At 62.7% G+C, this 57091-nt stretch carries 51 protein-coding genes (1 of these 51 cut by a window edge); 35 read left to right on the top strand and 16 right to left on the bottom strand.

Annotated features, from left to right (window positions below; genetic code table 11):
• From NKJ81_RS21855 to NKJ81_RS21845, 3 genes are all read left to right on the top strand, one after another.
• A protein-coding gene (locus NKJ81_RS21855; protein WP_352541692.1) for a heparinase II/III family protein crosses the window boundary here: on the top strand, nt 1-1279 show its 3' portion. Its footprint begins 650 nt before the window's first position; the window shows 1279 of its 1929 coding nt (coding positions 651-1929); its start codon lies beyond the left edge, outside the window; it ends in the stop codon at nt 1277-1279.
• Nucleotides 1280-1518: 239 nt separating this feature from the next.
• Nucleotides 1519-2514, top strand: coding sequence for a sterol desaturase family protein (locus tag NKJ81_RS21850; protein WP_352541691.1), 996 nt, complete (start codon nt 1519-1521; stop codon nt 2512-2514).
• The gene (locus tag NKJ81_RS21845) at nt 2511-3680 is read left to right on the top strand and encodes a GNAT family N-acetyltransferase (protein WP_352541690.1); all 1170 of its coding nucleotides are present in this window, start codon (nt 2511-2513) and stop codon (nt 3678-3680) included. The genes NKJ81_RS21850 and NKJ81_RS21845 overlap by 4 nt, the downstream gene beginning before the upstream one ends.
• A gap of 145 nt (nt 3681-3825) precedes the next feature.
• Here NKJ81_RS21845 and NKJ81_RS21840 read toward each other — a convergent pair whose 3' ends face one another.
• The 5 genes from NKJ81_RS21840 to NKJ81_RS21820 form a co-directional block, all read right to left on the bottom strand.
• Nucleotides 3826-4137: a UBP-type zinc finger domain-containing protein gene (locus NKJ81_RS21840; protein WP_352501352.1), complete on the bottom strand. Its 312-nt coding sequence runs from the start codon at nt 4135-4137 to the stop codon at nt 3826-3828.
• 429 nt (nt 4138-4566) lie between these two features.
• Entirely contained in the window at nt 4567-5493 is a 927-nt protein-coding gene (locus NKJ81_RS21835; RefSeq protein ID WP_352449638.1) for an NADP-dependent oxidoreductase, read from the bottom strand.
• A gap of 113 nt (nt 5494-5606) precedes the next feature.
• A complete protein-coding gene (locus tag NKJ81_RS21830; RefSeq protein ID WP_352472517.1) occupies nt 5607-6044 on the bottom strand; it encodes a CBS domain-containing protein in 438 nt (145 codons plus the stop codon).
• Nucleotides 6041-6175, bottom strand: a complete 135-nt coding sequence (locus NKJ81_RS21825; RefSeq protein WP_352501351.1) for a hypothetical protein — start codon at nt 6173-6175, stop codon at nt 6041-6043. The genes NKJ81_RS21830 and NKJ81_RS21825 overlap by 4 nt, the downstream gene beginning before the upstream one ends.
• Before the next feature lie 375 nt (nt 6176-6550).
• Nucleotides 6551-7426, bottom strand: coding sequence for an AraC family ligand binding domain-containing protein (locus NKJ81_RS21820; protein WP_502895678.1), 876 nt, complete (start codon nt 7424-7426; stop codon nt 6551-6553).
• A 198-nt stretch (nt 7427-7624) separates the two neighbouring features.
• On the opposite strand from NKJ81_RS21820, the gene NKJ81_RS21815 reads away from it, so the two are divergent.
• The 6 genes from NKJ81_RS21815 (at nt 7625) to NKJ81_RS21790 (ending at nt 16620) form a co-directional block, all read left to right on the top strand.
• Complete coding sequence (locus NKJ81_RS21815; RefSeq protein WP_352541689.1) at nt 7625-9091, top strand: alpha-glucosidase/alpha-galactosidase; 1467 nt, start codon at nt 7625-7627, stop codon at nt 9089-9091.
• 119 nt (nt 9092-9210) lie between these two features.
• Nucleotides 9211-11295, top strand: coding sequence for an ABC transporter substrate-binding protein (locus NKJ81_RS21810; RefSeq protein ID WP_352541688.1), 2085 nt, complete (start codon nt 9211-9213; stop codon nt 11293-11295).
• Between the two features lie 112 nt (nt 11296-11407).
• Nucleotides 11408-12415, top strand: coding sequence for an ABC transporter permease (locus tag NKJ81_RS21805; protein ID WP_352452370.1), 1008 nt, complete (start codon nt 11408-11410; stop codon nt 12413-12415).
• Between the two features lies 1 nt (nt 12416).
• On the top strand, nt 12417-13550 hold the full coding sequence (locus tag NKJ81_RS21800) for an ABC transporter permease (protein ID WP_352541687.1): 1134 nt from the start codon (nt 12417-12419) through the stop codon (nt 13548-13550).
• A 10-nt stretch (nt 13551-13560) separates the two neighbouring features.
• The gene (locus NKJ81_RS21795) at nt 13561-15228 is read left to right on the top strand and encodes an ABC transporter ATP-binding protein (RefSeq protein ID WP_352541732.1); all 1668 of its coding nucleotides are present in this window, start codon (nt 13561-13563) and stop codon (nt 15226-15228) included.
• Between the two features lie 21 nt (nt 15229-15249).
• Nucleotides 15250-16620, top strand: a complete 1371-nt coding sequence (locus NKJ81_RS21790) for an alpha-glucosidase/alpha-galactosidase (RefSeq protein WP_031211901.1) — start codon at nt 15250-15252, stop codon at nt 16618-16620.
• 26 nt (nt 16621-16646) lie between these two features.
• On the opposite strand, the gene NKJ81_RS21785 is transcribed toward NKJ81_RS21790, so the two are convergent.
• Nucleotides 16647-17849 carry an ROK family transcriptional regulator gene (locus NKJ81_RS21785; protein ID WP_352541686.1) on the bottom strand — a complete coding sequence of 401 codons (1203 nt, stop codon included), beginning with the start codon at nt 17847-17849 and terminating at the stop codon, nt 16647-16649.
• 243 nt (nt 17850-18092) lie between these two features.
• Between NKJ81_RS21785 and NKJ81_RS21780 the strand changes: the two genes are divergently transcribed.
• The 7 genes from NKJ81_RS21780 to NKJ81_RS21750 all read left to right on the top strand — a co-directional run bounded on the left by NKJ81_RS21780 (nt 18093) and on the right by NKJ81_RS21750 (nt 27015).
• Nucleotides 18093-19364, top strand: coding sequence for an ABC transporter substrate-binding protein (locus tag NKJ81_RS21780; RefSeq protein WP_352473206.1), 1272 nt, complete (start codon nt 18093-18095; stop codon nt 19362-19364).
• A gap of 71 nt (nt 19365-19435) precedes the next feature.
• A complete protein-coding gene (locus NKJ81_RS21775) occupies nt 19436-20320 on the top strand; it encodes a carbohydrate ABC transporter permease (protein WP_352541685.1) in 885 nt (294 codons plus the stop codon).
• The gene (locus NKJ81_RS21770) at nt 20320-21171 is read left to right on the top strand and encodes a carbohydrate ABC transporter permease (RefSeq protein WP_352541684.1); all 852 of its coding nucleotides are present in this window, start codon (nt 20320-20322) and stop codon (nt 21169-21171) included. Before NKJ81_RS21775 ends, NKJ81_RS21770 begins: the two co-directional genes overlap by 1 nt.
• Nucleotides 21172-21232: 61 nt before the next feature.
• On the top strand, nt 21233-22372 hold the full coding sequence (locus NKJ81_RS21765; protein ID WP_352541683.1) for an ABC transporter ATP-binding protein: 1140 nt from the start codon (nt 21233-21235) through the stop codon (nt 22370-22372).
• Nucleotides 22373-22390: 18 nt separating this feature from the next.
• Complete coding sequence (locus NKJ81_RS21760; protein WP_352541682.1) at nt 22391-24532, top strand: beta-galactosidase; 2142 nt, start codon at nt 22391-22393, stop codon at nt 24530-24532.
• A 217-nt stretch (nt 24533-24749) separates the two neighbouring features.
• Entirely contained in the window at nt 24750-25991 is a 1242-nt protein-coding gene (locus NKJ81_RS21755) for an acyl-CoA dehydrogenase family protein (protein ID WP_352541731.1), read from the top strand.
• 7 nt (nt 25992-25998) lie between these two features.
• Nucleotides 25999-27015 carry a phosphotransferase family protein gene (locus tag NKJ81_RS21750; RefSeq protein ID WP_352501437.1) on the top strand — a complete coding sequence of 339 codons (1017 nt, stop codon included), beginning with the start codon at nt 25999-26001 and terminating at the stop codon, nt 27013-27015.
• A 46-nt stretch (nt 27016-27061) separates the two neighbouring features.
• Here NKJ81_RS21750 and ftsZ read toward each other — a convergent pair whose 3' ends face one another.
• Both ftsZ and NKJ81_RS21740 read right to left on the bottom strand, forming a co-directional pair.
• A complete protein-coding gene (ftsZ, locus tag NKJ81_RS21745) occupies nt 27062-28069 on the bottom strand; it encodes a cell division protein FtsZ (protein ID WP_292653809.1) in 1008 nt (335 codons plus the stop codon).
• A 222-nt stretch (nt 28070-28291) separates the two neighbouring features.
• Nucleotides 28292-29410 (bottom strand): NAD(P)/FAD-dependent oxidoreductase, encoded by a 1119-nt coding sequence (locus NKJ81_RS21740; RefSeq protein ID WP_352541681.1) that lies wholly within the window; start codon nt 29408-29410, stop codon nt 28292-28294.
• Nucleotides 29411-29576: 166 nt separating this feature from the next.
• Between NKJ81_RS21740 and NKJ81_RS21735 the strand changes: the two genes are divergently transcribed.
• Nucleotides 29577-30953, top strand: a complete 1377-nt coding sequence (locus NKJ81_RS21735; RefSeq protein WP_352541680.1) for an aspartate aminotransferase family protein — start codon at nt 29577-29579, stop codon at nt 30951-30953.
• An 87-nt stretch (nt 30954-31040) separates the two neighbouring features.
• On the opposite strand, the gene NKJ81_RS21730 is transcribed toward NKJ81_RS21735, so the two are convergent.
• From NKJ81_RS21730 to NKJ81_RS21710, 5 genes are all read right to left on the bottom strand, one after another.
• Complete coding sequence (locus NKJ81_RS21730; RefSeq protein WP_352541679.1) at nt 31041-32153, bottom strand: nucleotidyltransferase family protein; 1113 nt, start codon at nt 32151-32153, stop codon at nt 31041-31043.
• Between the two features lie 271 nt (nt 32154-32424).
• Complete coding sequence (locus NKJ81_RS21725; protein ID WP_352541678.1) at nt 32425-33519, bottom strand: alcohol dehydrogenase family protein; 1095 nt, start codon at nt 33517-33519, stop codon at nt 32425-32427.
• A 9-nt stretch (nt 33520-33528) separates the two neighbouring features.
• Nucleotides 33529-34908, bottom strand: coding sequence for an aspartate aminotransferase family protein (locus NKJ81_RS21720; RefSeq protein WP_352473222.1), 1380 nt, complete (start codon nt 34906-34908; stop codon nt 33529-33531).
• Nucleotides 34909-34944: 36 nt separating this feature from the next.
• Nucleotides 34945-36438, bottom strand: a complete 1494-nt coding sequence (locus NKJ81_RS21715) for an NAD-dependent succinate-semialdehyde dehydrogenase (RefSeq protein WP_352541677.1) — start codon at nt 36436-36438, stop codon at nt 34945-34947.
• A 127-nt stretch (nt 36439-36565) separates the two neighbouring features.
• Nucleotides 36566-37057 carry an Lrp/AsnC family transcriptional regulator gene (locus tag NKJ81_RS21710; RefSeq protein WP_352484028.1) on the bottom strand — a complete coding sequence of 164 codons (492 nt, stop codon included), beginning with the start codon at nt 37055-37057 and terminating at the stop codon, nt 36566-36568.
• Nucleotides 37058-37139: 82 nt separating this feature from the next.
• Here NKJ81_RS21710 and ehuR point away from each other — a divergent pair, with 82 nt between their 5' ends.
• The 10 genes from ehuR to doeB all read left to right on the top strand — a co-directional run bounded on the left by ehuR (nt 37140) and on the right by doeB (nt 46859).
• Nucleotides 37140-38525 (top strand): MocR-like ectoine utilization transcription factor EhuR, encoded by a 1386-nt coding sequence (gene ehuR / locus NKJ81_RS21705; RefSeq protein ID WP_352541676.1) that lies wholly within the window; start codon nt 37140-37142, stop codon nt 38523-38525.
• Nucleotides 38526-38647: 122 nt separating this feature from the next.
• Nucleotides 38648-39433 (top strand): ectoine/hydroxyectoine ABC transporter ATP-binding protein EhuA, encoded by a 786-nt coding sequence (gene ehuA / locus NKJ81_RS21700; RefSeq protein WP_352501337.1) that lies wholly within the window; start codon nt 38648-38650, stop codon nt 39431-39433.
• 65 nt (nt 39434-39498) lie between these two features.
• Nucleotides 39499-40350 (top strand): ectoine/hydroxyectoine ABC transporter substrate-binding protein EhuB, encoded by an 852-nt coding sequence (ehuB, locus tag NKJ81_RS21695; RefSeq protein WP_023677200.1) that lies wholly within the window; start codon nt 39499-39501, stop codon nt 40348-40350.
• Between the two features lie 187 nt (nt 40351-40537).
• The gene (gene ehuC, locus NKJ81_RS21690) at nt 40538-41197 is read left to right on the top strand and encodes an ectoine/hydroxyectoine ABC transporter permease subunit EhuC (RefSeq protein WP_352541675.1); all 660 of its coding nucleotides are present in this window, start codon (nt 40538-40540) and stop codon (nt 41195-41197) included.
• A 16-nt stretch (nt 41198-41213) separates the two neighbouring features.
• Complete coding sequence (gene ehuD / locus NKJ81_RS21685; protein WP_352467665.1) at nt 41214-41873, top strand: ectoine/hydroxyectoine ABC transporter permease subunit EhuD; 660 nt, start codon at nt 41214-41216, stop codon at nt 41871-41873.
• Complete coding sequence (eutA, locus tag NKJ81_RS21680; RefSeq protein WP_352541674.1) at nt 41870-42643, top strand: ectoine utilization protein EutA; 774 nt, start codon at nt 41870-41872, stop codon at nt 42641-42643. The genes ehuD and eutA overlap by 4 nt, the downstream gene beginning before the upstream one ends.
• A 10-nt stretch (nt 42644-42653) precedes the next feature.
• Nucleotides 42654-43646, top strand: coding sequence for a hydroxyectoine utilization dehydratase EutB (eutB, locus tag NKJ81_RS21675; RefSeq protein WP_352541673.1), 993 nt, complete (start codon nt 42654-42656; stop codon nt 43644-43646).
• Entirely contained in the window at nt 43643-44635 is a 993-nt protein-coding gene (locus NKJ81_RS21670; protein ID WP_352541672.1) for a cyclodeaminase, read from the top strand. The genes eutB and NKJ81_RS21670 overlap by 4 nt, the downstream gene beginning before the upstream one ends.
• Before the next feature lie 38 nt (nt 44636-44673).
• A complete protein-coding gene (doeA, locus tag NKJ81_RS21665) occupies nt 44674-45852 on the top strand; it encodes an ectoine hydrolase DoeA (protein ID WP_352541671.1) in 1179 nt (392 codons plus the stop codon).
• A 5-nt stretch (nt 45853-45857) separates the two neighbouring features.
• Nucleotides 45858-46859 (top strand): N(2)-acetyl-L-2,4-diaminobutanoate deacetylase DoeB, encoded by a 1002-nt coding sequence (gene doeB / locus NKJ81_RS21660; RefSeq protein ID WP_352501331.1) that lies wholly within the window; start codon nt 45858-45860, stop codon nt 46857-46859.
• A 3-nt stretch (nt 46860-46862) separates the two neighbouring features.
• Here the strand turns inward: doeB and NKJ81_RS21655 are convergent, their stop codons facing one another.
• On the bottom strand, nt 46863-47522 hold the full coding sequence (locus NKJ81_RS21655; protein ID WP_352541730.1) for a GntR family transcriptional regulator: 660 nt from the start codon (nt 47520-47522) through the stop codon (nt 46863-46865).
• A gap of 322 nt (nt 47523-47844) precedes the next feature.
• On the opposite strand from NKJ81_RS21655, the gene NKJ81_RS21650 reads away from it, so the two are divergent.
• Genes NKJ81_RS21650 through atzF form a run of 8 tightly spaced genes read left to right on the top strand, consistent with a single transcriptional unit; the run spans nt 47845 to nt 56119 of the window.
• Complete coding sequence (locus NKJ81_RS21650; RefSeq protein ID WP_352467659.1) at nt 47845-48972, top strand: BMP family ABC transporter substrate-binding protein; 1128 nt, start codon at nt 47845-47847, stop codon at nt 48970-48972.
• Nucleotides 48973-48992: 20 nt separating this feature from the next.
• Nucleotides 48993-50117, top strand: a complete 1125-nt coding sequence (locus tag NKJ81_RS21645; RefSeq protein ID WP_352541670.1) for an ABC transporter permease — start codon at nt 48993-48995, stop codon at nt 50115-50117.
• Nucleotides 50117-51043 (top strand): ABC transporter permease, encoded by a 927-nt coding sequence (locus NKJ81_RS21640; RefSeq protein ID WP_352541669.1) that lies wholly within the window; start codon nt 50117-50119, stop codon nt 51041-51043. Before NKJ81_RS21645 ends, NKJ81_RS21640 begins: the two co-directional genes overlap by 1 nt.
• Nucleotides 51044-51058: 15 nt before the next feature.
• The gene (gene biuH / locus NKJ81_RS21635) at nt 51059-51760 is read left to right on the top strand and encodes a biuret amidohydrolase (RefSeq protein WP_352452343.1); all 702 of its coding nucleotides are present in this window, start codon (nt 51059-51061) and stop codon (nt 51758-51760) included.
• A 10-nt stretch (nt 51761-51770) separates the two neighbouring features.
• The gene (locus tag NKJ81_RS21630; protein ID WP_352541668.1) at nt 51771-53303 is read left to right on the top strand and encodes an ABC transporter ATP-binding protein; all 1533 of its coding nucleotides are present in this window, start codon (nt 51771-51773) and stop codon (nt 53301-53303) included.
• Nucleotides 53303-53971 carry a cysteine hydrolase family protein gene (locus NKJ81_RS21625; RefSeq protein WP_352541667.1) on the top strand — a complete coding sequence of 223 codons (669 nt, stop codon included), beginning with the start codon at nt 53303-53305 and terminating at the stop codon, nt 53969-53971. Before NKJ81_RS21630 ends, NKJ81_RS21625 begins: the two co-directional genes overlap by 1 nt.
• Nucleotides 53964-54314, top strand: a complete 351-nt coding sequence (locus NKJ81_RS21620; protein WP_352501326.1) for a cupin domain-containing protein — start codon at nt 53964-53966, stop codon at nt 54312-54314. Before NKJ81_RS21625 ends, NKJ81_RS21620 begins: the two co-directional genes overlap by 8 nt.
• The gene (gene atzF, locus NKJ81_RS21615; RefSeq protein WP_352541666.1) at nt 54311-56119 is read left to right on the top strand and encodes an allophanate hydrolase; all 1809 of its coding nucleotides are present in this window, start codon (nt 54311-54313) and stop codon (nt 56117-56119) included. Before NKJ81_RS21620 ends, atzF begins: the two co-directional genes overlap by 4 nt.
• A gap of 5 nt (nt 56120-56124) precedes the next feature.
• Here atzF and NKJ81_RS21610 read toward each other — a convergent pair whose 3' ends face one another.
• Together NKJ81_RS21610 and NKJ81_RS21605 are read right to left on the bottom strand one after the other, a co-directional pair.
• Nucleotides 56125-56682, bottom strand: coding sequence for a cytochrome c (locus NKJ81_RS21610; RefSeq protein ID WP_352473247.1), 558 nt, complete (start codon nt 56680-56682; stop codon nt 56125-56127).
• Nucleotides 56683-56699: 17 nt separating this feature from the next.
• A partial coding sequence (locus NKJ81_RS21605; RefSeq protein ID WP_352541665.1) for a phosphatase PAP2 family protein occupies nt 56700-57091 on the bottom strand: 392 nt, incomplete at its 5' end.

The raw sequence follows: 57091 nt of genomic DNA, 5'->3' as shown, positions 1-57091 counted from the left end.
ACTCGCGGCAAGCGCCTATTGGCTGCCGCGGTTTCCGTCGCGATATTCCTCCGCCAACAACCATCTCGTCGCAGAGTTGGCTGGCGAATATCTGGTTGGCCTGGCGCTCGGGGCCGAATCCGAAATTGCCCGCAGCGCCCTCTTAAGTGAGACGCACAAGCAGATTCTTGCCGACGGCGCCGGTGCCGAGCAAACGCCGACCTATGCAGCCTTCAGCGCCGAACTCATCTTGCTGTGCGCCGCCGCGGCGCGCCAGGCGGGAACGCCGTTTCCCTCGGCCGTCGAAGCGCGTCTGGGCGCCTTCGCCAATTTCGTCGGCTGGCTGCCACAGAAAGCCGCCCGCTTCGGCGACGACGATGAGGGCCATGTGCTGAAGCTGGGCGACGAGCCGAACTATATCCGATCCGTCGCGGCCGCCATCCACGGCTTACTGGGGACGCCGGGCAACGCGCCGGAGCCTGACGATTTTCGTTCGCTTTTCTTTGGTGCGCCGTCAGGCCCGGCGCCCGCGGTGCATGGCTTGCAGACATTCACGCAAGGCGGGCTCTCCGTCTGGCGCGGAGCAATGAATGGCCGCAATGTCGAACTAACGTTCGACCATGGACCGCTCGGCTATCTCTCGATAGCGGCGCACGGCCATGCCGACGCGCTGTCGCTCACCCTGTGCATCGACGATGAGCCGGTGCTGGTCGATCCCGGCACCTGGCTCTACGGTTCGGGAGGCGCATGGCGCGACTGGTTCCGCTCCACACCGGCGCACAACACGCTGAACATCGAGGGCAAGAGCCAAAGCACCATCGCTGGAAATTTCAACTGGTCGCACAAGGCAGTCGCAGCGCTGGTGGAGAGCGAGCCGGGGACGCACTGGAGGCTGAGCGCCCGGCATGACGGCTATAGAAGCCGCTTCGGCGTCGTGCATCAGCGCACTTTGGCGCGCCAGGCCGATGGCATCCTCATCACCGACCAACTGCTCGGCGGCAGGCGCCAGTCCGAGATCGTCTTCCAACTGGCCCCCGGCCTCCATGCCGACCGGCACGAAGATACGGTCGCAGTATTGCGCGGCGACGAGGTACTGTTGGCCATCCGCTTTCCTGATGCTGTGCTCGATATCGGCGCCGGCGGTGACATGCCGGGCCAAGGCGGTTGGGTTTCACTGCGTTTTGGCACCAGGCAGCAAGCCGAACGCATCGCCTGGCACGGTGAAGTGGGCGAAGCCGGGATCGATATCCATCTTGCCCCAATTCACCCGCCGCAACAGCAAAAGCCGGTGCCAACGTAGAGTTGCCGGGCGAGTTCCAGCCGTATTCGACATTAATTACGTTTGGACATTTAGCGGTTTCGTTACCGTTGATCTGCTAGTCTCGCACCATCCAGCCTGCTTTGCCCGCTGCGCCCCGCAACAGCCACTGGTTGCAGGCGGCGTAGCGAGTTTGGCGGGAATTTTGTGCTTTGCTATTCGCCAGATCGCCTTCTTACGACCCCCAGACTGCCTTCTTACGACCAGGAGCCGCTGCATCAATGTTTTCCGAATTTGCCAGAGCGATTGTGGAAAAGCTTTCGAACGTCAATCTGACCACGCTCGGCCTGCTTCTCCTCACCGCACTGGGCAGCGCGGTGATCGCCTACTGGCGAACTGCCGAACATAAGTCCCTCAGGGACTTTTTCGACTTCGCCTTCCCACAGGAAGTCATCCTGCACCCGTCGGCGCGAGCCGACGCCATGTTCTGGATCACGAAACGGGCGATGATGCCTTTCCTGCTTATTCCTGCCGGCGTCACCTTCGTCGTCGCGGTGGGCTATGGCACACGCGAGGCAATTGGCTGGCTCCTTAACATCCACGCGCCGCTTCCCGGCGGCCCGGCGGGACCGGTGACGATCGTCATCTTCACCGCAACCATGCTGGTCGCCTATGATATTTCATACTACCTCTACCACGTCGCCCAGCACCGTTTCCCGTTCCTGTGGGAATTGCACAAGGTACATCATTCGGCCGAGGTGATGGTGGGGATCACCAAGGACCGGGTTCATCCGCTGGACGATCTGATGAACCGTATGTGGGATGGCGTCATCCCGGGCATCTGCTTCGGGATCTGGAGCCTGATCGCACTCGATCCGGTAGAGGTCGCTATCTTCGGCATCAACGTCTACGTCATCCGTAACATCCTGATGATGGACTTTGTTCGTCACACGCATCTCAAGATATCGTTCGGCCCGTTGAACAACATCATCCTGTGTCCGCACTGGCACCAGGTGCATCACAGCATCGACCCTCGTCATTATGACAAGAATTTCGGCCTGCTTTTTTCGTTCTGGGATCGTCTGTTCGGAACGCAATTTGTCCCGGAGCCGGATGAAGACCTGAAATTTGGCCTGGTCGATCGCGATGTGCGCGATTACCAGTCGCTCTTTGGGCTCTACATCCTGCCGCTCAAGAAGATGGCAAGGCATGTCATGCGACTGTTTCACAGACGGCCCAATGTGGTCGCGCAGCCACAGGACAGTTCTCCTTCATGAACACCGCTGTTTCCATCGACGTCCTAAGCGCGGAGCGCCTGGAAATCGTCCGTTCGGCGGATCGCCTGGCTGCGATCGAAGCCGCTTGGATGGAGCTTTGGCATCGTACCGACGGGCTGATCTTTCAAAGCCATGCCTGGATTTCGGCATGGTGGAGTACCGTACAACGCCGTGACCAGCGCGCGTTGCGGATCGGCCTGGTCTGGAAGGGCGAGAGACTCGTTGCTGTCGTTCCGCTGGCGATCGGCAGGCGCAGGGGGCTGCGGTTTCTCGAATGGGCGGCCGGCAGCTATACCGACTATGGGGATATTCTCGTTGCTCCGGAATGCTCGTTATCGGCGCTGCAGGAGCTATGGACCCAACTCTGCGATGCCGGCGGCTTCGACCTTGCCTTGATCAGTCGTCTCTCGCCGGATGCGGCGGCCCGCAAAATTTTCACGCCGGGAGCTTCCGGCGGCATCAGGCTTCGTCCGTTTCACCGAACGGAAGTCAGCTATCGCGTTGCCGGACAATGGGAAAGCGGAGCGGCATGGTTCGCGGGCCAGTCGAAAAAGACGCGCCAGAACTATCGGCGCGGCATCAAAGCGCTGGAAGAAACCGGAGAGGTGAGATTTCGCCTGCTTGCCCCCGACGAGCCGCTGCAACCGGTACTGGAGCGCCTCGCGGCCTTGAAGCGGAAATGGCTGACCGAGCGCATGCGTGAGTCAGACCTGTTCGAAGAGGGCGTCCCGGTACTCGCCGCGCTCGTCGGTGCGTTGGCGCGCGCCGGCGTGCTGCATATCTTCGTCCTCGAATGCAATGGCGTGATGGTCGCGGTGTCGATCAATTTCGTCCAGCACGACGTGATGATGGCCTTCGTGACGACGTTCGATCCGGATTTCGGCCGGGCGTCGCCGGGTGTGATCCTGTTGATGGATTACGTGCAGTGGTCGATAGATCACGGTTTGAGCACGGTCGATTTCCTCTGTGGCGCAGAGTCGTTCAAACACAAATTCTCAACGCAGGCGGTTACGCTGGAATCCGTCATCGGGACGCGCACGGCACAGGGCGCACTGGCATTTCTTGCCGATCGTGTCCTCCAGACGGTCAGGCATATGCGCGAGCGGTCATCGGCACCACCAGAGGGACGCGATGCGCCCGCTCAAGCCGAAGCAGCCTTGGACTAAAGCGCGTCGCGTTCGATCGGCCTCATGCAACGCGCTTTAGATTCTTGTTTTATACATGTCGTTATCGCAAAACCGCTGCACACTTTTGCGCGACATGCTTTAGAACGGTTCATCGTTTCACGGAAACGGCCCGCTCGCAAAAAGCTCAAATGAAGCGCGGTATCGGACCGTTTTGCGGCGTGGTGCGGTCGCCGAGGTCGAGGAAGATTTCGTCGATGTAGCACCATCCCCAACCTTCCGGCGGATCGTAGCCTTCGATGACAGGATGGCCGGTTGCCCGAAAATGCTTGGTGGCATGACGGTTGGGCGAGTCGTCGCAGCAGCCGACATGGCCGCATGTGCGGCAGAGCCGCAGATGCACCCACTGCGAACCGCTCTTCAGGCATTCCTCGCAGCCGAGCGCGCTCGGTGTCACGCCGCGAATGTCCCCGGCGTGCCTGCATTCGTCTGCCATCATACGCTCCTGACCAGTTGTGGCGCCACGGCGAGACTGCCGTTTCGCGCGAGATATTGGCGGGTTGAGACATGGTTCGAACCTATCGCCGGTTTCCGACAGTTTGAAGCGGTTTTTGCGGCTTGCGGCCGGTAGGAACCTGGCCCGCCTGTCGGTAAACGCTATGTCCTTCGCTTCGCAGTTAACTGATCGCAGCCGTGCGACGGTGTCGTCGCGACGTGCCTCACGATCCGTTGCATCTCCTTGATTTGTTTGATTTGCGCATCCCGGCAAACCCGGCGCATGCTGCTTTAGCCGGCACCTGCCTAAGCCGGCCAGGCCCGGCGGGCCGGCCTGTGTCAAACTCTCGGCCGCCGGGCTTCTGGACAGCAGAAAACGGCCTGTGTCCGAGCACTCCGCAAACTGGCCCGCGGCCTGTTGTTCGGCGAGTGCTCAGGCAGCTACCTGAAGCACAATCTTGCCGCGCGTGTGCTGCTTCTCGAGCTGTTCCTCGGCCCTGGCGACTTCCTCAAGAGGATAGATTGCCTGCACGAATGGCCTGACCTTCCCGGCGTCGATGAGGCGGCTGATCTCGGCAAGCTGCGCCGCGTTCGGCTTGGTCAAATAGGAAACGCCGCGAGCCCGATGCAGGCGGGCCTTCTCCGCCGACGGTTCGGAAAGCGTTGAGACGAGCGTCCCGCCGGGCTTGAGCACGTCCCACGAGCGGTCCTGTGTTTCACCCGCTACCAGGTCGAAGACGAGGTCGACGTCCTCGACAAGCTCCTCGAAGCGCTGGTTCTTGTAATCGACCGCCTGGTCGGCGCCAAGCGCGCGGACGAAATCGAAATCCTGCGCGGACACAGTCGTCGCGACAAACGCGCCCGCGGCCTTTGCGAACTGCACCGCCAGATGACCGACGCCGCCGGCGCCGCCATGGATAAGGACCCGCTGCCCGGATTTGAGGCCGCCGTGATCGAAAAGGCCTTGCCACGCGGTAAGGCCCGCAAGTGGCACGGCGGCGGCTTCGGCGTGGCTTAAGCGTTGCGGCTTCGCCGCCGCCTCCGTTGCCTTCACGACGACATATTCGGCGTTGCCGCCGCGGTCGTTGCCGAGCATGGCATATAGCGGATCGCCCTTCTTCAGCGTATGGGCCCGCGTGCCGCACAGTTCCACCACGCCGGATACGTCGCGGCCGAGCGTGACGGGCAGATCCGCGCCCGAAGAGCCCTCGCGAACCTTGTAGTCGACGGGATTGACGCTTGCCGCGTAGACCTTGAGCGTGACCTCGTCGTCATGCGGCTGAGGCAACGGAACCGCGTCCAGCGAAAGAACCTCCGGTCCACCAAAATCGTGGATACGGACGGCCTTCATCGTAATCATGGCTTGCTCCTCGTCGGGTTGCAGTCCAGTTCGCTCTGAACAGTTTCGCCGGCAGGCCGGCGTCTATCCAGCCGGCGGTTCGGTCGTAGCAAAGGCCGGCCGGTGGTGCGCCGTCAGTGTATCGTTTGCGAATGCTCGCCGCCGGGTTGCGAGATGCCGCTCAGCGCTTCACCTGCTGTCGCCGTCTCGCTGTTGGTGGCGAGGTCGCCCAGCGAAACGATGCCGACCAGGCGCTTGTCGCGGTTCAGCACCGGCAAGCGGCGCACTTTCAGGTCAGCCATGTTACGCAGAACATCCTCTGCGTCTTCGTCTTCGAAGCAATACCTGACCTCGGTGCTCATCACTTCCCGTACCTTGGCGTCAGGTGTCTTGCCTTGGGCGACGCCGCGGATTGCGATGTCGCGATCGGTTACCATGCCGACAAGCCGATCGTTCTCGCCCACCGGCATTGCGCCGGCGTCGAGGCGACCCATCATTTCAGCCGCATCGCGCAGGGTTTGCTGCGGACTGGCGATCTCGACGTCCTTTGTCATGCAGTTGCCAACTTTCATTTTAACCTCCCTTGGTTGCAGGGCCCGCCGCCGGTTTCCAGGATGAAAGGGTGAATGAGCGCCAGCGCAAAACGTTCCATGGCAAGACCCGTTTCGAGCGCTTCGCCGAAATCACCCTTGCCATCCTCCACCCGACTGCCCTTCAGGCGGTCGGCCCGGGAAAGGTCGGTTCCGAAGGAATTTCGGAAGGCGTGCCGGGAGGAACTCCGATCGGCTCCTGGTCCGGCGTCGGAATTGGATCCGGCGAGGGCGGGGGTACGCCTGGAGGTTCTCCCGGCGGAGTCTCCGGCGGGGCAGGCGGCCGGGCCGGCTCCGGATTGGGATTGTCCGGCAGTGGATTCGGGTTGTTCGGATCGGGGTTGTTCATCGATCACTCCCTGACATCTGTGGCCTGATCTCCGCCAGAGCGGGGGTGCCGCAGCGGCGAGCAGGCTCTCTTGTCCTAAACCGAGGGGAAGCAAAAGCGTTCCCGCATCCGATGCCAAGCGCGGTGCCAATCTATCGGGCTATCGGGCGGTTCCCAGGCTGGCATACATCCCGTTGGTGCGGAACTGCGTCGGGTTGATGCCGTAGAGGCGGCGGAAGACCTTCGAAAAATAATTGGCATCCTCGAAGCCGCACATGATGGCGACTTCCTTGACCGGCAGGAAATCGGCCTTCGTCAGCAACTTCGCCGCGAGCTGCAGTCGCTGCTGCAGCACGAATTCGGCGGGCGGAAGTCCCTCGCTCTCGGCGAAGCAGCGCGAGAAATGCGCGCGGCTCAGGCCGCTGATCTCAGCGAGATCGGCAACGCGGAGCGGCCTGTCGAGATTGGCCCTGATGTGATCGATGACCGGCTGCATGGCGCTCTTGTCGTCGGTGACGGCATGCGAGCCGAAGACATCGTCGTAGAGCGCCATGGCTGCTTCATAGGCGACGGCCGAGGCGGCTCCCGGCGAGACCGCGCCCGTGATCAGGCGCACACTGCAATCAGCCAGATGATCGATCGTCGAGGGCTGCAGCCGCAGCACCGGACCGACGGCGGCAAGGATCGACTTGTGGATGCGCAGTGCCTCCTCGCCGTTCATCGATATCCAGAAGAACTCCCAGCGTTCGCCCTTGGCCAGCCAGTAACGGTGGTTGTGCGGCACGAGAACCAGCAAAGTGTCGCCCTTTTGCAGGCGGTAGTTCCGGTTCTCGTAGCGCAATCGGCCGGTGCCGCTGATCGTATGCTGGAGCACGGTAAACGGCGTCAGGCCGCGCTTGCGCCCATCCCAGTCGTAGACCTCGTTCTCGCGCACTTCATAGCCGGTGCTTGTCGGCATGGTGTGTAGGCGCTGGCGCCCGCGCGGCAGCGATACCGTCCTGCCCGCCGGCCCGATGTCGATCAAGTTCCGCAGCACAAAATTACCCCTAAAAGCATAATCCTTCTCTGGTCGCGTGCCGAATAAGGCGCATAATCCCTCGAGAAAAGCAAAAGAAACCGCGGTCAAAGAGCGGATGGGAGGAAGTGCTGGATTCCAGCCTGCATAGCGTCGCAGGCGGGCCAGCCTCTTTTCGCCGCCTTTGCCCTAGCGTTCGATCAGGTCGAGGTGAGGCTGATGAGTTTCAAGATCGCTATCATCGGTGCGGGAAGCGTCGGGTTCACCAAGAAGCTCTTCACCGACATTTTGTGCGTTCCTGAATTCAGGGATGTCGAATTCGCATTGACCGATCTCAGCGAGCGCAACCTCCAGATGATCAAGTCGATCCTCGACAGGGTCGTCGAATTCAACAGGCTGCCGACCAAGGTTACGGCAACGACAGACCGCCGTGCTGCCCTCGAGGGCGCACGCTACATCATCAGCTGCGTTCGCGTCGGCGGTCTCGAAGCCTATGCGGACGACATCCGCATTCCCTTGAAGTATGGCATCGACCAGTGCGTCGGCGACACGATCTGCGCCGGCGGCATCCTCTATGGCCAGCGCAACATTCCGGTGATCCTCGATTTCTGCAAGGATATCCTCGAAGTCGCCGAGCCTGGGGCGAAATTCCTGAACTACGCCAATCCGATGGCCATGAACACCTGGGCGGCGATCGAATATGGCAGGGTCGATACCGTCGGCCTCTGCCACGGCGTCCAGCATGGCGCCGACCAGATCGCCGAAGTGCTCGGCGCCAAGTCGCGCACCGATCTCGACTACGTCTGCTCCGGCATCAATCACCAGACCTGGTTCATCGACCTGCGTCTCAACGGCCGCAAGATCGGTAAGGACGAGCTGGTTGCCGCCTTCGAGGCGCATCCGGTCTATTCGCAGCAGGAAAAGCTGCGCATCGATGTCCTGAAGCGCTTCGGCGTCTATTCGACCGAAAGCAACGGCCATCTTTCCGAATACCTGCCCTGGTATCGCAAGCGGCCGGACGAAATCACCCGCTGGATCGACATGTCCGACTGGATTCACGGCGAGACCGGCGGCTACCTTCGTTATTCGACCGAAACACGCAACTGGTTCGAAACGGAGTTCCCGCAATTTCTGGAATCCGCCGCCAGGCCGATAGACCCCGCCAAGCGCTCCAACGAGCATGCCAGCCACATTCTCGAGGCGCTGGAGACGAACCGCGTTTACCGCGGCCATTTCAACGTCAAGAACAACGGCATCATCACCAACCTGCCGCAGGACGCGATCATCGAGTCGCCCGGCTTCGTCGACCGCTTCGGTATCAACATGGCCTCCGGCATCACGCTGCCGGAGGCCTGCGCCGCCACTTGCATTTCCTCGATCAACGTCCAGCGCATGTCGGTTCATGCGGCGATCTCCGGCGATGTCGACCTGCTGAAGCTCGCGGTCCTGCACGACCCGCTGGTCGGCGCGGTTTCGACGCCGGAAGAGGTTTGGCAAATGGTGGACGAAATGGTCGTCGCCCAGGCTCGCTGGCTGCCGCAATATGCCGATGCGGTGCCGGCCGCGAAGGAACGGCTTTCGAAATCCAGGATCAAGACCCGCGAATGGGCCGGTGCGGCAAGGCGCGACGTCCGTTCGATCGAGGAATTGCGTGCGGAAAAAACGGCTCTCAAGCAGGCCGTCTGAATTTCGCCAGAACGGATCGCGGCAAGCTTTCGGGAGGATTTTCCGCACCCGTCTGTACATTCGTTCGAGGAGAAATGGAGCGGCGTCAACGCGCTCCTGAACAACAGGGAGGAGAGACGATGAGGAATTTTCGAAACATTGGCATTCTCGCCGGGCTGGCGCTTAGCGTCTCGGCCTCGGCGCTGAACGCGTATGCATCCGAGCCGACCGTGCCGCCGGTGCCTGCGCAATTTCCCGCCGAGGGAAAGATCAAATACGTCGCGCGCGACTCCATCCTGGAGTTCAAGGCACTTCCGGAATACCACGAACCCGATTGGGTCACCGACAAATACGTCAAGGCAGGCAAGCTGCCGCCGGTCAAGGACCGGCTGCCGAAGGAGCCGCTGGTCTTCAAGACCGGCAATATGCCGGACGGCGTCGGTGTCTACGGTGATACGATGCGTCATGTCATCGGCGGCCGGCCGGAGGGCTGGAACTACGGCGCCGGCCAGACGCAAGGCTGGGGCGGTATCGACATCGGCCTTTCCGAATGCCTGACGCGCACCGCGCCGCTGTTCCAGGTCGAGGCCAAGGACACGGAGCCGCTGCCGAACCTCGCCAAGAGCTGGGACTGGTCGAAGGACGGCCACACGCTGACGATGCATCTGGTCGAAGGCGCCAAATGGTCGGACGGCGTTCCGTTCAACGCCGACGATGTGATGTTCTACTGGGACGACGAGGTGATCGACCCCAATGTGTCGCCGCTGAACGGCGCGACGCAGGAGACCTTCGGCGTCGGCACGACGTTGAAGAAAATCGACGACTACACCGTCGAGTGGACGTTCAAGGACGCCTTTCCGAAACAATACCTTTACGCCATGGCTTACGGCACCTTTTGTCCGGGCCCGTCGCATATCCTCAAGCCGCAGCATCCGAAATATTCGAAGAACACCTACGAGCAGTTCAAGAACGCGTTCCCGCCGGAATATATGAACATGCCGGTGATGGGTGCCTGGGTGCCGGTGGCATACCGCCCCGACGACATCATCGTCATGCGTCGCAATCCGTACTATTGGAAGGTCGACGAGAAGGGCAACCAGCTGCCGTATCTCAATGAACTGCACTACAAATTGTCGACCTGGGCCGACCGCGACGTTCAGGCGGTATCGGGGGCGGGCGACTTCTCCAATCTGGAGCAGCCAGAGAACTTCGTCGCCTCGCTGAAGCGCGCGGCGCAAAAAGACGCACCGGCACGGCTTGCGTTCGGCGCGCGGCTGATCGGCTATAATCTGCGCATGAATTTCTCAGCCAATGGCTGGGGCAACCCCGACGAGCGCGGACAGGCGATACGCGAGCTGAACCGCAACGAGGACTTCCGCAAAGGCGTCACCATGGCGCTCAACCGCAAGGCGCTCGGCGACTCGCTGGTCAAGGGTCCGTTCACTGCCATCTATCCGGGCGGCTTATCCTCGGGCACGAGCTTCTACGACCGGAAGTCGACGGTCTACTACCCCTTCGATCTCGAAGGCGCTAAGGCGGAACTCGCCAAGGCAGGCCTGAAGGACACGGATGGCGACGGCTTCGTCAATTTTCCTGCAGGTACCGCCGGCGGCAAGAATGTCGAGATCGTGATGCTCGTCAACAACGACTACACCACCGACAAGAGCCTTGCCGAAGGTGTCGTCGCCCAGATGGAAAAGCTAGGGCTGCGGATCGTGCTGAACGGACTCAACGGCACCCAGCGCGATGCCTCGCAATACTCCGGCCGCTTCGACTGGCTGGTACGGCGCAACGATCAGGAGCTGACTTCCGTCGTCCAGAATACCGATCAGCTGGCCCCGGTCGGTCCACGAACCAGCTGGGACCATCGTGCGCCGGAAAACGGCGAGGTCGATATGATGCCTTTCGAGAAGGACCTCGTCGACATCGTCAACAAGTTTGTCTCGTCCGCGGACAATGACGAGCGCGCCAGCCTGATGAGAAAGTTCCAGAAGATCTCGACCGAGCACGTCTACAATGTCGGCCTGACGGAATATCCCGGCGCGCTGATCATCAACAAACGCTTCTCCAACATCCCGCAGGGCACGCCGATCTTCATGTTCAACTGGGCCGAGGATTCGATCGTCCGCGAGCGGGTCTTTGTCGCTGCCGACAAGCAGGCCAAGTACGAGCTGTTCCCCGAAGAGCTTCCCGGCAAGCCCGGAGACAAGGGCCCGATGAACTAGGTTTACCTCCCCTGACTGAGAACTCCGGCCGCGCCAGTTGGCGCGGCCGGACAAAGCAAACCTCCGTACGCTCAAAGAGAGCGACCGGCCAGACAAGGAAGCGGACCGACCGATGTTGCGATTCCTGCTCACGCGCATAGCGTCGGCGATCCCGGTCCTCGCCATTCTGAGCCTGGTCACCTTCGCCATCATCCAGGCGCCGCCGGGCGACTATGCCGACTACATCCGCTCGCAGTTGATCAATCAGGGCGGGGCCTCATTCGCCGAGGCCGACGCGCAGGCCAAGGCCTATCGGATAGAACACGGTCTCGATAAGCCGCTGCCCGTCCAGTATTTCAACTGGATCGGCGGCATCATCACCCGCGGCGATTTCGGCTACAGCCTCTATTACAACAAGCCGGTGGCCGATGTGGTGGGCGAGCGGCTGCCGCGCACGCTGCTGCTGGCGCTGGTGTGCCATCTGCTGGCCTCGGTCCTCGGTATCACCTTCGGCATATGGGCGGCGACCAGGCAGTACAGCTGGATCGACAGTACGCTGTCAGCGATTTCCTTCCTCGGCATGACGGTGCCGCGCTTCCTGATGGCGCTGATCATCGTCTATCTGCTGGTCTTCCAGTTCAACGTTTCCGAGATCGGCAGCTTCTTTTCGCCGCAATTTGGCGGGGCGCCGTGGTCCTGGGCGAAGTTCGTCGATCTCGTCCGGCATGTCTGGCCGGTTGTCGCCATCGCCACCTTCGGCGGGCTCGCCTACAACATGCGGGTGATGCGCGGCAATCTGCTCGACACGCTGAACGCGCAATATGTCGAAACCGCTCGCGCCAAGGGCCTTAGCGGCGGTGCGGTCGTGATGCGCCATGCGGTGCCCAATGCGCTGCATCCGCTGGTCATGTATCAGGGCGTCGTGCTGCCCTATATGCTGACCGGCGAGATCGAGACCGCGATCATCTTTGCCCTGCCGACCGTCGGCCCGGCGATCGTTGGCTCGATGGCGGTCGGCGACGTCTATGTCACGGCGACATTCATGATGGTGCTGTCGGCGACGCTGATCGTCGGCAACATCATCGCCGACATGCTGCTCGTCATGCTCGATCCGCGTGTGCGCCAATATGCAGGGTCCTGAGATGCTTGCTTTCGAGCCCTCGCTGCCGCCACTTGCCGAGGAACCGGCCAAGATCAAGCCGCGCGGCAATGAGAGTTACATCGCACTCGTCTGGCGCCGCCTGAAACGGTCCTGGACCGGCATGGCCGGGCTCATCCTGGTCGCGTTTCTGGTGCTGCTGGCGGTGTTTGCCGACTTCTTCGCACCGATGGATCCCAAGGTGACCGATGTCGGCTTCGCCCCGCCGCAGATGATGAGCTTCCATGACAAGGACGGCAACTTCGTCTTCCAGCCACGCGTCTATGCCCTGGCGGATTCGGAAGACCTCGACCCGGTCACCTTCCAACCCGTCGTCGGGCCGGACTACGACCATCCGCGGCTGCTCGGCTTCTTCGTCAAGGGAGCGGAGTACAGACTGCTCGGCCTGCTTCCCGCGAACCGGCACTTCTTCGGCTCGACCGACGGCCAGCCGGTGCACTTCTTTGGCACCGACAAATTCGGTCGCGATGTGCTGGCTCGTGCGATCTATGGTTCGCGCATCTCGTTGATGATCGCATTGACCGTGGTCTTCATCGTCACCGTGATCGGCACGACGGTCGGCATGGTGTCGGGCTATTTCGGCGGCACATTCGACGTCTGGGTCCAGCGCTTCGTCGAACTGGTGCTCGCGTTTCCGCAATTGCCGCTTTATCTGGCGCTGACCTCGCTGGTTCCGGTGACGGCGCCGACGAATGTCTTCCTGGCCTTCGTGATCGTTGTCATGTCGGCACTCGGCTGGGCGCAGATGTCGCGCGAAGTGCGCGGCAAGACCCTGGCACTGGCGCGGATTGATTACGTTCGTGCGGCGATGGCGGTCGGCGCCACAGATAGCCGCATCATCATGCAACACATTTTTCCAAACGTGATGAGCCACGTGATCGTTGCGGTCACGTTGGCAATCCCCAGCGTGGTTCTGCTCGAATCCTTCCTCGGTTTTCTCGGCTTCGCGGTGAAGCCGCCGCTGATCTCCTGGGGCCTGATGCTGCAAGACACCGCGACGTATTCGGTCATCGGCACCTATCCCTGGATCCTCTCACCGGTCGGCTTCGTGCTTGTCACCGTCTTCGCGTTCAACGCGCTTGGCGATGGACTGCGCGATGCGGTCGATCCTTATTGAGCATGAGATGATGCAACACGCGCTCGTCAAATCCTTCGCACCGCCTGTCCGGCTCGACCATGACGGCCGTTCGGAAAACCCGGTCATTGATGCCCGCAACATCGCCGTCGATTTCAAGGTCGAACACGGCATGATCGAAGCCGTCAAGGACATCTCCTTCCAGCTCTATCGCGGCGAGACGATCGCCATTGTCGGCGAGTCGGGATCGGGCAAGTCGGTGACGGCGCGCACCGTCATGGGACTGTTGTCGAAGCGCGCAGTCGTGTCGCCGAAATCGACTGTCGAATACAACGGGGCCAACATCCTGAAATTTTCCGAGCGTGCGCGGCGCAAACTGCGCGGCGACCGCATCTCGATGATCTTTCAGGAGCCGATGAGTTCGCTTAACCCGATCTACACGATCGGAAGCCAGATCGTCGAGGCGATACGGGTGCATCGCAAGATGAGCCGCAGGCAGGCCGAAGCAAGAGCGCTCGAGCTGCTGCAGCAGGTACAGATTCCTGAGCCCCAGGCGCGGCTGAAACAATACCCGCACCAGCTTTCCGGCGGCCAACGCCAGCGTGTGATGATCGCCATGGCGCTGGCCAACGATCCCGATGTGCTGATCGCCGATGAGCCGACGACGGCGCTCGACGTCACGGTTCAGGCGCAGATCCTCAATCTCATCCGAAACCTGCAGAAGAAACTGCGCATGGCGGTGATCCTGATCACGCACGACCTGACCGTGGTGCGGCAGTTCTCCGACTATGTCTACGTCATGCAGCATGGGGAGATGCGCGAGCACAATGTGACGGAGAAGCTGTTCGCCAATCCGCAGCATCCCTACACCTGTCACCTGCTTGCCTCCGAGCCGCGCGGCCAGGCCAATCCGTTGCCGGAAAGCGCCGACGTTATTCTTGAAGCTAGGAATGTGCGCGTCTCCTTCATGCTACGGCATGGCACGTTCATGAGGCCGGACCTGCGCGAACTCGTTGCCGTCGACAGCCTCAGCCTGACCCTTCGACGGCACGAGACGCTGGGTCTCGTTGGCGAATCCGGATCGGGCAAGACCACCTTCGGCGAGGCGTTGCTCAGGCTCAACACCACGGACAGCGGCGAGATCTATTTCGATGGCCAGCCGATCCATGGCTGTTCGCGCGCGCAGATGCGGCCGTTGCGGTCGCGCATGCAGGTCGTCTTCCAGGATCCGTTCTCGTCGCTCAACCCGCGCATGACGATCGGCCAGATCATCGAGGAAGGGCTGGTCGTCAACCGCATGGGCGCCACCAGGAACGATCGGATCGAGCGCGTGCGCGAGGCGCTGATCAGCGCCGGCATGCCCGGCGATATCCTCTCGCGCTTCCCGCACGAGTTTTCCGGCGGCCAGCGCCAGCGTATTGCGATTGCCCGCGCCGTCGCGCTCGAACCGGAATTCATCGTACTCGACGAGCCAACATCGGCGCTGGATCTCTCGGTCCAGGCGCAGATCATCGAATTGCTGCGCAAGCTGCAGCGCGAACGGGGCCTGAGCTACATCTTCATCTCGCACGACCTCAAGGTCGTGCGGGCGCTGTGCCACCGCGTCATCGTCATGCAGCACGGCAAGATCGTCGAAGAGGGGCCGGTCGACGAAGTCCTGTCCCATCCCAAGACCGCTTACACCGAACGGCTGGTCAAAGCCGCTTTCGAGGTAGCCTAATTGCTTATGCCGGAGGTTGTTGTGGCAAGAAATCCCAAGGTCGCTTTCATCGGAGCTGGCTCGACGGTGTTCATGAGGAACATCGTCGGCGACATATTGCAGCGTCCGGCTTTATCCGGCTCGACGATCGCGCTGATGGACATCAATCCGCAACGGCTCGAGGAAAGCGCAATCGTCGTCGGCAAGCTGATCTCGACGCTTGGCGTAAAGGCCAAAGCCGAAACCTATTCGGACCAGCGCAAGGCGCTGGCGGGCGCCGATTTCGTCGTCGTCGCCTTCCAGATCGGCGGCTACGAGCCCTGCACGGTAACCGATTTCGAAGTTCCGAAGAAATACGGGCTGCGCCAGACCATCGCCGATACGCTCGGTGTTGGCGGCATCATGCGAGGCTTGAGAACCGTGCCGCATCTCTGGAAGATCTGCGAGGACATGCTCGCGGTCTGCCCGCAGGCGATCATGCTGCAATATGTCAACCCGATGGCGATCAACACCTGGGCGATCGCGGAGAAATACCCCGACATCAAGCAGGTCGGCCTCTGCCATTCGGTGCAAGGTACGGCGATGGAACTGGCGCATGATCTCGATATTCCCTACGAGGAGATTCGCTACCGCTCGGCCGGCATCAATCACATGGCCTTCTACCTGAAGTTCGAGCATCGCCAGCCGGACGGCTCCTACCGTAATCTCTATCCGGATCTGCTGCGCGCCTACAGCGAAGGGCGGGCGCCGAAGCCGGGATGGAATCCGCGCTGCCCGAACAAGGTGCGCTACGAGATGCTGAAGCGCCTCGGTTACTTCGTCACCGAGAGCTCCGAACATTTCGCGGAATACACGCCCTATTTCATCAAGGACGGGCGCGAGGATCTGATCGAGAAATTCGGTATCCCGCTCGACGAATACCCGAAGCGCTGCATCGAGCAGATCGAACGCTGGAAGGGGCAAGCGGAAGCCTATCGCTCGGCTGACAAGATCGAAGTGGAGCAGTCGAAGGAATATGCGTCCTCGATCATGAACTCGGTCTGGACCGGCGAGCCGTCGGTGATCTACGGCAACGTCCGCAACAATGGCTGCATCACGTCATTGCCGTATAATTGCGCGGCCGAGGTGCCATGCCTCGTCGATGCCTCCGGCATTCAACCCACGTTCATTGGCGACCTGCCGGTGCAGCTCACCGCGCTGATCCGCACCAATATCAACGTCCAGGAGCTGACGGTCCAGGCGCTGATGACCGAGAACCGCGAGCACATCTATCACGCGGCGATGATGGACCCGCACACGGCGGCCGAGCTCGACCTCGACCAGATATGGTCGCTGGTCGATGATTTGCTGGTTGCGCATGGCGATTGGCTGCCGGCCTGGGCGCGTGGAGCGCGCAGCGTTCGAGCGGCCTAAGGCGCAGGGCTGTCTATTTCACTCGCCTATGCCGACCATAGGGCCGGCTTTGAAAGCGGAGCGGCGTTGCCGGCAGATGTTTCGAAATCAAAGAGCTTCTGCGTCACGAGTGCAGCCGCCCCTCTTGCCCAGGAATTGTCCTCCCAGTCCAGCAGCATTGGTGGTGCCGCGCGAAAGGTATTTTTCCCAAGCGTCAGCCGCATTGGGCCAAACAGCGCATCGCCAAACGACACGGCTTCACCACCGACGACAATGACCTCCGGGTCGGTGATGTTGACAAGATTGGCGAGATGCCGGCCGATGCCATGTCCCGCTTCCTCGAGAATGGCGACGGCTCGCGGTTCGCGGTCTGCCAAGGCTGCCATAAGGCTGACTTTGCTATCCGTTTCGTTGTGCCCCGTGGCTTCGCGCCAGGTGCGCAGGATCGCCGGCTCGGCGTAATAGGCCATCAAGCAGCCGCGCTTTCCGCACTCGCAAAGGCGGCCGTTCTCCTCATATGAGGTGTGGCCGAACTTGCCGGCGGCACCGTTCGCGCCGCGATAGAGTTTGCCGTCGAAGACGAGCGCGCAGCCGATTCCGACGCCGATCGCCAGCACAGCCATATTGCGGTGCTGGCGTCCCAGGCCGAAGAGTTGCTGGGCAATGGCATAGGCATTGGTGTCGTCCTCAAGCCACACGGGGACGTCTACCAGTTCGGCCAGCATCGGGCCAAGGGGAACGTTGTCCCAGTTGTAGCGATTGCTGCGGATACACACAGCCTTCTGGTTGTCTATGACGCCAGGCATTGAAATGCCGATCCCGGCAAGCTTGGCAGCGGGCCGATCGACAATGGAAATCAGCTCCGGTACCGCCTTGGCCAAGGTCGCTATGATGTGGTCGGGATCGCTGTCCGAGAGCTTGACGCGCAGAGAGCCCAGCGGATTGGTCGCAAGATCGGTGACCACGCATTCGACCGATCCGACCATCAGCTTGAAACCTAAGGCAAGGCCGTTGGCATAGTTGATATCCACCGGGATAGGGCGGCGCCCAGCCGAGCCCACGACTGTCTTGCCTTCGATCAGCAGGCCATCCTCGATGAGGTCGGCCACGACGAAGGTGACCGCTGCCGGACTAAGGCCGGTAACTGACGCTATGTCGGCCCGGCTGCGCGCTCCTTCCTGCCGCAAGAGATTGAGGATCAGTCTGCGGTTCATCGCCCGAGTCGTGCTCGGGTCACCCTTGAGCTTCACGGATCCGCTTTCTTAATTTTGTAAATTAATTATTGCCTCTCGAGAAAACATATGCATAAGTTTGCCCGACTGTTCAACACCCGAACCGGGGGTCAGCGAAATTAATCCGGTTAGCAATGTCACCGCCCTCTGAAGGAGCGGGCAAGCATATTCCCTTGCCCGGGAGGTGAGCCGTGCCGTTGAGAAGAACAACCGCGCCGGCCGGTGTGCCAGTAGAGAATTGACAACACGGGAGGAGTAACAATGACGTTCAAGTGGATTGAAAAGCCGTCGACGCGGCGCAATTTCCTGAAGGGAGCTGGGGGGATTTCCGCTGGAGCCCTCGCGGGCTTCCCGATGCCGGCACTCAGCCAGTCGAGCGAAGTCACCATCATTTCCGACGAAAACAATGCCGATGCGCTGCGGATCTTGCGGCGCATCGCGGCCGACTTCGAGAAGCAGTCCGGCACCAAGGTTGTGATCAACAATATGGATCACGAGGCCCACAAGACCGCGATCCGCAACTACCTTGTCGCCGGCGCGCCGGATGTCTGCTTCTGGTTCTCCGGAAACCGCATGCGCGCCTTCGTCACTCGCGGCCTGTTCGACGACATTTCGGATCTGTTCGAGAAGGAAAAGTACAAGGACGTGCTGGGTGCCACGACCGGTGCCGTCACTGTCGACGGCAAGCAGTATGGCCTGCCGACTGGCGGCACGATGTGGGGCATGTTCTATCGCAAGGACGTCTTTGCCGAGCACGGACTGACGGTGCCGGCGACCTGGGACGAATTCCTTGCTTACGGCCAGAAGTCCAAGGCTGCCGGCCTTATTCCCGTCAGCATCGGCACCAAGGAACTCTGGCCGGCGGCCGGATGGTTCGACCAGATGAACCTGCGGATCAACGGTCTCGACAAGCACTTTGCCTTGATGAATGGCAAGATGGCTTACACCGACCCGGCGCTGACGCCTGTTTTCGACCACTGGGAAGAGCTGATCAAGCAGGGTTTCTTCACACCGGATCAGACGTCGTTCGGCTGGCAGGAGGCCGGCGCCTTCCTCGCCCAGAAGAAGGCCGGCATGATGAACCTCGGTGCCTTCGTGAAAGCTACTTTCCCTGAGCAGGATCTCGAGCAGCTGACATTCGCCCCTTTCCCGAAGATTGACGGCGCCCTCGACCGCTACGAAGAATTCTCGGTCAATTCGGTCCACATCCCGGCCAACGCCAAGAACAAGGCGGGTGCCCGCGAGTTCCTCGCCTTCTTCTACCAGCCGGAAAATTTCGGCCCCTATCTGGAACCCGGCGGCAACGTTCCGCCGCGCAACGACCTTCCGGCCAGCAAGGACCCGCTGGTCAACGCGGCTGTGGAAAGCCTGAAGACGGTGGCCGGCACGTCGCAATATTACGACCGCGATACTGATCCCGACATGGCCCAGGCCGGCCTGGTCGGCTTCCAGGAATTCATGGCCAAGCCGGAGCGCCGGGACGCCATTCTTCAGCGTCTCGAGGGAACCCGTCGCCGGATCTTCAAGATCTAGCGCCTCCCAGCGGAGGGGAGCGGGGTTCTTGCTCTGCTCCCCGATGCATTCCGTGAATGAGGTCTCCCAAAATGACGAAGCTTTGGCGCCGCCATCGCTGGTGGCTGACACCGACACTTCTGATTCTGCCAGCCGCTGTGCTGTTTTCCGTCGTCATTCTGGCCTCTGCGGTCGAGAGCCTATGGATCAGCCTGCACGAATGGGACGGCTTCAGCCCGATGGTCTGGATCGGCCTCGGCAACTACCGCGAATTGTTCGCCGATCCACAGTTCTATGTTTCGCTGAAGAACAATCTGATCTGGTTGGTGATGTTCATGCTGGCGCCGCCGGTCGGCCTCGCCATTGCGCTGCTCGTCAACCAGAAAATCCGCGGCATGCGCCTGCTCAAATCGCTGTTCTTCATTCCGCTGGTGCTGGCTTCGGTCGCCGTCGGCGTGGTCTTCACCTGGGTCTATACGCCGGAATTCGGACTTCTCGCCCTGATCTTCCGCACCTTCGGCGCGACCGCCCCGGCAGTGCTGTCGGATGAAAACTTCGTCACCTTCGCCGTCGTGATCGCAGCGTTGTGGCCGCAGATCGCCTTCTGCATGGTGCTCTATCTCGCCGGCCTCAACAATCTCAGCGAGGACCTGATCGGCGCCGGGCGGGTCGACGGCGCCAGGGGCTGGAACATGCTGCGCCACATCGTGTTGCCGCAGCTGACGCAGGTCACCTTTATCGCCATCGCCGTCACCGTCGTCGGCGCACTGCGTTCCTTCGACATGGTCTCGGTGATGACCAGCGGCGGCCCCTTCGGTTCGTCCGAGGTGCTTGCCTATCAGATGTTCGAGCAGTCCATATTTTCCTACCGCTTCGGCTATGGCGCGGCCATTGCCTCGGTGCTGTTCGTGATCATGGCGGTCTTCATCGCCTGGTACCTGGCGCGGATGATCCGCGCCGATGAAAGAGGCGGCTGATGTTTCCCCGCCCGATTCCCGAGACTGCTATTTGGCAGCGCGGCCTCTATGTCGTGCTGGTGGTCGGCATCCTGATTGTCTGGCTGGCGCCGCTCTTTGCCATCATCCTTACCTCGTTCCGCTCTACGCAGGATGTAATGGGCGGCAATCTGTGGGGCTGGCCGACCCAATTCGGCCTGGTCGACAACTACACGGCGGTCTTCACCCAGACACCGATGGCCCGCTACTTCCTCAACAGCCTGACGATCACCATTCCCTCGGTGATCGGCGTTCTCATCTTGAGCACGCTCGCCGGGTTCGTGCTCGCCCGTTACCGGTTTCGCGGCAACATGCTCGTCTTCGCCCTGTTCGTCGGCGGAAACTTCCTGCCGCACCAGATCATGATGATCCCGGTGCGCGATCTCATGGTGCGGCTCAACCTCTACGACACGATGGCGGCCCTGATCATCTTCCACATCGCCTTCCAGACCGGGTTTGCGACACTGTTCATGCGCAACTTCATCGCCGCCTTGCCGGGAGAACTGTTTCAGGCCGCCAGGGCCGAGGGCGCGACGCCGTTTCAGACATTGGTACATGTCGTGGTCCCATTGGTGCGGCCGGCTCTCGCGGCGCTGGCCATCCTGCTCTTCACCTTTATCTGGAACGATTATTTCTGGGCGGTCGTGCTCACCATCAGCGATACCGTCAAACCGGTAACCGCCGGCCTCGCCAACCTGCGCGGCGAATGGGTCTCGGCCTGGAACCTGATCTCGGCTGGCACCATAGTCGTGGCTTTGCCGCCGGTTGCCATGTTCTTCCTAATGCAGAAGCACTTCATCACCGGCCTCACCATGGGAGCGGTCAAGGGATGAGCGACCATGGCTTCAAGGCGTCGCCCACCCGACCCGAAACTGATTTCGCAAGCAGGGCTCCATGACCAGTCTTGAACTCCGGCAGATACAAAAGAATTATGGCAGCTACCACGCGCTGCGCGGCATCGATCTCAGCGTCGAACAGGGCGAGTTCATTGTCACCGTCGGGCCGTCCGGCTGTGGCAAGTCAACGCTGTTGAAGATCATCGCCGGGCTTGAAACCGTCTCGACCGGTAAGATTTTGATCAACGGCCGTGATCTCACCACCACCGAGCCGGGTGAGCGCGGCATTGCCATGGTCTTCCAGTCCTATGCGCTTTACCCGCATATGACCGTCGCCGAGAACATGGGTTTCGGCCTGCGCATGGCGCATCGCCCCAAGGCCGAGATCGATGCCGCCGTGCTGCGAGCCGCCAAGATCCTTCGCATTACCGACCAGCTCGACAAGCGGCCGAAACAGCTTTCCGGCGGCCAGCGTCAGCGTGTGGCCATCGGCCGTGCCATAACCCGCTCGCCCGACGTGTTCCTGTTCGACGAACCGCTATCCAACCTTGACGCAGCGCTGCGCACGCAGATGCGCGTCGAGCTTTCCGATCTGCACGCCAGGCTCGGCGCCACCATGGTCTATGTCACGCACGACCAGACCGAGGCGATGACAATGGCGAGCCGTATCGTCGTGCTCAATCGCGGCTCGGTCGAGCAGGTGGGCGCTCCGCTCGAACTCTATCGCAATCCGGCCAACCTTTTCGTCGCGGGCTTCCTCGGCGCACCCCGGATGAATTTTTTCGAAGTGACCGTCGCCGCTGTCTCCGGCGGCGCCGCCACGCTGTCGACCGCCGGTCTTTCTCCTTTGACTGTCGAACTGACGGAAGCGGCATCCGTACAGGTCGGCGATAGGGTGACGATGGGGATTCGGCCGGAGAGCATCAGCTTGGCCGCGGAAGGGACAGCGAGTTTTGCAGGACGGGTGCGGCTGGTCGAGCATCTCGGCCGCGAGACCATCCTCTATGCCGACGCCGGCCCGCTGCAATGCGTCAGTTCTGAAAGCGGCAGCGGCAACGTCACCGTCCAGATCGGCCATGCGAGCGCCGTCGCTGCCGATGCGACCGTCGGCTTCAAGGTCGAGCCGCGTGACGTCTATCTCTTTTCCTCTGTCGATGAGCGGACAATCAGTGCCCGCAAACCCACCATCACCGACTGATCTGCAGGAGTATCCTTCGTGAACAAGACTTCAAGAGGCCGCGCCCTGTCGGTCTGGCGCACGATCCAGACCGACCGCTTTCTGGTCGGCGCGCCGCATTACCCCGAGCATGTGGACGAGAGTTACTGGGACAATGACGCCAGGCGCATGGCCGAGGCCGGCTTCAACGTCGCCCGCCTCGGCGAATTCGCCTGGCACATTTTCGAACCGCGTGAAGGCACCTTCGATTTCGACCTGTTCGACCGGGCAATCGAGGGCCTCGCGCGTCACGGCGTCAACACGATCCTGTGCACGCCGACCGCCACCCCGCCGCGCTGGCTGACCGCAAAGCATCCGGAAATCCTGCGGCTTGATGGAAATGGCCGGTCGATGGGCCACGGCTCGCGCCAGTATGCCGACACCAGCAGCCCGGTGTTTCGCGACTATAGCCGCAGGATCACCAACGCGATGGCGGACCACTACCGCGACAACGCAAATGTCATTGGCTGGCAGACCGACAACGAACTCAACACCAGCATGCCGGAATCCTATTCGCCGTCGGCATTGAAGGAATTCCAGGCTTACCTCCAGGAAACCTACCAGACGATAGACAGGCTGAACTTCGCCTGGGGTGGCGATTTCTGGGCGACGGCTTACGGCGATTTCCGCGAAATTGTCTTCCCGCTGGATTTTTCCCCGTCCTTTCCCGGTCCCGGTCACCTCCAGGACTACCACCGTTTTCTCGCCTTTTCGACAGCACGGTTCCAGCACGACCAGGTCGAGATCCTGAGAAAAGCGAATGCCAGTTGGTTCATCTTCCACAATCTCGGCGGATTGCGTGACATCGACTTTCGCGGCCAATTCTCCACCGATCTCGACTTCGTCGGCTACGACATCTATCCGTTCCTCTATGACGAGTTCTTTCGCCTCGGCAATCACGCCAAGATCCAGGCGCTGCATCTCGACATCTGCAGGGGATTTTCCGGCAACTACATAGTGCCGGAACAACAGTCGGGTTTTGGCGCCCAGCCGGGCTTCTGCACGCTGACGCCGGAGCCAGGCGAAATGCGACGCATGGCGATGTCGTCGGTTGCGCGTGGCGCCGATGGGATCATGTTCTTCCGCTGGCGTCCCGCACATTTCGGCGCCGAGATATACTGGATGGGCATCATAGACCATGATGATGTCGCTCGCCGCCGCTATGACGAAGCCAGGCAGTTCGCCACCGAGATGACGGCGCTTAAAGACAAGATCCTGGGCACCCATGTGCGGATGGATGTCGGCATCGCCGGCTCGGACTTCGACAATCAGGAAGCCCACAAGACCTTCCCCATCGGCCTGCCAAGTCCGCAGGATGATGCAATCTTGCTGCATCAGTATTGCTATGACCGCGGCATCGCCTGCGGCTTCATCCACCCGGAAGACGATCTGTCGAAGCTCAAGGTGTTCTACGTGCCGCATTGGGTGATCTGGAAGGACAGCTGGACCGAGCGGCTGCAAGTCTTTGCCGAAAATGGCGGTACCGTCATCATCGGCGCGCGCACTGGAACCCGCGACGAAAACAACCACGTCATCCGCGAGACAGCGCCGGGCCGGTCGCTGTCGAAGTTGACCGGCGTTCGCGTCGAGGATTTCGGGCGGCTGGCGGCACCTGGGGCCAATGGCCTGTTCAATACGATGTCGCGCTCCGGCGGGCTCGTCATTCCTCCCGACAGACCGGCCGAATCCAGCCGCCGTATCCGTCGTTTTACCGTCGGAAACCACGAGGTCGATGCCGGTTATTTCTATGAGAACCTCGCAGTCGAACCGGAAGTCGAAATTGTAGGGGTTTGGTCGAACCGCTACGCGGCGGGAACGCCTGCAATTACCTCCCGCGCCGTCGGCAAGGGCCGTGTGCTCTATGTCGGCACTTATCTAACCCCGGAGCTGACAGCTCAACTCGCTACGCGCACTTTCGTCGATGCGAATGTGGAGCCTCTGGTTCCGGATCTGCCGGACGGCGTCGAGGTCACGATGCGCGAGAATGACGAACGCCGGCTGCTGTTCGTGCAAAACGTCAAAGACACGCCCGTTTCGGTAACCGGCGTTCCCTTCGGCAGCAACCTGCTCGATAGCGAAGGACCCGTCTCCGGAGTGTTGACGCTGGACGGCTATGGCTGCGCTGTCCTCGAATTGATCTGAGCATTGTCGCGGACGTTAGCCATACGAAGCCTGAGTACTCCTGGAATTCGACCGCCATCGGCAGCACGCCGGCATCGATGCGTATCGAACCGGCGCTTTGAACGTGCGCAAGGAACGGCCGGCGAACTGCTGTTGCTCGCATTCAACGACGGCAGTTACACTACCGGCGCGACCATCGGAGCCGATGGCGGCATCTCGTTTCATCCTTGTGAGCGCCATGAATTTCGACATTTCCGTCCGAACCGAGGCCTTCCGCAGCCGGATCGCCGATTTCGTCGAGCGCGAAATCCTGCCGCTCGAGGCTGACAAGGCTTGCTATGACGGCCATGGCAATATTGCGCTGCCGCTGCTTGAAACGCTGCGCGGCAAGGCGAAAGCAGCCGGCCTGTGGTGCCTGCAGCTCAAACCCGAGACCGGCGGGGCCGGCCTTTCCAAGGTGGATATGGCCGTCTGCTATGAAGAGATGAACCGCTCGATCTTCGGTCCGGTCGTGTTCAATTCCGCGGCCCCCGACGATGGCAATATGATGATGCTGGAAGGGTTGGGAACGCCTGAGCAGAAGCAAAGATGGCTGAAACCGATCGTCGAGGGCAAGGTGCGCTCGGCTTTCGCAATGACGGAACCGCATCCGGGCGGCGGCTCCGACCCGTCGATGATCATGACCAGAGCCGAACGGCGTGGCGACAGATATGTCGTCACAGGCCGCAAATGGTTCATCACCGGCGCGCAAGAGGCGAGCCACTTCATTCTCATTGCGCGCACTTCGGACGATCCGCGTCACGGCCTTTCGGCCTTGCTGTTCCACAAGGACCAGCCGGGCTGGCGGATCGTGCGGCGCATCGAAATCATGGGACCGGAAGAACATGGCGGCCATTGCGAGCTGGAGTTCGACGGCCTGGAAGTCCCGGTCGAGGACGTGCTTGCCGGCGAAGGCAGCGGCCTCCGGGTTACCCAGGTCCGGCTCGGTCCGGCGCGGCTCACCCATTGCATGCGCTGGCTCGGTCTTGCCAAGCGCTGCATCGAGATCGCGCGCGCCTATGCCGCCGAGCGTAGCGGTTTCGGGCAGCTTTTGGCCGACCGTGAGAGTATCCAGCTGATGCTCGGCGACCTTGCCATGCGCATCGAGATCGGGCGGCTGCTGGTGATGAAGGCGGCCTGGGAGCTCGATCGCGGTGGCTTTGCCCGCAAGGAGGTCTCCATGGCCAAGATCCAGGTCGCCAACGTGCTGCATGACGCCGCCGACGTGGCGATCCAGATCAACGGCGCCCGCGGCTATTCGAAAGACACTGTACTCGAATGGATTTACCGCTACGCCCGCCAGGCTCGCCTGGTCGACGGCGCCGACGAGGTCCACAAGATGGTGCTCAACCGCTTTCTCAACGAGGAAGGTGCGGGCTTCTGGCGCTGGCATGTCGAAGCCGGCAGACAAGACGAAACAGGTCGCGGCGGGAACCGCTGAGCCGGCAATGAGGATGGATTTCGATCCGGTACGCCTGGAGGATTTTCTGAGAGCGCATTTTGGCGATGGCCAAATGTCGCTTGAGCGGATCGTCGGCGGCCAATCCAACCCGACCTATTTCGTCGACTATGGCGGCCGCCGCATGGTTCTGCGCAAGAAACCTCCGGGACCGATCCTGCGCGGCGCTCATGCGGTCGATCGCGAGTACCGGGTGATCGAGGCGCTAGCATCGACAAAGGTGCCGGTGCCGCGGCCGGTGCTCTATCACGACGGCGACGAGCCGCTCGGCACGCCGTTCTATCTGATGCAGCGGCTCGACGGCCGGGTGTTCCACGATGGCGCGTTGCCGGGACTGGCGCCGGACGAGCGGCGCGGCATCTATTTCGGCATGGCCGAGGCGCTGGCAAAGCTGCACGCAGTCCGGCCGGAAGAGGTTGGGCTCGGCGACTATGGCCGTCCCGGGAACTATTTTGAGCGACAGATCGCGCGCTGGACCAGACAGTTGCGGGAATCGCCGAGTGAGCGCATTGCCGCGCTCGAAGCCGTCGCCGAATGGCTGCCGCGACATCTTCCGCCAGATGACGGCCACGTTTCGATCGCGCATGGCGATTTCCGTCTCGGCAATCTCATCTTCCATCCCGAGCGGCCCGAGGTGATCGGCATACTCGACTGGGAGTTATCGACCCTCGGCCATCCGCTTGCTGATCTCGGCTTCTGCTCGATGCCCTGGCATTCCTCATCGGACGAATATGGCGGCATCCTCGGCCTTGATCAGGCAGCCCTCGGGATTCCGACACAGCGCGAATTCCTCGATCATTACTTCGCCCACGCCGTGCCGACGGCGCCGCTCCAGCGGTTCCATCTGGTGTTTGCCATGTTCCGCTTTGCCGTGATCTTCGTCGGCATCGCCGACCGCGTGCTGGCCGGCAGCGCGGTTGCGGCCGATGCGGCCGACGTGGCACCGCTGGCCGGCCGTTTTGCTGCACGCGCCATGGAAGTGATCGACGGCGCGCGGCCGTGGTGACGCGAGGCTGGCAATCAGCTGAGCGAACCGCACGCGATAACGCTGTTCAGTTCATGCGAACTTCCGGTTCGGCAAGCAGTGGAATCTCCAGGCCACGCCGCAAGCCGGTCGCCACGACCGATACCCTGAATTTTCCGGCGAGTGCCTTGTCGAAGATGGCGCCGACGATGATGTCGGCATCGTTGTCGACCTCCTCGCGGATGCGGGTAGCGGCTTCGTCGACCTCGAACAGCGTCATGTCCATGCCGCCCGATATCGAGACAAGGACGCCCTTGGCGCCCATCATCGAAGCTTCGTCGAGCAGCGGGTTGGCGATTGCCGCTTCCGCTGCCTTCTTGGCGCGGCCTTCTCCGGCGGCTTCGCCGGTTCCCATCATGGCGCGGCCCATGTCGCGCATCACCGACTTCACATCGGCGAAGTCGAGATTGATCAGGCCTTCCTTGACGATCAGATCGGTGATGCAGCCGACACCCGCATAGAGGACCCGGTCGGCCATGGCAAAGGCGTCGGCGAACGTGGTTCTGGCGTCGGCGATCCTGAACAGATTCTGGTTGGGAATGACGATGACGGTATCGGCGCTTTCGCGCAGGCGCTCGATGCCCTCATCGGCAGCGTACATGCGGCGCCTGCCTTCGAAGACGAATGGCTTGGTGACGACGGCAACGGTCAGTATTCCGGCTGCCCGCGCTGCCTGTGCTATAACAGGCGCGGCACCAGTGCCGGTTCCGCCTCCCATGCCGGCGGTCACGAAGCACATGTGCGTTCCAGCAAGGTGATCCATGATCTCGTCGATGGATTCCACGGCCGCGGCACGGCCGACCTCGGGCAGGGACCCGGCGCCGAGACCTTCGGTGATATGAGCGCCCAACTGGATCAGCCTCGTTGCCTTCGACATGGCAAGGGCCTGGGCATCGGTGTTGGCGACGATGAATTCCGCGCCCTGCAGGCCTTCGACGATCATGTTGTTGACGGCGTTGCCGCCGCCGCCGCCGACCCCGACGACGGTGATCTTGGGCCTCATCTCCGAGATTACCGGCCTCGTCGCGGTGTTCATTGCCGTTCTCCCTGGATACGCCGAGTGGTCGCTGGAAGCTTGTCCCGGGCGCACTGCGAAAACTCTGAACCGGGCAGTGCGAATCAGGACAGCCCCAGAATGCAGGGAATCAGAGCGCGGAGCGGGCTGCAAGTGCGCGATGTGCCTCATAGGCGACTTGCGTCTGAAAGTTCACGCAATGCGCCTTGATACAGTGCAGATCGCGGCGCGGGGCGCCGCACGCTACAACTTCGGCGCGAGGCACTGCGCGACGTGGTCGGCAATCGTCAGGCAGGAGGTCAGGCCGGGGCTTTCGATGCCGAACAGGTTGACCAGGCTATCCACGCCGTGCACCGCCACGTCCTGGACGACGAAGTCGGCATTGGCCTCACCGGGACCGGACAGTTTTGGCCGGATGCCGCTGTAAGCGGGTTGCAGGCTGCCATCGGCCAGGTCCGGCCAGTATTTGCGGATCTCGCTGTAGAAGCGCTCGCCACGAGCCGGGTCGACGCGGTAGTCGAGTTGATTGGTCCATTCGACGTCCGGCCAGAAGCGGGCGACGCCATCAAGGTCGAGTGTCAGATGAACACCGAGCCCGCCGGGTTCGGGCACCGGATAGACCAATCGCGAGAACGGCGCCCGTCCGGCCACCGAAAAATAATTGCCCTTGGCATAATGGAGCTTTGGCACGAATTGCTGATTGAGCCCTTCAAGCGAACCGGCAAGTGCTGCGGCGCCAAGCCCGGCGGCATTGACGAAACGCGGAGTGGCGATCTCGAAGCGCTCGCCGCCGGCAGCGTCCACCGTCTCGAGCACGACGCGGCCTGCTTCGATGCGGCCGGAGGCGATGCGCGTGTTGAGACTAAGTGCCGCCCCGTGCTCCTCGGCGTCGCCCAACAGGGCGAGCATCAGGGCATGGCTGTCGATGATGCTGGTGGCGGGCGACAGCAGCGCCGCCGTGCACTTAAGGCTGGGCTCCAGCGTATGCGCCTCGGCTTCGCTCAAGCGCAACAGGTCGCCGGCGCCGCAAGCGCGTGCATTGGCCCGGATTGAGGCGAGCACCGGCTCCTGTTCGGCACTTGTGGCAACGATGAGCTTGCCGCAGCGCGCGTGTGGGACCGCCCGCTCCTCGCAATAGCGATAGAGTCTTTCCCGGCCGGCCACGCAGAACCGGGCTTTCAGCGATCCAACCGGATAGTGGAGGCCGGCATGGATGACCTCGGAATTGCGCGAGCTTGTCCCGGTGCCGATAGCGTTCTCGGCTTCCAGGACCAGCGTATCGATGCCGCGCTGCGCCATCTCTCGCGTGATCGCCAGGCCAACAACGCCGGCGCCGGCGACAATGCAGTCGACATGGTCCACGGTTAGGTCAAGCCGAAGTTCTGCATGCGTCCATCCATCCGCTGGCCCTGCCGAAAGCGCTTGACACTATACCGTTCGAGAAAGATGCATCAAACGGCATAACGCACGGGGACCTGCCGAGCCGGACCGGCGGCAGGATTGTTCCGCGTCAGCATCAGGAGCCGTCATGGACGCACGACCGAATTCACCCGAAGCCCGCGACATAAGCTTTCACATGCATGGCTATACGAATGCGCGCAAGCATCAGGAGTCGGGGCCGCTCGTCATCGAGAAGGGCGACGGCATCTATGTCGAGGACCTTGCCGGCAACCGCTATATCGAGGCGATGGCGGGGCTCTGGAGCGTCGCGGTCGGCTTTTCGGAGAAGCGGCTGGTCGATGCGGCAGTACGGCAAATGTCGAAGCTGCCTTACTATCACGATTTCGGCTCCAAATCGCATTCGCCGCTGATCGATCTCGCCGAGAGACTGGTGCAGATGGCGCCGGTGCCCATGAGCAAGGCGTATTTCACCAATTCCGGCTCCGAGGCCAACGATACGGCCATGAAGATGATCTGGTACCGGTCGAATGCGCTCGGCCAGCCGGCGCGCAAGAAGATCATCAGCCGCAAGAAGGGCTATCACGGCGTCACCATCGCCTCGGCAAGCCTGACCGGACTGCCCAACAACCACACTTCCTTTGACCTGCCGATTGCCAATGTGCTGTATACCTCGACGCCGCACCATTGGCGCGAGGCGCTGCCGGGTGAAAGCGAGGAGCTGTTTTCGACGCGGCTTGCCGACGAACTGGAAAAGCTGATCCTCGCCGAAGGACCGGAAACCATCGCCGCCTTTTTCGGCGAACCGATCATGGGCGCCGGCGGCGTCATCGTACCGCCGGCGGGCTACTGGGAGAAGATACAGGCGGTCCTGTCGAGATACGACATCCTGCTCATCGCCGACGAGGTGATCTGCGGCTTTGGCCGAACTGGTGAGATGTTCGGCTCGCAGACCTTCGGCATCAGGCCCGACATCATGGTGTTATCGAAACAGATCTCTTCGTCCTACCTGCCGATCTCAGCCCTGCTGATCAATGACAAGGTATTCGAGCCGATCGCCGACGAAAGCAACCGTATCGGCACCTTCGGCCACGGTTTCACCGGCGGCGGCCATCCTGTTGCGGCAGCGGTCGCGCTCGAGAACCTGAAGCTGATCGAGGAGCGCGACCTTGTCGGCAATGCGCGTGCGGTCGGCGCGCATATGCTGAAGCGGCTGCGCACGCTCGCTTCGCACCCGCTTGTCGGCGAGGTGCGCGGCGTCGGCCTGATCGCGGCGGTCGAGCTGGTCAGCGACAAGGCGAACAAGACGCCGTGGGGCACGGTTGGTGCCTTGGGCGGACTCGTCAACGGCTTCATGCAGCAGAACGGCGTCATCTCGCGCAATATGGGCGACGCGCTGGCCTTCTGCCCGCCGCTGATCATCACGGAGCCGCAGGTCGACCAGGTGATCGACGCGTTTGAACGGTCGCTCGAGGCTGCCGTCAAGCAGGTCCGATCGCAGAGCTGAATAGGCAAAGTCGATTTTGAAACCTGAAAACAAAAACGCCTCGGCGACGGCTGGCAGAAGGTTACCCTCCACACCCGTTGCTGCCGTTTAGTCTCCGTGCTTTGTTTTCGCAGATGAGCCGCTGAATCCTTCCAGTTCCTCGCCGATTCCTGAAAGTGCGTTGACGATCGTCGCCTCGATGTCGCCACGCTGTTTCTGGGGAATCAAGCCAAGTCCTTTTTGTATCGCTTCACGCCAATGTTTCCCCCTGTCCCACGCTTCCGAAAACGCGATGGCGAGATCGTCCTGGCGACGGGTAGCTTCCAGTGCCTCGACCAGAAGTGCTGCCTGGTGGACATCCTTTTCCCGCTTGCCCACGCCGTTTGCGTTGTTCTGTCGGCGCGAGGCAACGATCAGCTTGTGAACCGCATATCGTCCGGGCGACGGTACCACGACAGGCACTCCCGATCGATGCAGCAGCACAGTTCTGATTGGTTCGTGGATCAGGAAATCGAGAAACCGAAGAGGCTGCGCGGATGCACCGCCCAAAGACGGCATCGAGGTTGCATGATCGGCGTAGTCATCGCTGCCCGTGTTCGGTGTAAGGAACTCGACCTTGTATCGGACTGCGTTCTCGAATTGCGTCGCGTGTCCGGGATCTGATCTGTAAGGGATTTCCCTGAAGGTTGGGTCGATCTCCCTCAAGATTTCGAGGATGGGCGGCAGGCTGTCCTCGACCGCGGCCGACACGGAATGGAATAGGGCGAAGTCTGCATCGCCCGTCTGCAACGCTGCACCGGGCAGCTTCACGCCCAGATAGCCCGCGTAGGACTGAAAGGCGACTGTGCCGACCAGGACGCCGCGCAAGCGGAAGATGCCAGCCTTCCCCAGCGCCTCGACGACATCCCCGGTGAACCTTTCGGGTTCTGTCAGCCCTGCCTCGCGCACGAGCGTGGATACCAGCTTCCTGCGGGCGCGGAGGTCGTCCTTGATCTGACGGAAGGATTCGACGCGTTTTGCAATCTCGGGATCGCTGTCAGGCCCGACATACCGTCGCGTCTTCGTCGGCTGCGTTTCCTCGAAATACCAGTATACCTTGCCCTTGACGGGCACCTTGACGAGATTGCCCGTCGTAGGGAAATCCGTTTCGAAGACTGCGTCCAAGGATCGCTGGACGAGTTCCGCATACATCGTGCGGTAAACGAGGTCGACCGTCTTCATGTCAGGCGGCTCCGGTTATAAGAAAAATGCGGTTCTCTTATAGCGGCATGACCTCAAGGGACGCAAGCGGGAGTTATAAGAAAATCGCGAAAACCTATAACACCGCAGGAGAGGGTCAGGAATCCTTGTTGCCGGCGTGCAGCCAAATCAGAATGGGTTTTGCTCATTCAGATAAACAAAGCCATCACGAAAACGCTGCTTGGATGTGGCGCTCGACCTCACCGCGTCCGCGAACGGCCCGAGCCTGTCATAGGCGTTTTTGGTCGACGCGCTATTTTGGCGACGCATCCGGCACGACGACCAGCTTGCCAACGAAATCCTTGGTGATGAAATCGGCCTGGGCGCGATGGAAATCGGACAGCTTGTAGACGCCGCCGACCAGCGGCCGGATCTTCTTGTCCTCGATGTAGCGCACGATGCGGCGGAAATCCGCGCGTGTGCCCTGGCTTGAGCCATGCAGTTGCAGCTGTTTCAGGTACATGGTGCGCAGATCGAGCTGCACGACCGGGCCGGCAATCGCGCCGGCCGTGGTATAGCGGCCTTCCGGCCTCAAGATGCGCAGGAGGTCGTTGAAGATCGCGCCGCCGACCAGGTCGGCGACCACATCGATTGGCCGCCCGCCGGTCGCCGCGCTGACGGCGGCCGGCAGATCGGCAACGCCACGGGTGATCACCGCCTCGGCGCCGATCTCACGCACGGCCTGTTCCTTGCCCTTGCCGGCAACCGCATAGGGAATGGCGCCGCGCGCCCGCGCCAGCTGCACGATGCCGGAGCCGACGCCGCCAGAGGCGCCGGTGACAAGCACACGCTCGCCGGCTTTCAATGCGGCGCGTTCCAACATCTGCTCGCCGGTGAGATAGGCGCAGCAGAAAGTGGCAAGCTCGACATCGCTCAGATCGGTGTCGACGACATGGGCGTTTTCGGACGGTACTGCCTGGTATTCGGCATAGCCGCCGTCGCGGCCATGGCCCATATAGTCGATGTCGGCGAGTGAATCGTCGTCGCGATTGTAGATGGAGAAATCGACCATCACCCGCTCGCCGATGCGGGCCGGCGACACGCCGTCGCCGACGGCAATGATGTTGCCGACCGTGTCGGTGCCCTGGATGCGCGGGAAGCTCAGCGTATTGCCCTGACGACGCCAGGTCGACACAGCGGCGGCATCCTCCTCCGTGCCATAGGCGCCCTGGCGCACCCAGACATCGGTGTTGTTCATGCCGCAAGCGGTGACCTTGACCAGCACCTCGCCCCGGGCGGGCGAGGGCACTTTCACGTCGGTGCGGTAGACGAGCTTTTCCGGTCCGCCGTGCCCGATCAGTTGCACGGCGGCCATGGTGGCGGGGAGGGTCTTGGTCATGGCATTCATGTCGGCTCTTCAGATATTTGCAAACACGCTCTTCACCGCGTCGGCCGTCCTCGACACGACGATATCGGCCTCTTGCCGCGTCAGGCAGAGCGGCGGCGCGAAACCGAGAATGTCGCCCTGCGGCATGGCCCGGCCGATGACGCCGCTTGCCGCAAGGGTGGTCGCGACCTGCGGCCCGATTTTATGCGAGGCGTCGAAGAATACGCGATCGTTCTTGTCGGCGACGAACTCGATCGCCGCCAGCATGCCGTCGCCGCGTACCTCGCCGACATTTTTGTGGCCACCGACGGCTTTCGTCAGCTCGGCGCGGAAATAGGCGCCGGTCTCGCCGGCGTTCCGCACCAGGTCCATCTCGTCGATCAGTTCCAGGTTGGCGACGCCGGCGGCGACGCAGATCGGATGCGCCGAATAGGTCCAGCCATGACCGAGTGAGCCGAGCTTGTCTGAACCCTGCACCAGCACCTGCCAGACCTTGTCTGACACGATGACGCCCGACAGCGGCGCATAGGCCGAGGTCAGGCCCTTGGCGATCGTGATCAGGTCGGGCTTGATGCCGTAGTGGTCGGAGCCGAACATGGTGCCCAGCCGGCCGAAGCCGGTGACGACCTCGTCAGCAACCAGAAGCACGTCGTATTTCTTCAGCACCGCCTGGATCTTCTCCCAGTAGCCGGCCGGCGGCGGCACGATGCCGCCGGTGCCGAGGATAGGCTCACCGATGAACGCGGCGACCGTCTCCGGCCCTTCGGCGAGAATCATCTCCTCGAGTTTGTCGGCACAGTGTTGCGAAAACTGCTCCTCGCTCAGCGAGCGGTCGGCACGGCGGAAGTAGTAGGGCGCCTCGGTGTGCAGGACCGGCGCACGCGGCAGGTCGAAGGCGTTGTGGAACAGGTCGAGGCCGGTCAGCGATCCGGTCATGATGCCGGAGCCGTGATAACCGCGCCAGCGCGAGATGATCTTCTTCTTCTCCGGCCGGCCGAGCACGTTGTTGTAGTACCAGATCAGCTTGATGTTGGTTTCGTTGGCGTCGGAACCGGAGAGGCCGAAATAGACCCTCGACATGCCCTCGGGCGCACGGTCGATGATCATCTTGGCAAGCGTGATCGATGCCTCGGTGCCGTGCCCGACATAGGCGTGGTAATAGGCGAGGTTCTTGGCCTGCGCGGCGATGGCGTCGGCTATCTTCTGGCGGCCATAGCCGACATTGACGCAGTAGAGCCCGGCGAAGGCATCGATGCTCTTGCGACCGTTATTGTCCCAGATGGTGACGCCTTCGCCACCGGCGATCACACGCGTCGGGCTCTCGCCACGCGCATGCGTGCCCATATGGGTCGAGGGATGGAAGAAATGATCGCGATCCCAGGCGGCGAGTTCGTTGGACTGGTCGAGCATTTTTTACTCCTTGAAAGCAAAAAGCCTGACAGGGCGTTACGCTACGTCGAGGCAGAGATATTTGAGATCGGTAAAGGCTTCGAGCCCGTGACGCGAGCCCTCGCGGCCCATGCCGGACTGTTTGACGCCGCCGAAGGGGATCGGCGCGCCGGTGATCTTGACGCGGTTGATGGCGACCATGCCATAGTCGAGCGCGCGGCCCATGCGCAATTGCCGGCCGCCGTTTTCAGTGACGACATAGGCGACGAGCCCGTATTCTGTCGCATTGGCGCGGGCGACGACTTCGTCTTCGCTGTCGAAAGGCGTCACGGCCACAACCGGACCGAAGGTCTCCTCGCGCATGATCAGCGCGTCGTCTCCAACGTCGGCGAGCAGGGTCGGCTGGTAGAACAGCGGCCCAGCCACATGGCGGCCACCGCCGGTGAGGCAGCGCGCGCCACCAGCCAGCGCATCGGCGACCTGCTCTTCGATCTTCTTGACGCCGCGCTCGTGCATCAACGGCCCGATGTCGGTGTCGTCAGCCAGGCCATTGCCGGTCCGCAACGTCTCGATGCGCTTGGTGAAGGCGGCGCAAAAACGGTCGTAGATCGGGCGCTGGACATAGATGCGGTTGGCGGCGAGGCAGTCCTGGCCGGAGGTGGCGAATTTGGCATCGACGGCTATGGTCACCGCCTTGTCGAGATCGGCGTCGGCAAAGACGATCAGCGGCGCATGCCCGCCAAGTTCCATCACCAGACGCTTCATCGTCGGCGCACTCTGCGCGGCGATCAACCTGCCGACCTCGGTCGAGCCGGTGAAGCTCATGGCGCGAACGCGCGGGTCTTCGCACATCCGCCCGACGATGGTCGAAGCCCTGCCGGTGAGGACGTTGAACACGCCAGCCGGCAGGCCGGCACGTTCGCCAAGCTCGGCCAGCGCCAGTGCCGACAGCGGCGTTTCCGAGGAAGGATGCGCGACGATGGTGCAGCCGGCGGCAAGGGCGGCAGCCGCCTTGCGGGTCAGCATGGCCGCTGGAAAATTCCACGGCGTGACGACGCCGACGACACCGAGCGGTTCGCGTCGCACCACCATCTCGGCATTTGGCAAATGGCTGGTGACGCTTTCGGCGTTGAGACGTTTGGCCTCCTCGGCATACCACTCGACAAAAGAGGCTGCGTAGTCGATCTCGCCGCGCGATTCCTTCAGCGGCTTGCCTTGTTCTAGCGTCATCAGCATGGCCAGGTCATTTTTGGCGGCGACGATCAGATCGAACCATTTTCGCAAGATTTTCGACCGTTCCTGCGGCAGCAATGCGCGCCAGGCAGGAAAGGCGCGCGATGCCGCATCGATCGCCAATGTGGTCTGCCGGGCATCGAGCGCGGCAACGAAAGCGACGGTGGATCCGGTGGCCGGATCGGTCACCTCGAAACTCTCCGCGGTCTCGCTCGCCGTCCAGTGGCCAGCGACATAGGCGAGTTCGCGCAGCAGCCGCCGGTCGGCAAGGCGATCAAGTGCTTCATGGCGGTGCGAGCGGGCAAAATGTGCGGACATCATCGGGCTCCCGGTTCGGGTGATGCCGCAAGACTATCTCTGCCGCGCAAACAGAGAGGCTATTTGCGTGCCCGCACGTAGAGAGATTGTCTCTATTGCCCTGCCCAGCCAGACGATCTCTCCGGTATCAGGAAGATGCCGGCAACAGATCCGCCACTGGCAGCACACTCTCCTCCTTCACCGTCTTGGTCACGATGTAGGTGAAGTAGCGGTCGATGCCGATCTCGCGTTCGAGCAGAGTGTCGACCAGCCGCTGATAGGCGTCGATGTCGCGCGCCATCACCTTCAGCAGGTAATCGACGCCGCCGCCGACAGACCAGCAGGCGACGATCTCGGGGATGTCGCGGATGACGCGCTCGAAACGGTCGAAATCGGCCTGGCGGTGGCTAGCCAGCGTCACCTCCATCAGCACGGTAGCGACCGGCGCGATGGCGCGCATGGCGATCCTGGCATGGTAGCCCGAGACGATGCCGGCCTTTTCCAGCTTGCGCAGCCGCATCCAGCACGGCGTCGGCGACAGGCCGACTTTCTCGGCCAGCGCCAGCTTGGTGATGCGCCCGTCGCGCTGGATGGCGTCGAGGATTTTCAGATCGATCGGATCGAGTTTCGCTGCAGCCATGATCGCCCACTTCCAGTGCCGGACACCATGACGGCGCATTATTTCGATTGTCAATTGCACTGATTTCGATCTCTAATAAGTCATGACATTTTGGCGACCAGATCCCGCACTTATCCGGCGGCCGGCCTATCAATCGCTCGCCGACCAGTTCGCGCGCGCCATCCATGACGGGCGCCTGGCCAATGGCGCTCGGTTGCCGACGCACCGGCAGTTGGCTGACGATCTGCAACTTTCCGTGCAGACGGTCAGCCGCGCCTATGAGGAGCTGATCCGCCGCGGGCTGGTGTCCGGCGAGGTCGGCCGCGGCAGCTTCGTGCAGACACAGCGCCGCGAGCCGGAGCCCCCCTATCTGCCGGAGCGGCTGGGCGAGCTCATCGACCTCTCCATCCTGAAGCCGGTCTGCGAACCGATGCATCTGGAGCGGCTGAGGCAGGCACTGGGCTGGCTCGCCGAAAACCTGCCGTCGAGCTCGGCGCTGTCGTTCAGGCCGAACATGGTGTTCCCACGCCACCGTGCGGTGGGTGTCGAGTGGCTGCGGCTCTGCGGCCTCGACGCGTCGCCGCAGAACATCAGCCTGACCAACGGCGCCACCGCCGGTATGACGGTAGCGCTGATGAGCGTAGCGCCGCCCGGTTCGACCGTCGCCACCGAGGCGATCGGTCACCACACGCTGATCCCGCTGGCGCGTTATCTCGGCTTCAACCTCGAGGGTTTGCCGATCGACGACAATGGGCTGATCCCGGAAGCGCTGGACGAGGCCTGTCGGCTGTCCGACATCCGCGCCGTGTTCGTGCAGCCCTCGGTGATCAACCCGACGGCAACGCTGATGGATGCCGCCCGGCGCGAGCAGATCGCTGCGGTGGCGCGCAGGCACGACATCGCCATTATCGAAAACGACGTGCTCGGCCCGCTGGTCGAGGACCGTCCGCCGCCGGTCGCGGCGTTTGCCCCCGAGCGCACGCTCTATGTCACCTCCTTCACCAAGATCGTGGTGCCCGGCCTGCGCATCGGCTATCTCGCCGCGCCCGATCGTTATGTCGCCGCAGTTGCCAACCGCCACCTCGTCTCGAACTGGATGGCGACGCCGCTGGTGGCCGAGATCGCCACCAAATGGGTGACCGACGGCACCGCGATGGAACTCGTTCGATGGCAGCGCCTGGCTTTGCGGCGGCGTCTGGACATCGCCGCCGAGGTGCTTGCCGGAGTGGACTATCGGGCTCATCGCGACGGGCTGCATGTCTGGCTGCGGCTGCCCGAGGATCGCGGCGAGGAAAGCTTTGTGTCCCAGGCGCGCCTGCAGGGCGTGGCGATTGCGCCCGGTACGTCGTTTCGCATTTCGCAGATGCCTTGGCATCCAGCCGTACGGATTTCGCTGGGCTCGACCACGGAGGGGGAACTGCGTGCCGGTCTCGGCGTTGTCACCAAGCTTCTGCTCGGCGATCCCGAGCATCTCCTGCTTGTGATCTAGACGGCGAACGGCGCGAAATTGTGCGGAATCCGAAATATTGTCATGATATTATTTTCTTGATTGACATGATTTGCCGCGATCCGCATCGTTAAAGGCATAGCTTCTCTAGCACGGGAAATTCATTGTCGGCGCCCATCATCAACATCGACGGCATTTCGAAAAGCTTCGGCACCTTCAAGGTGCTGGACGGCCTCTCGATGCAAGTCATGCCCGGCGAGAAGCTGGCACTGATCGGCCCATCGGGTTCGGGCAAGACGACGATCCTGCGCATCCTGATGACGCTAGAGCGTATCGACAGCGGCCACATCCAAGTCGACGGCGAACAGCTGTACCACATGGAGCGCAACGGCCGGCTGCTGACGGCCGATGAACGGCATTTGGCAAAGATGCGCCAGAAGATCGGCATGGTCTTCCAACTATTCAATCTATTTCCGCACAAATGCGTCATCGACAATGTGACGCTGGCACCGATGCTGACCAAAGGCGTGCCGCGGGCCGCCGCAGAAAAACGGGCGATGGAACTGCTCGACATGGTCGGCATGGTCGACAAGGCCAAAGCGATGCCGGCGCAGCTTTCAGGCGGCCAGAAGCAGCGCGTCGCGATTGCGCGGGCGCTGGCGCTGTCGCCGAAAATCATGCTGTTCGACGAGGTCACCTCGGCGCTCGACCCTGAGCTCGTCGACGAGGTGCTCAACGTCATGCGCAAGCTCGCCGCCGAGACCGACATGACCATGCTGCTGGTCACCCACGAGATGGGTTTCGCCCATGACTTCGCCGACCGGGTGCTGTTCTTCGATCGCGGCAGAATAGTCGAGGAGGGCAAGCCCGACGAGATTTTCCGCCATCCCAAACAGGAGCGCACGCAAGGTTTCCTGAAGAAGATCATTGCGGCCGGACATCGGGTCTGACTGCCATGCGAGGCGGCGACGCCTCAAGCAAGCCAAGAAGACAGACAAACAAGGAGTTGGGAACAATGAAGAAATTTGCCATTTTGGCCGGCGTCGCCGGTATCGCGCTGACGGCGGTGCTGGCCGCCTCGACGGCCGGCTCGGCCGATGACAGCAAGCTCGAAGAGCTCAAGGCGCAAGGCTTTGCCCGCGTCGCCATCGCCAACGAGCCGCCCTATACGGCGGTCGCTGCCGACGGCAAGGTTTCGGGTGCGGCGCCTGACGTTGCCCGTGAAATCTTCAAGCGCCTTGGCGTCAACGATATCGTCGCCTCGATCTCGGAATATGGCGCGATGATTCCCGGCCTGCAGGCCGGCCGTTTCGACGTCGTCACCGCCGGCCTGTTCATGAAGCCGGAACGTTGTGCTGCGGTCGCCTATTCGGAACCGGTGCTGTGCGACGCCGAGGCGATGCTGGTGAAGAAGGGCAACCCGAAGGGCTTCAAGAGCTACGAGGACGTCGCGAAGGACGCGAGCGCCACGATCGGCGCGCCGGGTGGCGGCACTGAAGAGAAGCTGGCGCTCACCGCAGGTGTGCCGCGCGAGCGCGTCATCGTCGTGCCGGACGGCCAGAGCGGCCTGAAAATGCTGCAGGACGGCCGCATCGATGCTTATTCGCTGCCCGTGCTGTCGATCAACGACCTGGTCAAGAAAGCCAATGATCCGAACCTCGAAGTCATCGCGCCGGTGGTCGGTGCGCCGGTCTATTGCGACGGCGCGGCCTTCAAGAAGGGCGACGAAGCGCTGCGCGACGCCTATGATGTCGAGCTGGCGAAACTGAAGAAGTCCGGCGAGTTCGCCAAGATCATCGAGCCTTACGGCTTCTCGGCGGCGGCGGCAATGTCGACGAGCCGCGACAAGCTCTGCTCGGCGAAGTAGGTGCGTTCTTCCTTCTCCCCTTTCACGGGGAGAAGGTGGCCCGAAGGGCCGGATGAGGGGCGGCGCCATACTCCGGTTGGTTCGCGCTGCCCCCCATCTGCCTGCCGGTATCTTCTCCCCGTGAACCGGGAGAAGGACGCTGGAAGCAACGTGTCGCTAGACATTCAACGCGGAAACTTTCGACCCAATGACCCAATGGTCCGGCTATTTCGGCCTGATATTGCAAGGAGCGCTTGTCACCATCGAGCTGACGCTGATGGGGTCGGTGCTGGCCTTGATCATGGCTTTTCTTGCCGGGCTGGGGCGGCTGTCGCGGTTTTTCGTGCTGCGGGCGCTGGCCACCGCCTATATCGAGTTCTTCCGCGGCACCTCGATTTTCGTGCAGCTGTTCTGGGCCTATTTCGTGCTGCCCTTTGCCGGCATTTCGCTGACGCCGCTGCAGGCCGGCGTGCTGGCGCTGGGCCTCAATGTCGGCGCCTATGCAGCGGAAGTGGTGCGCGGCGCCATCAAGTCGATCGGCCGCGAACAATATGAGGCGTGCACCGCGCTCAATCTCGGCCGCTGGCAAGCCATGCGCCATGTCATCCTGCCGCAGGCGCTTCTGGTGATGCTGCCAACCTTCGGCAACAACGCCATTGAATTGCTCAAGGCCACCGCCGTCGTTTCGCTAATCTCGCTCGCCGACCTGACCTTCCAGGCGCAGGTGGTGCGCTCGCAGACCGGCAATACTCTGGTGCCGTTCAGCACCATCCTCGTCATCTATTTCGTCCTGGCGCTGCTCATCTCCTGGGGCGTGCGGTCGCTGGAACGCCGCATGGCGCGTGGCCTCGACGGGGTGCGCGTATGATGGATCGGACCTGATAATGGAATGGGATTGGGATTTTGTCCGGCAGATCCTGCCGACGCTGATCGAGGGGGTGAAGATCACCATCCTGGCGACGCTGCTCGGCTCGGTACTGGCGGCGATCGTCGGGCTGGGCATCGCGTTGGCGCGCCGGTCGCCGAACAGGGCTCTGTCGCGCACCGTCGGTTTCCTTGCCGAGTTCATCCGTGGCACACCGCTGTTGGTGCAGCTCTATTTCATCTTCTACGTGCTGCCGGATTTTGGCGTCCTGTTGCCGCCGCTGGTCGCGGGCGTCATCGGTCTCGGGCTGCATTACGGCACTTACACGGCCGAGGTCTACCGCGCCGGCATCGATAATGTTCCGCGCGGCCAGTGGGAAGCGGCCAAGGCCTGCAATCTGAACGCCACCCAGACCTGGACGCACATCATCATTCCGCAGGCGATCCCGCCGATGATCCCGGCGCTTGCCAATTATTTCATCGCCATGTTCAAAGAGACGCCGCTGCTGTCGGCGATCACCGTGCTGGAACTGATGAACCAGGCCAAGAGCGTCGCCAATACCTATTATCGGTATATCGAACCGATCACGTTGGTCGGCGCCTTCTTCCTCGCCATCAGCCTGTTCTCGGTGGTGCTGCTGCGCTGGCTGGAACACCGTTATGGGCGGATCGAAAGATGAGCGCTGCACCCGAAATCCGCCTGCATTCGGCCCGGCCGCCGCTCGACGCGCGTCCGCTGGAAAAGCGGGTCGGCCTGATCATCCTTGCCACCGACCATACGAGCGAACCGGATTTTCACCGCATGGTGGCAAGCGACCGCATCGGGGTCTATGTCGCACGCATCCCCTACGCCAACCCGACGACGCCGGACAATTTGCGCAAGATGCAGCCGTCACTGACGGCGGCCGCGGCCCTGATCCTGCCCGACGAGCCGCTCGATGCGATCTGCTATTCCTGCACCTCAGCTTCCGTCGTGATCCGCGATGCCCAAATCGAGGCGGCGGTGCAGGCCGCCAAGCCCGGCGTGCCGGTGGTCACGCCGCCGATGGCCGGGGTGCGCGGCCTGAAGGCGCTGGGCGCCAGGACGATCAGCATTCTTACCCCTTATACGGTCGAGACCAGCCGGCCGATGGCGACCTATTTCACCGAGCATGGTTTCGAAATCGTCAGCTTCACTTGCCTCGGCTTCGAGGATGATCGCGAGATGGCGCGGATTGCGCCGAAATCCTTGGTCGATCTGGCTCGCGAGGCGACGGCCGAACACTCGGACGCGCTGTTTGTCTCCTGCACGGCACTGCGGTCCGCGGCGGCAGTTGTCGGTATGGAAGAAGCCATCGGCCGTCCTGTCGTCACCAGCAACCAGGCGACGGCCTGGAATTGCCTGCGGCTTTGCGACGACGACGAGCCGCGCCCTGAATTCGGCCGTCTGATGACGCTGCCGCTGAACTGATTGCAGAGCCATGACCACGTCCAGGATAAGCCTGTCCGAAATCCACGCCGCGCGCGAGCGCATCGCAGGCAAGGTCGAGCGTACGCCGACCGTTCCTTCCCGGAGTCTTTCCCAGCACTTGGACGCTCCTGTTTATCTCAAGCTCGAACACCGGCAGACCACCGGCGCCTTCAAGCTGCGTGGTGCCTCGAACGCTATCGCTTCGCTGACAGCAGAGGAGAAGGCGCGCGGCGTCGTCGCTGCCTCGACCGGCAACCACGGCCGGGCACTTGCCTATGCTGCTCAATCGCAAGGCATCCACGCGACGATCTGCATGTCGCGGCTGGTGCCGCAGAACAAGCTCGACGAGATCCGCCGGCTCGGCGCCGGGATCCGCATCGTCGGCAACAGCCAGGACGATGCGCAGCGGGAGGTCGAACGGCTGGTCGCGGAAGAGGGGCTGGTCATGCTGCCGCCTTTCGACCATCCCGCCATTGTCGCCGGGCAAGGCACGCTCGGGCTGGAGATCATCGAACAGGTTCCTGATGCCGCCCTTGTGCTGGTGCCGCTTTCTGGCGGTGGGCTGGCGGCTGGCGTTGCCGCTGCCGTCAAGGGCGTCAGCCCGGCGACGAAGGTGGTGGGCGTTTCAATGGCGCGCGGTGCGGCGATGAAGGCGAGCCTCGACGCCGGACATCCGGTTTTGGTCGAAGAACTGCCGACGCTGGCGGATTCACTCGGCGGCGGCATCGGCCTCGACAACCGGCTGACCTTCTCGATGTGCCGCGACCTGCTCGACGATGTGATCCTGCTCAGCGAGGACGAGATCGCCGCCGGCATCCGCCATGCCTATGAGCAGGAGCGCGAGATCGTCGAAGGCGCCGGCGCGGTCGGCATCGCGGCCGTGCTTGCCGGCAAGGTCAAAGCGAATGGCCCGACGGTGCTCGTGCTGTCCGGCCGCAACATCGATATGACACTGCACCGCAAGATCATCTGCGGCGAAGCAATTGCGGAGAGCGCAGCATGAGCCGGATGACGATCCTCACCGAAGCTGAATTGCGCAAGATCGTGAAGCTTGATCTCGATGCCGTTGCCTGCGTCGAGAGCGCGTTTCGCGCGCTCGCCACCTTGCCGGTGGCGATGCCGCCAATCCTCAGGCTCGACATTCCCGAGCATCGCGGCGAGGTCGACGTCAAGACCGCCTATGTGCCGGGCATCGACGGTTTTGCCATCAAGATCAGCCCCGGCTTCTTCGACAATCCGAAGCTCGGCCTGCCCAGCGTCAACGGCATGATGGTGCTGCTGTCGGCGAAAACCGGTCTGGTCGAGGCGCTGCTGCTCGACAATGGCTATCTCACCGACATCCGCACGGCGGCGGCCGGCGCGGTTGCCGCCAAGCATCTGTCGCGGCCGGGTTCCTCCGTTGCCGCGATCTTCGGCGCCGGTGTTCAGGCCGGACTGCAGCTCGAGGCGCTGATGCTGGTGCGGCCGATCACCAAAGCCCGCATCTGGGCAAGGGATGCCGGCAAGGCCGAAGCCGCGGCCGACGCATTGTCCGAAAGACTGGGCATCGCCGTTCACGCCGAGCCCGACGCGGCAAAGGCTGCGGCCGATGCCGACATCATCGTCACCACGACGCCGTCGACCGAGCCGCTGATCAAGGCCGGCTTCGTCTCCGCCGGCCAGCATATCACTGCCATGGGCTCGGATGCCGAGCACAAGAACGAGATCGCGCCGGCGATCCTGCGCATGGCCGATCTCTACGTCGCCGACAGCGCCAAACAGACGCGCCGGCTGGGCGAACTGCACCATGCTATCGCGGCGGGCGTGATGGCGTCCGATGCCGAAATCACCGAGCTTGGCCACATCATCGCCGGCGAAAGGCATGGCCGGCGCTCGGACAGCGACATCACCATTGCCGACCTGACCGGCACCGGCGTGCAGGACACGGCAATCGCCACGCTCGCCCGCGACCGTGCGCGTGCGGCCAAGACCGGTACGATTTTCGAAAGCTGATGCTGGCCGCAAGGCCCAACAAACGAGGACCAAGAACAATGCAGCCCAATTTGAAATTCTCGCGCGGCGAATATGCGGAGCGCCTCGCCAAGACGCGGAAGGCCATGCAGGTCAAGGGCGTCGATCTATTGATCGTCAGCGACCCGTCCAACATGGCCTGGCTGACCGGCTATGACGGCTGGTCGTTCTACGTGCACCAGGCTGTCATCGTGCCGCCGTCGGGCGAGCCGGTGTGGTACGGGCGCGGCCAGGACGCCAACGGCGCCAAGCGCACCGCCTATCTCGCGCACGACAACATCATCGGCTATGCCGACCACTATGTGCAGTCGACCGAGCGCCATCCGATGGATTTTCTCTCGCAGGTGCTCGCCGATCGCGGCTGGGGCAAGCTCAGCATCGGTGTCGAGATGGACAATTATTGGTTCTCCGCCGCAGCCTTCGCGTCTCTGCAGAGACATCTGCCCAATGCCCGCTTCGTCGACGCCACGGCACTCGTCAACTGGCAGCGCGCAGTGAAGAGCCCGACCGAAATCGACTGCATGCGCAAAGCCGCCCGCATCGTCGAGGCAATGCACGAGCGCATTGTCGACAAGATCGAGGTCGGCATGCGCAAATGCGACCTGGTCGCCGAGATCTATGATGCCGGCACGCGCGGCGTCGATGGCATTGGCGGCGACTATCCGGCGATCGTGCCGCTGCTGCCGTCGGGCGCCGACGCATCGGCGCCGCATCTGACCTGGGACGACAGGCCGATGAAGTCGGGCGAGGGCACTTTTTTCGAAATTGCCGGCTGCTACAACCGCTACCATTGTCCGCTTTCCCGGACTGTGTTCCTTGGTAAACCGACGCAGGAATTCCTCGATGCCGAAAAGGCGACGCTGGAAGGCATGGAGGCGGGACTTGCGGCCGCCAACCCCGGCAACACATGCGAGGACATCGCCAACGCCTTCTTCGCGGTGCTGAAGCGGTACGGCATCGTCAAGGACAACCGCACCGGGTACCCGATCGGGCTTTCCTATCCGCCTGACTGGGGCGAGCGCACGATGAGCCTGCGTCCAGGCGACCGCACCGAGTTGAAGCCCGGTATGACCTTCCATTTCATGACCGGCTTGTGGCTTGAGACGATGGGGCTGGAAATCACCGAATCCATCCTGATCACCGAGACGGGCGTCGAGTGCCTGGCGAATGTGCCGCGCAAACTGGTGGTGAAGAATTGAGCCCGATGTCCAGCCTTCGCCCGTCACCGATCACGCCGACCGTCGATTTCGAGCGCGACGGCGTGCAGCACGGTTTCCTGCGCCTGCCTTACAGCCGCGACGATTCCGCCTGGGGATCGGTGATGATCCCGATCTGCGTCATCCGCAACGGCAAGGGGCCGAGCGCATTGCTCACCGGCGGCAATCATGGCGACGAGTACGAGGGGCCGCTGGCGCTCTATGACCTCGCCCGTACGCTCGACCCGAAGCAAGTCAGCGGCACGATCATCATCGTGCCGGCGATGAACTATCCGGCGTTCCGCGCCGGCACACGCACCTCGCCGATCGACAAGGGCAATCTCAACCGCAGCTTTCCCGGCCGGCCCGACGGCACGGTGACCGAGAAGATCGCCGATTATTTCCAGCGCGAGCTTCTGCCCCGTACAGACATCGCGCTCGACTTCCACTCCGGCGGCAAGACGCTCGACTTCGTGCCGTTCTGCGCCGCCCACATCCGGCCCGACAAGGTGCTGGAAGCGAAGGGTTTCGCCGCGGTTGAAGCCTTCTCCGCACCATGGTCGATGAAAATGCTGGAGATCGACGCGGTCGGTATGTTCGACACTGCCGCCGAAGAGATGGGCAAGCTGTTCATCACCACAGAGCTTGGCGGCGGCGGGACTTCGCGCGCGGAAACGGTGCGGATCGCGCGTCGCGGCGTGCTCAATGTGCTGCGCCATGCCGGCATTGTCGCCGGCGCGGTCGAGATGCAGCCGACCCGCTGGCTCGACATGCCGTCCGGCGATTGCTTTTCGTTCGCCGAGGACGACGGGATGATCGAAACGATGATCGATCTCGGCGAGGCGGTGGCAGAGAACCAGGTGCTGGCACGTATCCATTCTATAGGCCGCACCGGCGGCGCTCCGCGGGAGATCCGGGCCAAAATGTCCGGTCTGTTGGCGGCGCGGCATTTTCCGGGGCTGGTCAAGGCCGGCGACTGCGCTGCCGTGGTCGCCGTGCTGGTCGATTGACGGTTAGGAAGCCGATGTCGGGAACGGCTCGGTCCTGCCTTTGGGGCGATCGCCGATGGCAAAGACGGCGCTCGCCTCGCTGACGATCGAGACATGATCCTTGGCGGCTGTTCCGGCCGCCGCACTGTCGCCGCGCATGATTGCGGTGACGATGGCGTCATGCTCCTGCCAGGACTGGGCCAGCCGGCCCGGCAGCATGAATTGCGCGCGCCGGAACGGCGCCAGGCGGCCGCGGGTCATGACGGTCAGTTCATAAATGTGCTTGCTGTGGGCGCCGCGATAGAGCCGGGTGTGGAATTCGGTGTTGAAAAGCTCATACTCTTCTTCGGCACCGAGCTGCACGAAGCGCGCCGAGGCCTGGTGCTCGGCCTCCAGCGTGCGGCGCTCGCCACCGGTCATGCGCTCGGCCGAGAACCGCGCGCAGATCGCTTCAAGCTCGGCCATGCTTTCGAACATCGAGGCGAGGTGCTCCTGCGTCACCACGGCGACGGTGGCGCCGCGGTTCGGCCGCCTTTCGACGAGCCCCATGGCGCTGAGCCGGCTGAGCGCTTCCCTGATCGGCGTGCGTGAGACGTCGAAGCGGGCGGCGAGCGAGGCCTCGTCGAGCTTTTCGCCCGGGCGCAGGAAACCGGTGACGATCCGGTCGCTGATCGCCCTCACCATCTGATCGACGGTCGTGCCCGACCTGATCAAATTGCGCTTTCCCGGCACGTCTCCTCCGTCCAGTCTTTTCGCTAGAGCCGCAAGCCACTCACCGGCTTCGATTCCTCCGCATCTCTGTATGCCTATGTTTTAGCCTTCATGTCAAATTGGCGATTTTGGAGGCAAAAAGTGTATGCAATTGCTCCGGCTTTGTGCAGCCCACATCGGCACACTCATTGATATTGCTGAATAAATCTCATTTCTGAAACTGGCATGCTGATTGCATACACTTCTTTCATTGAGGTGTTAACCGGCCCCAAAGGCCCCACAGAGGGAGCATTCAATGTCCGAGAGATTCATGCTTAGCCGCCGCGACCTGCTCAAGACCTCCGCCGCCGGAGCGGCGCTCGGCCTTGCGTCCGCATCGTTTCCGATCAGCAGGGCCTTCGCCGCGACGGCCACCGTCGGCTTCATCTACGTCGGGCCAAAGGACGATTACGGCTACAACCAGGCGCATGCCGAAGGCGCCGCCACGCTGAAGGGGATCGAAGGAATTTCCGTCGTCGAGGAGGAGAACGTGCCGGAGACGGTCGACGTCCAGAAGACGATGGAATCGATGATCAATCTCGACGGTGCGTCGCTGATCTTCCCGACCTCGTTCGGCTATTTCGATCCGCACATGCTCGCCATGTGCGCGAAATTCCCCGACGTGCAGTTCCGCCATTGCGGTGGCATGTGGAACAAGGACAAGCATCCGATGAATGCCGGTTCCTATTTCGGCTATATCGGCATGGGCCAGTATCTGAATGGCGTCGTCGCCGGTCACACCAGCAAAACCAAGAAGCTCGGCTTCGTCGCGGCAAAGCCGATCCCGCAGGTGTTGCTCAACATCAATTCCTTCCTGCTCGGCGCGCGCTCGGTCGACCCGACCATCACCTGCCAGGTGATCTTCACCGGCGAGTGGTCGCTGGCGGTCAAGGAGGCCGAGGCCACCAATGCGCTGGTCGACCAGGGTGCCGACGTCATCACCTGCCATGTCGATAGCCCCAAGGTGGTGGTCGAGACGGCGGCCGGGCGTGGCGCCTTCGTCTGCGGCTATCATGCCAACCAGAGCCCGCTGGCGCCGGAAAAATACCTGACCGGCGCGGAATGGAACTGGGCCAAGGTCTACAAGATGTTCGTCGACGATCTGGTGGCCGGCACGCCGCTGCCCAATTTCACGCGCGGCGGCCTGGCCGACGGCTTCGTCAAGATGAGCCCGCTCGGCCCGGCCGTCGGCGATGCCGCCCGCAAGCAGTTCGACGGCACGCTGGCCGAAATGATGAAAGGCGGCTTTTCCGTCATCAAGGGTCCGCTGAAGAGCAACAAGGGCGTCGTCGTCGCGACCGAAGGCCAGGCCTTCGCCGAGACCGCGCTCGAACTCGAAAGCATGGACTACCTGGTCGAGGGCGTCGTCGGTTCGACCGCCTGAACCGGATCGGAGACGGGGCCATGGCAGACACGATCAGCACTGCGAGCGCACCGGCGCTGTTTGGCGCCAGGAATTATCCGGCGGCGCTCGAATGGGCGGCGCGGCGGGCGGAAGCCTTCGTCATACCGCTCGCGGCGCTGATCGTCGGCATGGCGCTGTTCAGCGTGTTCATCGCGCTGGTCGGCAAATCGCCGGTGCAACTCTACGAGACGATGTGGCGCGGCGGCTTCGGCTCGTGGTTCTCGATCCAGAACTCGCTGTCGCGGGCAGCACCGCTTTTACTGGCAGCGCTCTGCGTGGCGCTGCCGGCCCGGCTCGGCCTCGTCGTCATTGGCGGCGAAGGCGCGATCGTGCTGGGCGGCGTTGCCGCCGCCGCCATCGGCGTCGCGGCGAATGGCGCGCCGGCTTTTGTGGTCATCCTGCTGATGGGCGTGGCGGGCGCGGTCGCCGGCGGCATCTGGATAGGTGCCGTCGGCGCACTGCGCCACTACCGCGCCGTCAACGAAACCATCTCCAGTCTGCTGATGGCCTATATCGCCATCGCGCTGATGAACCATCTGGTCGAAGGGCCGCTGCGCGATCCGGCTTCGCTCAACAAACCCTCGACCGAGCCGCTGGCGGATGCCTACCGCATCGGCAACATTCCAGGCATGGACGTGCACTGGGGCCTGGTCGTCGGCATTCTCGCCTGCCTCCTGTCCTGGCTGTTGATCGAAAAGACGCGCTGGGGGTTTGCCGCCCGCATTGCCGGCGGCAATGTCAGGGCAGCTCAGGTGCAAGGGCTTGCCGTCGGGCCGCTGATCGTCGGCTTCACCGGGCTGGCCGGCGGCTTCGCCGGGCTGGCCGGCATGCTGGAGGTCGGCGCCGTGCAAGGCAGCGCCAACGCCTCGCTCGCCGCCGGCTATGGCTATACCGGCATCCTCGTCGCCTTCCTCGCTCGCCACAATCCGCTCGCCATCATCCCGGTCGCTTTCCTGCTCGGCGGTATCGGCGCTTCCGGCGGGCTGATCCAGCGCCGCATGGACCTGCCCGACGCCACCGTGCTGGTGCTGCAAGGCATGCTCTTCGTCGTCATCCTGTTCAGCGAAACCTTTTACGGCCGCTTCAAGGTCTTCAATCCCGATCTGTGGAAGAGAGGCTCCTGATGGACGCGACCGAGATCGGCCTGTGGGGCGTGCCGCTCGCCATTCTCGGCGGCGCCATCCGCGTTTCGACGCCCTTCATCTTCGTCTCGCTCGGCGAAGCCATCACCGAACGCTCCGGCCGCATCAATCTTGGCCTCGAAGGCACGCTGGTCTTCGGTGCGATGACTGCCTACGCCGTCGCGGTGATGACCGGCTCGCCATGGCTCGGCGTGCTGGCTGCCGCCGGTGCCGGTCTTTGCTTCGGCCTGTTCCATGGCTGGATCTGCAAATTCCGCGGGGTGAACGACATCGCCATCGGCATCGCGCTGATGCTGTTCGGCTCCGGTCTCGCCTTCTTCTTCGGCAAGCCATTCATCCAGCCCTCGGCACCAGACCTGCCGGCCCTCGCCTTCGGTGGCTGGTCGGATATCCCGCAGGTGCAGGCGGCGCTCAACGTCAACGTGCTGTTCCTGATCGGGGCCGCACTTGCGCTGTTCCTGTGGTGGGCCTTCCGCAACACCCGCGCCGGCCTGGTCGTGCGCGTCGTCGGCGACAGCTCCGATGCGGCGCGCGCCATGGGCCTCAATCCGAACACCGTGCGCCTGCTTGCGACAGGCGTCGGCGGTGCGCTCGCCGGCATCGGCGGCGCCTATCTGTCGCTTTATTACCCCGGCAGCTGGACCGAACGCATCTCGTCGGGGCAGGGGCTGATGGCGGTGGCGCTGGTCATCTTCGCGCGCTGGAACCCGCTTGGCTGCTTTGCCGCGGCACTGTTGTTCGGCGGCGCCGGCGCGCTGGGCCCGGCGTTGCAATCGGTCGGGGTGACGCAGGGCTACTATCTCTTCTACGCCGCACCTTACATCCTCACGCTCATTATCATGATCGCCACATCGTCGCCGAACCGCTCGCTTGCCGGCGCGCCGGGCGAGTTGTCGATCACCAAATGACTGGAGTTTTTTCCGATGAACGCCAGAGCCGAGATCACCCAGCGCTACATCGATGCCGACCCCTATCCATGGCCCTATAATGGCGAGCTGCGGCCGGACAATACGGCATTGATCATCATCGACATGCAGACCGATTTCTGCGGGCCGGGCGGCTATGTCGATCATATGGGCTACGATCTTTCGCTGGTGCGGGCGCCGATCGAGCCGATCAAGTCGGTGCTCGCAGCCATGCGGGCCAAGGGCTACACCATCATCCACACGCGCGAGGGCCATCGGCCCGATCTCGCCGACCTGCCGGCCAACAAGCGCTGGCGCTCGCGCCGCATCAATGCCGGCATCGGCGACCCCGGGCCTTGCGGGCGCATCCTGGTGCGCGGCGAACCCGGCTGGGACATCATCCCCGACCTCTATCCGGCGGCTGGCGAGCCGATCATCGACAAGCCGGGCAAGGGCTCGTTCTGCGCCACCGACCTGGAGCTGATCCTGCACCAGCGCGGCATCGAAAACATCGTGCTGACCGGCATCACCACCGATGTCTGCGTCCACACGACGATGCGCGAGGCCAATGATCGCGGCTTTGAATGCGTCATGCTGGAGGATTGCTGCGGCGCGACCGATTACGGCAACCATCTCGCCGCGATCAAGATGATCAAGATGCAGGGCGGCGTGTTCGGCGCGGTGTCGAATTCGGTATCCTTCGTCGCGCAGCTGCCGTGAGGACACGATCTTGAGCGGAAGCATCGGCAAGAAAGCCGTCGGCGTCGAGACCATCGGCATGACCATGCGCTTCGGCGCCTTCACCGCGCTGGACGATGTCTCGATCAAGGTGCCGGCGGGATCGTTCCATGCGCTGCTCGGCGAAAACGGCGCCGGCAAGTCGACGCTGGTCAAATGCATGATGGGTTTTTACCATCCGACCGCCGGCGACATGCTGGTCGATGGCCGCGAGGTCGCGATCGCCAGTCCGAAGGATGCCTCGGCATTGGGGCTCGGCATGGTCTACCAGCATTTCACGCTCGTCCCGTCGCTGACCGGCGCGGAGAACCTGGTCATTTCGCGCGAGAAGGTGCCCGGCGTCATCGACTGGCGCAAGGAGCGCGCCGCACTTGCGCAATTCATGCAGCGGATGCCGTTCAAGCTGCCGCTCGACGTCAAGGTGGCGGAACTTGCGGCCGGCGAGAAGCAGAAGCTCGAAATCATCATGCAGCTCTATCTCGGCCGCAGTTTCCTGGTGCTCGACGAGCCGACTTCGGTGCTCACTCCCGGCGAGGCACACGAAGTGCTTGGCCTGGTGCGCGACATGACCAGGAGCGGCGACCTCACAGTGCTGATGATCTCGCATAAATTCCACGAGGTGACGGCCTTTGCCGACGACATCACCGTGCTGCGCAAGGGCAGGCTGACCGGAACGGGCAAAGTCGCGGAGCTTTCGCACAAGCAGATGGCGGCGATGATGATCGGCGACCAGCCGATCGCCGCACTCGATAGCCGCGCCCCGGTGCCGGCCGGCGCCAGACAGGTGCTGACGGTAAAGTCGCTGAAGGCGCCCGACCGCACCGGTTTGAAAACCATCGACATCGGCGAGCTCGATGTGAAGTCGGGTGAGATCGTCGGCATTGCCGGCATCTCCGGCAACGGCCAGAAGGAGTTTCTCGAAGTCCTTGCCGGACAGCGGGCGCGCACTGGCGGCGACGTTCTGGTGAAAGGCTCGCCCTATGGCGCCAGCCGCAGCGAGGCGCGCACGCTCAATGTCCGCTTCATTCCGGAGGAGCCGTTGCGCAATGCCTGCGCACCGAAGATGACGGTGGCGGAAAACATGGCCTTCCGGACCTTCGACTTCAACGAGGCCGGCAAGCCGGTCAACTGGATCAGGATGAGTGCGATCAGGGACTACGCGGCCCGCCTGGTCGAACAGTTCAAGGTCAAGACGGCCTCGCTCGCTTCGCCGATTTCGTCGCTGTCAGGCGGCAATGTGCAGCGCGCCGTGCTGGCGCGCGAGCTGACCGGCGAGGTCGATTTGCTCATCGTGTCCAATCCCTGCTTCGGCCTCGACTTCTCTGCCGTCGCCGAAATCCGCGCCCGCATCATGAAGGCGCGCAACGCCGGTGCCGCCGTGCTTTTGATGTCGGAGGACCTTGATGAGCTGCTCGAGCTCTCGGACCGCATCTTCGTCATGTCGGATGGCGCGCTGGTCTATGAAACGCCGATCGCGCAGGCGAGCGTGCAGACGATCGGCGAGCACATGGCGGGACATCACTGATGGCGGAGATCGAGGCGCTGCCGTTTCCGTTTGTGTTCAAGCCTGAGGCGATGGCGCTGGTCGTCATCGACATGCAGCGCGACTTTGCCGAACCCGGCGGCTTCGGCGCCAGCCTCGGCAATGACGTCAGCCGGGTCACGGCGATCGTGCCGACGGTGAAGAGGCTGATCGCGGGGTTTCGCGCCGCTGGCCTGCCGGTGATCCACACGATGGAGTGCCACAAGGCAGACCTTTCGGATCTGCCGCCGGCCAAGCGCAATCGCGGCAATCCGTCGATCAGGATCGGCGATGTCGGGCCAATGGGTCGTGTGCTGATCGTCGGGGAGCCGGGAACGGCGATCCTCGATGAACTTGCCCCACTGCCTGGCGAGATCGTCATCGAAAAACCCGGCAAGGGCGCGTTCTATGCCACCAGCTTCGGCGACGACCTCAAGCGGCTCGGCGCACAGCAGCTAGTCTTTGCCGGGGTGACGACGGAGGTCTGCGTGCAGACGACGATGCGCGAGGCCAACGACCGCGGCTATGAATGCCTTCTGGCGGAGGATGCCACTGAGAGCTATTTTCCGGAGTTCAAGGCGGCAGCCCTTGCCATGATCAGGGCGCAGGGCGCCATCGTCGGCTGGACGGCAACGACGGACCAGGTGCTCGAGGGACTTTCCAATGCCTAACGTCGCATACGCGGCTCTCATCCAAGGGGGCTGGCGTGATCTGCCATTCGAGCATTTTCGCGAAGGCATCACAGTGCATTGGCTGCTCAAGGGTGGGCCGATGGAACCGTCGGTCGCCATCCTGAACTACCGGGCTGGCGCCAGCGTGCCGCGTCATCGCCATGCCGGGCTGGAGACGATCATCGTGCTGGAAGGCACGCAGAGCGACGAGAACGGCGATCATGCCGCGGGCAGCGTGATCCTGAACCCGGTCGGAACCGAGCATTCGGTGTGGACCAAGGATGGCTGCGTCGTGCTCATCCAGTGGAACCTGCCGGTAGTCATTCTGGGCGAGGCCAAATGAGCGACATCCGCTTCGACATAGCGAGCCTGCACGTTGCCTATCAGGCCGGCGTCGGCATTGGCGAGGTGATCGATATGGTCCATGCGCGGCTCGCGGCGGCCGATGACCCCGGCATCTTCATCCATCTGGCGAGCAGGGCGGAGTTGCTTGCCGAGGCGGAAAAGCTCGGCCCGTTCGATCCGGTGGCAAAGCCGCTGTGGGGCGTGCCGTTCGCGGTCAAGGACAACATCGATGTTGCCGGCATGCCGACCACGGCGGGTTGTGCGGAATATGCCTATTTGCCGGCGAAAGACGCCACCGTCGTCGCGCGGCTCAAGGCCGCCGGCGCGCTGGTTGTCGGCAAGACCAATCTCGACCAGTTCGCCACCGGCCTGGTCGGCGTTCGCACGCCCTATCCGATCCCGAGGAATGCGATCGACCCGAAACTGGTGCCGGGCGGCTCCTCATGCGGCTCGGCCGTCGCAACCGCGCGCGGCATCGTCTCGTTCGCGCTCGGCACCGACACCGCCGGTTCTGGGCGCATTCCCGCCGGCCTCAACAACATCGTCGGGCTGAAGCCGAGCGTCGGCGCGCTATCAGCCGCCGGCGTCGTGCCGGCCTGCCGGACGCTCGACTGCGTCTCGGTCTTCGCGCTCACCGTCGATGACGCCTATCACGTGTTCGAGGCGGCGGCGGCAAAGGGCGACGCCGATCCCTATTCGCGTGACCTCTGCATTCAGGCTCTTGCCGCGCGCCCGCCGGTGCTGACTGTCGGCGTGCCGGCAAGGGCCGACTGGACGTTCTTCGGCGACGAGGCGATGCAGGCGGGTTTCGAGGCCGCTCTTGCCTCGCTGGAGACGCTGGGCTGCCGGCTGGTCGAAATCCCGTTCGGTGATTTCTACGCCACCGCCACTCTGCTCTACGAAGGCGCCTGGGTGGCCGAGCGTTACGCCGCGATCAGGGACTTCATGGATGCCAACGAGGCCGCCATGCATCCGGTGACGCGGCAGATCATCGGCGGTGCGCGAAAACTTTCCGCTGCGGACGCTTTCAAGGGGCTCTATGCCCTGCAAGGCTATAAGGCCAGGCTTGCGCCGGTCATCGCCTCGGTCGACGTTTTCTGCGTGCCGACCGCGCCGACGCACTACACAGTCGAAGCGGTGCTGGCCGATCCCATCGTCACCAACAGCCGGCTCGGCACCTACACCAACTTCGTCAATCTGCTCGACATGTGCGGCATTGCCGTGCCGAGCGGAACCCGCAGCGACGGTCTGCCGATGAGCGTCACCTTGCTTGCCGCGGCGGGCAAGGACCACCTGACTGCGTCGCTTGCGCGCGATGTCCATGCGGCAAGCGGCCTTGCGCTTGGTGCTATCGGCTGGCCGCAGCCGCAGCGCGGCGATGTTCTGGCGGGCGTGGATGAAGGCACGATCGAGCTGGCCGTGGTCGGCGCGCATCTGTCGGGGATGGCGCTGAACGGCCAGCTGCAGCAGCTCGGCGCAATGTTCGCCCGGGCTGCAAGAACGGCGCCGCTCTACCGGCTTTACGCGCTCGCCGGCCAGTCGGTGCCGCGACCGGGGCTCGAACGGATTTGCAACGGCAAGGGGACAGCGATCGAGGTCGAAGTCTGGCGGCTCTCGCCGCAAGCCTTCGGCCGTTTTGTTGCCGCGATCCCGCCGCCGCTAGGCATCGGCACGCTTCTGCTTGATGACGGAACTTCGCCGAAAGGCTTCCTCGTCGAAAGTGCCGGTCTCACCGATGCAAAGGAGATTTCGCATTTCGGCGGCTGGCGCAATTTCATGGCGGGTCAGCTGCAGCGAAGCTGACGCTATCACTCGACCTTTTGCCTAAACTTCGAATGGCAGCTCGAGCAATCCTGCAAGATGAGATGCAGGAGGTGCTCCGCCGGCAATTTAGTGGGATCGGCTTCCGCGAGTGATGGTCGCTTGCCAAGCAGGCTGCCACCGCCCATCGCCAGGCCGGAACCCATTCTCATGTCGTCGGTGATGCGCGGCGGCGCCCGCTCGGCGTCGGAGGCCAAGGCGCTGGCCAGCGTCCCGATGTGGCGAGCCAGCTCTTCGAACTCCGCGCGGGCGGGGTCGATATCCGGCCTGGCGCCTGAAGGCGCGCCCAATGTCGCGCTGGGGAATTCGGCAATCAGGGCAGGGCCGGTGCGGGCGCGGATGGTCTCGGCCGCCGCCTTGAAGGCCGCGGCGTCGTACGCCTGCTTGCCGTCGAACATCCCGGCTATCGTCTTTGCGGCCTGGGCCATTTCCTTCATCGAGGCCTGGCGAGCCTGGATGACCGCATCACGACCCGAATGGGCGGCGGCGAGCACGACAGAGACGCAGGCAAGCGACAGGACCGCTATGATAGCTGCTCGTCTCATCGTTGGCACATAAGGAGCTAGAGAATTCTTGTGACCAGACTGTCCAGTCGGGAGTTCTCGCGATAGGCAAATCGGACCACAACGGCACCTAAGACGCCAGTGATGGCACCGCCTATCACGTCGGTGAGATAGTGGGTGCCGATATAAATTCTCGACCAGCAGATCAGCAATGCCATGATGGAGAGGGCCAGCATCCGGCGCGGCAGACCTTGCATTGCAAGAGCAGCAACAACCGCAAAGCTGGCTGTCGCGTGGTCGGAGGGAAACGACCAGTCGGCGCTGGGCGCAATCAGCAGATGCGTCACGCCGGCATCGTAGGGCCGCAGCCGGTGGACGAATAGCAAAATGAACTGATTGATCGCCAGACCGAGCAGGAACGCCAAGCCGGCGGACAAGGCAGCATGGCGCA

This window comes from Mesorhizobium sp. M0018 (assembly GCF_040323955.1).
GTDB lineage: Bacteria > Pseudomonadota > Alphaproteobacteria > Rhizobiales > Rhizobiaceae > Mesorhizobium.
The sequence above is the reverse complement of the archived record's forward strand: the minus strand, read 5'-3'. Positions and strand labels throughout refer to the sequence as shown.

What these genes read in the sequence shown, in the direction of transcription:
- NKJ81_RS21850 (WP_352541691.1), top strand. Translation starts at nt 1,519, where the DNA reads ATGTTTTCCGAATTTGCCAGAGCGATTGTGGAAAAGCTTTCGAACGTC.
- NKJ81_RS21845 (WP_352541690.1), top strand. Translation starts at nt 2,511, where the DNA reads ATGAACACCGCTGTTTCCATCGACGTCCTAAGCGCGGAGCGCCTGGAA.
- NKJ81_RS21840 (WP_352501352.1), bottom strand. Translation starts at nt 4,137, where the DNA reads ATGATGGCAGACGAATGCAGGCACGCCGGGGACATTCGCGGCGTGACA.
- NKJ81_RS21835 (WP_352449638.1), bottom strand. Translation starts at nt 5,493, where the DNA reads ATGATTACGATGAAGGCCGTCCGTATCCACGATTTTGGTGGACCGGAG.
- NKJ81_RS21830 (WP_352472517.1), bottom strand. Translation starts at nt 6,044, where the DNA reads ATGAAAGTTGGCAACTGCATGACAAAGGACGTCGAGATCGCCAGTCCG.
- NKJ81_RS21815 (WP_352541689.1), top strand. Translation starts at nt 7,625, where the DNA reads ATGAGTTTCAAGATCGCTATCATCGGTGCGGGAAGCGTCGGGTTCACC.
- NKJ81_RS21810 (WP_352541688.1), top strand. Translation starts at nt 9,211, where the DNA reads ATGAGGAATTTTCGAAACATTGGCATTCTCGCCGGGCTGGCGCTTAGC.
- NKJ81_RS21805 (WP_352452370.1), top strand. Translation starts at nt 11,408, where the DNA reads ATGTTGCGATTCCTGCTCACGCGCATAGCGTCGGCGATCCCGGTCCTC.
- NKJ81_RS21800 (WP_352541687.1), top strand. Translation starts at nt 12,417, where the DNA reads ATGCTTGCTTTCGAGCCCTCGCTGCCGCCACTTGCCGAGGAACCGGCC.
- NKJ81_RS21795 (WP_352541732.1), top strand. Translation starts at nt 13,561, where the DNA reads ATGCAACACGCGCTCGTCAAATCCTTCGCACCGCCTGTCCGGCTCGAC.
- NKJ81_RS21780 (WP_352473206.1), top strand. Translation starts at nt 18,093, where the DNA reads ATGACGTTCAAGTGGATTGAAAAGCCGTCGACGCGGCGCAATTTCCTG.
- NKJ81_RS21775 (WP_352541685.1), top strand. Translation starts at nt 19,436, where the DNA reads ATGACGAAGCTTTGGCGCCGCCATCGCTGGTGGCTGACACCGACACTT.
- NKJ81_RS21770 (WP_352541684.1), top strand. Translation starts at nt 20,320, where the DNA reads ATGTTTCCCCGCCCGATTCCCGAGACTGCTATTTGGCAGCGCGGCCTC.
- NKJ81_RS21765 (WP_352541683.1), top strand. Translation starts at nt 21,233, where the DNA reads ATGACCAGTCTTGAACTCCGGCAGATACAAAAGAATTATGGCAGCTAC.
- NKJ81_RS21755 (WP_352541731.1), top strand. Translation starts at nt 24,750, where the DNA reads ATGAATTTCGACATTTCCGTCCGAACCGAGGCCTTCCGCAGCCGGATC.
- NKJ81_RS21750 (WP_352501437.1), top strand. Translation starts at nt 25,999, where the DNA reads ATGAGGATGGATTTCGATCCGGTACGCCTGGAGGATTTTCTGAGAGCG.
- ftsZ (WP_292653809.1), bottom strand. Translation starts at nt 28,069, where the DNA reads ATGAACACCGCGACGAGGCCGGTAATCTCGGAGATGAGGCCCAAGATC.
- NKJ81_RS21735 (WP_352541680.1), top strand. Translation starts at nt 29,577, where the DNA reads ATGGACGCACGACCGAATTCACCCGAAGCCCGCGACATAAGCTTTCAC.
- NKJ81_RS21730 (WP_352541679.1), bottom strand. Translation starts at nt 32,153, where the DNA reads ATGAAGACGGTCGACCTCGTTTACCGCACGATGTATGCGGAACTCGTC.
- NKJ81_RS21725 (WP_352541678.1), bottom strand. Translation starts at nt 33,519, where the DNA reads ATGAATGCCATGACCAAGACCCTCCCCGCCACCATGGCCGCCGTGCAA.
- NKJ81_RS21720 (WP_352473222.1), bottom strand. Translation starts at nt 34,908, where the DNA reads ATGCTCGACCAGTCCAACGAACTCGCCGCCTGGGATCGCGATCATTTC.
- NKJ81_RS21715 (WP_352541677.1), bottom strand. Translation starts at nt 36,438, where the DNA reads ATGTCCGCACATTTTGCCCGCTCGCACCGCCATGAAGCACTTGATCGC.
- NKJ81_RS21710 (WP_352484028.1), bottom strand. Translation starts at nt 37,057, where the DNA reads ATGGCTGCAGCGAAACTCGATCCGATCGATCTGAAAATCCTCGACGCC.
- ehuR (WP_352541676.1), top strand. Translation starts at nt 37,140, where the DNA reads ATGACATTTTGGCGACCAGATCCCGCACTTATCCGGCGGCCGGCCTAT.
- ehuB (WP_023677200.1), top strand. Translation starts at nt 39,499, where the DNA reads ATGAAGAAATTTGCCATTTTGGCCGGCGTCGCCGGTATCGCGCTGACG.
- ehuC (WP_352541675.1), top strand. Translation starts at nt 40,538, where the DNA reads ATGACCCAATGGTCCGGCTATTTCGGCCTGATATTGCAAGGAGCGCTT.
- ehuD (WP_352467665.1), top strand. Translation starts at nt 41,214, where the DNA reads ATGGAATGGGATTGGGATTTTGTCCGGCAGATCCTGCCGACGCTGATC.
- eutA (WP_352541674.1), top strand. Translation starts at nt 41,870, where the DNA reads ATGAGCGCTGCACCCGAAATCCGCCTGCATTCGGCCCGGCCGCCGCTC.
- eutB (WP_352541673.1), top strand. Translation starts at nt 42,654, where the DNA reads ATGACCACGTCCAGGATAAGCCTGTCCGAAATCCACGCCGCGCGCGAG.
- NKJ81_RS21670 (WP_352541672.1), top strand. Translation starts at nt 43,643, where the DNA reads ATGAGCCGGATGACGATCCTCACCGAAGCTGAATTGCGCAAGATCGTG.
- doeA (WP_352541671.1), top strand. Translation starts at nt 44,674, where the DNA reads ATGCAGCCCAATTTGAAATTCTCGCGCGGCGAATATGCGGAGCGCCTC.
- doeB (WP_352501331.1), top strand. Translation starts at nt 45,858, where the DNA reads ATGTCCAGCCTTCGCCCGTCACCGATCACGCCGACCGTCGATTTCGAG.
- NKJ81_RS21655 (WP_352541730.1), bottom strand. Translation starts at nt 47,522, where the DNA reads ATGGTGAGGGCGATCAGCGACCGGATCGTCACCGGTTTCCTGCGCCCG.
- NKJ81_RS21650 (WP_352467659.1), top strand. Translation starts at nt 47,845, where the DNA reads ATGTCCGAGAGATTCATGCTTAGCCGCCGCGACCTGCTCAAGACCTCC.
- NKJ81_RS21645 (WP_352541670.1), top strand. Translation starts at nt 48,993, where the DNA reads ATGGCAGACACGATCAGCACTGCGAGCGCACCGGCGCTGTTTGGCGCC.
- NKJ81_RS21640 (WP_352541669.1), top strand. Translation starts at nt 50,117, where the DNA reads ATGGACGCGACCGAGATCGGCCTGTGGGGCGTGCCGCTCGCCATTCTC.
- biuH (WP_352452343.1), top strand. Translation starts at nt 51,059, where the DNA reads ATGAACGCCAGAGCCGAGATCACCCAGCGCTACATCGATGCCGACCCC.
- NKJ81_RS21625 (WP_352541667.1), top strand. Translation starts at nt 53,303, where the DNA reads ATGGCGGAGATCGAGGCGCTGCCGTTTCCGTTTGTGTTCAAGCCTGAG.
- NKJ81_RS21620 (WP_352501326.1), top strand. Translation starts at nt 53,964, where the DNA reads ATGCCTAACGTCGCATACGCGGCTCTCATCCAAGGGGGCTGGCGTGAT.
- atzF (WP_352541666.1), top strand. Translation starts at nt 54,311, where the DNA reads ATGAGCGACATCCGCTTCGACATAGCGAGCCTGCACGTTGCCTATCAG.
- NKJ81_RS21610 (WP_352473247.1), bottom strand. Translation starts at nt 56,682, where the DNA reads ATGAGACGAGCAGCTATCATAGCGGTCCTGTCGCTTGCCTGCGTCTCT.